Origin of the sequence: Psychrobacter immobilis, from assembly GCF_904846065.1 — a bacterium.
Lineage (GTDB): Bacteria > Pseudomonadota > Gammaproteobacteria > Pseudomonadales > Moraxellaceae > Psychrobacter > Psychrobacter immobilis_H.
The window spans coordinates 2249189-2306859 of sequence record NZ_CAJGZV010000001.1 but is presented as its reverse complement, the minus strand read 5'-3'; the positions used below and the strand labels follow the sequence as shown (position 1 = coordinate 2306859).

Sequence of the window (57671 nt, the reverse complement as noted above, 5' to 3'; positions counted from 1 at the left end):
GCATTTGATAATCGGGCTGCAGTTGCATTTTAAATAGGCTGTCAATCAAAAGGTTTGGCGAATAGCTAGGTAGTTCAGCATTCATGACGTCTTGACCGGGCATACTGACCATGGCCAAAAACACATCACGCTCAAGACGCACCAGATTATCTAAGCGTTGACTGGCTACTTTGATTTGCGCATATTCTTCAAGGCGCTCAATCAGTTCTGCTTTTGGATCACGCTCATCGCTCGGAGTTTCAGGCTTGGGCAGCAACAGCTCGGTTTTAATAGCAATCAACGTGGACGCCATCAACAGATAATCGCCTGCCAATTCAAAATGCTCGGTATCTAATTCGCTGATGTAAGCCAAATACTGCTCAGTAATGGGCAATATCTGCATTTGGGTCAGATCAACGTTATTTTTTTTGACCAGATATAGCAAGAAATCTAATGGTCCGGCAAACTGCTCAAGCCAAATGGCAAAGGCTTGCGGCGGCACATAGAGATCTTCTGGTAGATGTTGTACGGATGTCTGGTAAATGCGTAAAGACATATCATTGATAACTGAGCCGTCGTGTGCGCGCTTAGTATCTAAAGAATCAGAGGCTTGAGGTACAGTTAGAAGAAGAGCGGCTTTTGGTAAAGCCGCTTGTTCATTTTTTAGCTCAGTCTGCACGCTTAGTATCCATCTTGGTTAACATAATCAAATGATTATTTAAGTTTGGCAAGTGGACGGATACCAATGGCACGACGAGTCTTATCTAATTGCTTACGGCTATGACGACGGGCTTTTTCTGCACCCATTTGTAAGATTTCTTCTAGCTCTTTTGGGTTAGCCATAAGATGCTCATAACGCTCGCGGAAGGGTGCTATTTCCGTATTTATTTTCTCAAACAACGCTTGTTTGGCATCGCCCCAGCCGATACCAGCGGCGAACTGCGCGCGCATATCAGCAATTTCTGTAGGAGTAGCAAAGGCTTTATAAATCTCAAAAATAGCAGAGTCATCAGGGTCTTTTGGCTCGGAAGGCAGTTGTGAGTTGGTCACAATTTTCATGATGGCTTTATGCATCTGTTTTTCGGCGCTAACTTGTGGATTAGAATCACCAAATAGCGGAATGGTATTGCCATAGCTCTTACTCATCTTGCGACCATCCAAACCCGTCAATAATGGGATATCATCATCTACAACGGCAGATGGTAAGGTAAAGAGCGTTTTATAGCGATGATTAAAGGTACCAGCAATATCACGTGCCATTTCAACATGCTGAATTTGGTCGCGACCGACAGGTACATGTGTGGCATTAAACATCAAGATGTCTGCTGCCATGAGTACAGGGTAGCCAAATAACCCCATGTTGATACCTTGGTCAGGATCGACATCTTCTTTTTTCATATTAATATCAACAGCTGCTTTATAAGCATGAGCACGATTCATTAAGCCTTTGGCACATGAGCAGTTCAAAATCCAAGCAAGCTCTGGTATTTCCGGCACATCTGATTGACGGTAAAAAGTGACGCGCTCAGGATCCAGACCACAGGCAAGCCAAGTCGCTGCAATGGCTTTGGTCGATTCATGAATAATAGTAGGATCATAACAGCCGATAATGCCATGGTAATCTGCTAAAAAAAAGAATGCTTCGTCATCACTGTTTTGGATAGACTGAATGGCTGGACGAATCGCGCCAACGTAATTTCCTAAATGCAAGGTACCCGTCGGTTTGATGCCCGTCAAAATGCGCTTGGCTTGCGTTGAGTGATCAGGAGCTTGGTTGTCAGAACTTTGGTTATCAGAAATATGAGTATTATTCATGGTAAATCCATTATGTGGTTCATCAAGGTTTTATTTATAAAAGTTTCGTTTTTCAATTTATTATAAATTAATTGTTATTTATATGTAGGTAATATAAAAAATATAAGCTGCAAAGTATAGCAAATTTTTTGGCGATCTTTCGTAGCAATACACGCTTACTTATAGATATCAGTACGACCATCAGGACCATTTTTGAAACGACGATGGAACCACATCCACTGAGTAGGATCAATACGAATCAACCCCTCTAGCAACTCATTGACTCGCGTCGCATCAGCCAATTCATCGTTACTTGGATAGTTTTGAATTTCTGGGGTAATCGTTAGATGATAGTGCGGGCGTTTGCCTTTGGGTAAACTGTCTGGTGTCTGCCGGTAAGTATGCAGCGCCATTAATGCGGGTGGATGTGCCTTGTCACCCAATTTTGCCATGCGCCGTGATGCTGTAATAGTCGCTGCTGGCACACCAAAGAATGGTGCCATGACGCCTTGTTTTAGACCATAATCTTGGTCAGGTGAGTACCAAATCACGTGACCAGCTTTAATTGACTCAACAAAACTGCGCATGTCACGACTGGCTATTTGCTTGCTCAGAATACTGGCACGGCCATTATAAACAAACCAATCAAGTAGCGCGTTATTCTGCGGACGATACATCCCATCCATCGGAAAAAATTGCGTACAGAGCATGCCGCCCAAATCAAGCATCGTATAATGAGCGCCCAGTAAAATGACAGGACGACCCTCATTCTGTGCATTGACAACGTGCTGTAATCCCGAAATTGAAACGGTACGAGTAAAAACATTTGGACGATACCAAGCACATAAAGTTTCAAACACACCAATGCCCTGATTGACAAAGACTTGTTTTGCCATCAATTCGCGCTCGACGTCTGGCTTTTCTGGAAAAGCCAGTTTCAAATTGATAAGCGTATCACGCCGACGTGAGCCTGCTATTTTATAGATAAATATGCCAAGCTGACGTCCCAGCCAAAACTGCCAACGTAGTGGCAAATATATGATGGGTAAGATCATTGCTGCTAATAGCCAAATGCCCCAATATTTAGGCAACAAAAACTGCCATTGAAAAGGCTTTTTTTCTATGGGTGCTGTGCGCTTATGATTTTGGGTAATCGTTGGCATGCCAGCAGGTATCGCTGGGGACTTAGCAGGCTGCTGTGTACTTGGTGGTGGCAGGCTGCTTTTGGCAGATGGTTTGCTGGGGTCGTATTGTTCAGGCGCTTTCATAAAATTGTTACTAATAATGAAAAGTTATCATCATGATGGGGTAGTCAGCATTGCTTTGCAAGGTAGTTTACGCACAAAATCACGAGCAAATGCAAAAGTCATCAGCCATAAAAAAACCTTATAAGCTGCGGACAGCTTATAAGGTTTTGCAAATCTACTCTTTTCTTTAATATTGTGACTGTCGCTATGAGATAAAGACAACAGCCGCAAAAAGATAAGAGATAGCTTTGATTAACGTTTCGAGAATTGTGGACGTTTACGTGCTTTACGTAGACCCAATTTCTTACGTTCAACTTGACGTGAGTCACGAGTAACAAAGCCAGCTGCTTTTAGTGCAGGTTTGTTGGCTTCGTTTAGCTCAATCAATGCACGCGTGATGCCGTGACGGATTGCGCCAGCTTGACCACTAATACCGCCACCTTTTACAGTGATGTAAAGGTCATAAGCAGTAGGTGAGTCAAGTAATTCTAGAGGCTGACGAACAACCATACGTGAAGTTTCACGGCTAAAATACTCATCAAGTGGCTTACCGTTAACAACGATGCTACCAGTACCTTTAGCTAAAAAGACACGAGCAGTAGACGTCTTGCGGCGACCAGTTCCGTAATTGCGTTCCATAAGTATATCCTTAGATGTCTAGTTCTTTAGGTTGCTGTGCAGTATGTGGATGTTCAGTACCCGCATATAGCTTCAGCTTCTTGATCATCGCATAGCCAAGAGGGCCCTTTGGAAGCATACCCTTAACTGCTTTGTGTAGAACATCTTCAGGCTTATGTGCAAGCAACTTACTGAAGTTGGTTTCCTTGATACCACCTGGGTAGCCACTGTGACGATAGTATTTTTTATCTTGCGCTTTTTTACCCGTTACCGTGATTTTATCAGCATTGATGACAACAATGAAGTCACCAGTGTCAACGTGCGGCGTAAAAGAAGGCTTATGCTTGCCACGTAAGCGACTAGCGATTTGAGTGGCTAAGCGACCAAGGGTTTTGCCGTCAGCATCTACGACATACCAGTCATGGGTCACTTCAGCTGGTTTTGCACTAAGTGTTTTCATGATAAAACCTTAAAATTAGAATTCGTTGAGAGTTTAGCTGGGAACGGGGCTCTCAAAAAACAGACTGCACATTATAAGCAGTAGTGCCTACGCTTGCAAGCTGCATTGGGGTTTATTTTCGCCTTATATACATTAAACTGCAGCGTTGGCCAGTTTTTAGCGGTTCTAAACATTTGTAAAATTTGTTAATGGCAGGCATTAACCCGACAATTATGACGATGATAAACGATAAAGTCCAGCAACAACTTGTCCAACCTTGGTCTGTTTCACACATTCAAAGCGGATTATTTGCTGAATAGCACCTGATTGGATATCTGGATTTTTATTAAGCGTCTCTTCCAGTTGTTTCAATTGGCTCTCTAAATCTTTATCTGCTTCTAGATAAATCAGTGTTTCACTATCAATTAACGACTGGGTAATCAGTGCTATTAAAATAGGTTGCCACAGATCTTGAGCATACGGTGGATCGATGAATACAATATTGAAAGGGCGCGGAACAATCTGCTTTTGCATCAATACTCTTTCTGCAGTGCCTTGGATAATTTGATGGGTATCAGCGCTCAGATGTAACTGTTCAGCACTTTGACGCAGCATATTACTTTGCGCAGGATTTATTTCGATAAAGGTTGCGTGCGCGGCACCACGAGACAATGCTTCAAAACCTAAAACACCGCTACCAGCACAGCTATCAAGCACATAAGCGCCATGAATATCAGGAAGTAACCAGCTAAACAGTGTCTCTCGCAAGCGATCTGGGGTCGGACGTAGACCCTCTGCGTCGATAAAACGTACAACACGGCGTTTAAACTGACCACCAATGATCCGCACGTCGCCCGCAGCTATATTTTTGCTCTTATGATTGTTCCTATGCTCGCGGCTGCTTATAGATTTTTTCATAATATTTATATTTACCGTATCTCGTTTAGCGTACTTTTACTCAGAGGTCGTGGTGGCTGTGGCTGCTTCCACCTCTGCCTTTTCTTCTAGCGCTTTTTCTTCTTTTTCACGCTGGGCATCACGCATCAATTTTTCAAAAGCTTTTTGGCGCTTGATGACTTTTAGTTGATCAGCCGTTGGTGGCAAGATAGGGTCGTTTTTGCGCTGTAATATCCAGTAGTCAAATAGTGCGCGACCGATAGGTGCAGCTACCACGCTACCACCGCCACCATTTTCAACCAGTACTGCAAGCGCAATCTCAGGATTTTCTACGGGTGCAAAACCATTGAACCACGCGTGATCCCAGTGACGTTTGTCTATGGCAGATTTATCATAGCGTTTGCCTTGTGCAATGGACTTGACTTGCGCAGTACCTGTTTTGCCCGCAATACGATAGCGCGGCGTATAAATCCCACGTCCGGTACCTGCCTTGACGGTTTCTTCCATTGCATCGTGCATACGTAGCCAGTCAGACGGTTTGCCATTATATTCGATTTTACCGTCGGGTTTGGTGATTACGTTAACTTGTGCTGCACCATCGCTACTTTTTAGTAGATGCGGAGTAATGTGATAGCCTTTGTTCGCTGTCATGGCGGTTGCATTGGCAATCTGTAATGGTGTGGCTAAGAAATAACCCTGCCCGATACTGACTGAGATGGTTTCGCCCGGCAACCAGCCTTTATCATAGGTGTCTTTTTTCCATTTTGGTGACGGCATAATTCCTGATTTTTCATTGGGCAAATCAATACCTGTTGGTTCACCAAATCCAAAACGTGCCATCCAATCATGTAGGCGCTGAATACCCATCTCATAGGCCAATTTATAATAATAGGTATCCACTGACATCACGATAGATTTTTTGAGATCTACCGTACCGTGACCACCGCGTTTCCAGTCACGGAATCGATGTGAGTCTCCTGGTAAGCTAAAGTAACCGGGATCATAGATAGTGGTTTCCCAATTGCGCAACCCATAATGAATGCCGCCTAAGCCTTCAAAAGGTTTAATCGTAGAGCCGGGTGGGTATGTCCCTTGTAGCGCACGATTATAGAGCGGCTGATCCAAATCTTCACGCAGATTGCCATAATCTTTAAAGGAGATGCCTGAGATAAAAGGGTTGGGGTCATAGCTTGGATTACTGACAAACGCCAATACATCACCATTCTTTGGATCGATTGCCACGATAGCGCCGCGACGACCGTCCAGCTGCTGCTGGGCGACTTGCTGTAAGCCATAATCCAAGCTCAGCGTAATGTCATTACCAGCTACAGGTGGTTTAGTGTCTAATTGACGCAAAATATTGCCAAGAGCATCGGTTTCTACCGACTGATAACCCGGTTGCCCTAGCAATATGTCCTCGTAATAATCTTCGATACCGATTTTACCGATAAGGTCAGTGCCAGCGTAGCGATCTTTGTCAATGCGTTTGGTTTCTTTATCATTGATACGCCCAACATAGCCGATGACGTGTGCAAATAGCTCGTCATAAGGGTATGAACGTGTCAGCTTGCTTTGAATGGTCACACCGCGAAAGAAGGGTTTACGCTCACTAAACTGCGCCAATTGGGCATCGGTTAAGTCAATTTTAATGGTCACAGGATCGTTTTTGCTTTTACTCAGTCGCGCTAAAATATCGGTAATATTTTCATCTGTTAGCTCAAAAATAGGCGCAAGCAAATTTAGCGTACGCTCTGGATTTTCAACTTCATCAGGACTTAACATGGCCGTAAATACGGGCTGGTTGTCTGCCAATATGATCCCATTGCGATCATAAATATAGCCACGGCTGGGCGGTGCAGAGATCAGCTTAATACGGTTATTGTCTGCTTGCGTCGTATACTTATCGTGCGCATAGACTTGTAGGTAACCATAACGCACGATCAAGCCACTCAATCCAATAAATATCAGAATTCCAAGGATAATAATACGGCTGGTGAAAACACGATTGACCTGTTCAGTATTGGGGGTTAGCGGTTTATTCATAGAAAGTAAGAGCCCAAACGGTCAGTGAGTCAATAAAAGAGAGTAAAAGGGCAGGGTCGTTCACCAAAGTGCGGCGAGCATAAAGGATAATAATAAGAATTTCAATTACATGGACTGATATGAGTTGAAATAATAATCCCTCAATCTATATACAGCGATGTGTGGTCATACAATCACAAATTATAACAGAACAAATGAGCCGCCGCAGTACACCGCCATTTATTTTGTGGTCGTTATTATCTAAAGCGCCTGTAGATGATATTCATATTGTTACTATCGAAAGTAATAGTAAAACGTGTCATCCCTAGTCACAACTTACCTAGGCTCGACGTGTGCTAATGAATGGCAAGTATGCTAAAATCAGGCGATTTATTTGATAATAATTATCATGGGCAGAGCGGCTTTTTGTTAAGCGTTCTAATTCGCTAATCCTTTTTAATTAGCGACGACAATTAACCTGTCAGGGGCAAGATAAGTCATGGATGCAACTTCATTGTGGCAGACAATAGCTGAACACCCAGAGTTTTTTGCCATGCTGACTATTCCGCCTGTGACCGCATTTGTCACATGGATACACGTGTGGATGGCGCTTAAAATGCTGTTCTATCCGATTAAGTTTCGGGGTATTCGTATTCCAAACTTCCCGTTTTTTGGGTTGCCGGGTATTGGCTGGCAAGGTATCGTCCCACGAAAGGCTGGCAAGATATCAGGCGTTATCGTGGATCAAACGCTGTCAAAGCTTGGCTCGCTTGATGAGTTTTTTCAGGCGATGGAGCCTGAGCAGATGGCGGTATTTATCACGGATACCGTGGACAAAAACCTTGAAGCATTGATTGATGAAATCATGTTGGACCATTCGCCAGCGCTGTGGGGTAATCTGCCTTATGCGTTGAAGCGCCGTGTCTACGCTCAAGCGCATCAAGAGCTGCCCAATATCATGCAGTCTTTGGTGACTGACTTGACCCATAACGTCGAAGACTTGGTTGATATGCGCAAAATGATTGTTAACACGATGGAAAGTGATCGTCGTTTAATGGTCAATATGTTTTTGAAGGTTGGTCAAAAAGAGATCGATTTTATTTGGCATATCAGTGCTTTGATTGGTTTGGTCTTCGGTATTATCCAAATGTTCATATTTTTGGTGGTGCCGCAGCATTGGACAGTGCCGTTTTTTGCCGCGATTTGGGGCTTTCTTACCAATTGGATTGCTATTTGGATGGTGTTTAATCCTGTAGAGCCGCGATTTATTCCTTATGTGAAATTTTTTGCCGTCCAGAGTCGCTTTCCATTTATTAGACCGCAATTACCACATATCGCCCAGTATCGTTTGCAAGGCGGTTTTATGAAACGCCAAGAGGAAGTTTCTGAGGTTTTTGCTGAAATTGTCGTAAAAGATTTGGTGACGCTTGAGAACATCATGAATGAGATGATGTATGGCGACCGTGCTGCACAAACGCGTGAGTTGATGAAGTCGCATTTATATAAAGTGCTAGAGTCGCCAGTGATTAGTACGACACTGCGCCTAGGCTTGGGTCGCCGCGAATATGGACAGCTAAAAAACACCATCATTGATAAGTCGATTGTTGCGACAATGGTGCCATTGCGAGATCCTGAGCTCAATGAAAGCCGTGCCAGTAAAATATTTGGGCTGTTTCGTGACCGTATTCGCGCGCTGACGCCAGATGAGTTTCAGAACTTATTACGTCCCGCTTTTCGTGAAGATGAAATGACATTAATCGTGTTGGGTGGTTTGACAGGGTTTTTAGCCGGCTGGTTGCATCTGGTCTTAGTGTTTTTTCCTGCGATTCAGTAATGACATATTTTTTATGTCCTTTATACACATCGCATACAGAGTGGATACAGAAACGTGACAAGTTGACGCTAATGTACCTTGCTGTAAGCGCCCTTAGCTGCAATGGCTAATGGCGCTTTTATAATAAATAATACTAATAAAGACCAGCAGTATAAATACTCGTAGTAACGATTACTGGATACTTTCGAATATCCTAAAAAACCAATCCCTAAAATAAACAATGACCGTATTAAGGTAAACAAGGTTAGACCGTATGTTAATCACAGAATTGGGTTATTTTGCCTTGCTAGCCGCCTTTATATTGGCGATTTTGCAGGTGGTATTACCAACCGTCGGTATCATGCGTGACCACGTTGCGTGGCAGCGTTTGGCACCAAGTCTGGCGTGGGCACAATTTGCTGCCATGATCACATCATTTGCCGCGCTGATGGCAGGATTTTATTACAATGACTTCAGCCTCGTCTATGTCACTCAGCATTCTAATACGCTGTTGCCTTGGTATTATAAGCTGTCGGCAACTTGGGGTGGTCATGAGGGTTCATTGCTGCTTTGGATGACCATCATGGCTACTTGGTGTGCGCTAGTCTCTTACTTTAGCCGTGGTTTGCCACTGTCTATGCGTGCGCGAGTGTTGGTAATTTTGGCTGGCGTGCAGATGATGATGCTAGCGATGCTGATTTTTACCTCGTCGCCATTTGATCGTACATTGCCAAACTTACCTGTTGATGGTGCGGATCTAAATCCTGTGCTACAAGATTTCGGTTTGATTATTCACCCACCGATGCTGTATATGGGTTATGTGGGTTTGGTCGTGCCGTTTGCCTTTTGTATGGCGGCATTGTGGGAAGGTCGTTTAGATGCAGTGTGGACACGCTGGTCGCGTCCGTGGGCATTGGCGGCTTGGGGCTTTTTGACCGTTGGTATTGCGCTTGGCTCATGGTGGGCCTATTACGAGCTTGGCTGGGGTGGTTGGTGGTTCTGGGATCCAGTAGAGAACGCTTCATTGATGCCATGGCTGGCTGGTACCGCGCTGTTACATTCGCTTGCCGTCACAGAAAAACGTGGTGTCTTTAAAGCATGGACGATTATGCTGGCGATTTTTGCTTTTGCACTCAGTCTATTGGGCACCTTTCTCGTGCGTTCTGGCGTTATTACCTCGGTGCATTCGTTTGCCGCTGACCCAACGCGTGGTCTGGTCATTCTAGTTATTCTCGGTGTGATCATCGGCGGTGGCTTGTTGATGTTTGCGGTACGTGGTTGGCGTTTAACGGTCGAAAGTCAGTATCAACTGATCTCACGCGAGTCATTTTTAGTCATTAACAACGTTATTATTTTGATTTCGACTTTGGTTGTATTACTCGGCACGCTGTATCCTATCATTGCTGACTCCTTTAATTTAGGTCAGGTGTCTGTCGGCCCTCCTTACTTTAATGCGCTGTTTGTACCGCTAACGTGGCTGATATTAGTAGCAATGGGTATGGGCTCGAACATTCGCTGGAAAAAAGACAGCCGTCCGCTATTGGGCGCTGGTATGGTCATTGCCACCAGTAGTTTAGTGCTTGCAGCAGTTATCACGTATTTTGTGAGCCCGTCTGCGATGCTTAATATTGGCGTTACCTTGGCGGTCAGTTTTTGGGTACTGCTATGGATGGTGGTTGATTTCAAAGACAAAACCAAAAACGCACCCAATTTTGTTAAAGGGTTACGCCAGTTACGTCTGAGCTATTGGGGTCAACAGACCGCTCATATCGGTGTCATTATTGCCGTCATCGGCGTCGCATTTACCAGTACGTTAAGTATTGAACGTGATGTCGCGCTTGGACCAAACGATAGTGTTCATGTCCAAGGCTATGACTTTACCGTTAAAGGCTTTCGTGAAGTCAAAGGCAGTAACTTTGATGCCACCCAAGCTGAGATTGAAATCAGCAAAGATGGCCGTGCTGTGACTACGCTGTATCCTGAAAAACGTAATTACATCATTAGTATGATGCCAGTCACAGAAGCCGCGATTGATGCTAGCCTCATGCGTGATGTTTATGTAGCACTGGGCGAACCTATCGCCGAAGATAGCAACGAATGGGCAGTACGTATTTATGTGAAACCGCTTATCCGCTGGATATGGCTAGGCGCTCTGATTATGGCTTTTGGTGCAGTATTGAGTATTCTTGATCATCGCTATCGTATTAAGAAAACCAAGACACCTGCACAAATTGCGGCGAATAAAGCAGGCTTTACCACCGTCGCCGATTTGGATGCGTCAGCATTAAAGACAGGGGATAATTAATATGAGCACATCAAAGCAATCCCCTGAGCAAAATGCAAAGCAAGATAAGGTAGGTGGCACGAAAACCATGAATAAAAAGCAACTTAAGCTATGGTTTTTGATTCCACTGATCGTTTTCATTGGCTTAATCATCATGCTATATCTGCGTTTGGGTAAGCCGACGGATATCGTTACCAATACGGCACTTGAGCGCCCAGTGCCCGCTTTTGAGCTGCCGTTATTATCAGATACCAGTCGTATCATGACCAATGAGAATTTGCCTGATAAGCCCTTTTTGATGAACATTTGGGGCTCTTGGTGCCCAACTTGTATTATTGAGCATCCTTTTCTTATGCAACTAGAGGAGCGCGGTGTCAATCTGGTCGGGGTCAACTATAAAGATGATATTGGTGATGCCCTAGGCTACTTAAACCGAGGTGGCGATCCGTTCTCGATGTCCATTCAGGATTTATCTGGTCAGTTTGCTTTGGACTTAGGTTTGACGGGTGCGCCTGAGACTTTCGTAGTCGATGGTAATGGTATTATTCGTCAGCACATCATTGGTGAGATCAATGAAAGTAACTGGCAAAGCCGTATTACGCCTTGCTTGATGGTGCTCAATGAAGCCAATAATAACAACGTCAGTCCAGATCCGACTCAGGTTGCGGAGGCGTGTAAATGATAGCCAATAAAATAACAGCCGTTACGTTAAAAGTCGCGAGCCTATTAATAGCTTGTCTAATAAGTATGGCAAGCTATGCTGCTATTGAGGTCTATGACTTTGATTCTGTGCAGCAAGAAGCCCAATATCGTGGTCTCATCGAAGAGCTGCGTTGCCCAAAATGTCAAAACCAAAATCTTGCAGGATCGGATGCGCCCATTGCCCAAGATCTAAAGCAAAAAACCTATGATTTGATAAAAGACGGTCGTAGTGATGGCGAGATTCGTGCTTATATGCAGGAACGTTATGGCGATTTCATCACTTATAAGCCGCCTGTCCGTCCATCAACGTGGATTTTGTGGTTTTTTCCGCCACTATTACTCATCAGTTTACTCATAGGCTGGTTCTGGCAAAGCAAACGACGTCAGCTTGTCGCTAGTGGTGAAAGCGGGGTAACGGTCAATAGTACGGCTGCTGCTCTGTCTGCTGCTGAAAAAGCCGAGATTGATCGTCTGTTATCACGTGCTTCGAGCGATGACAAAAACGACCATGATATTACAAGCCTCAAGGACAAAAAATGACCATATTCTCTACTGTGGGCTTATTTATTGCTCTAAGCTTACTCATCGCCTTAATACTCGCTGTTATTACCATCATGCCTTGGCTGCGAGCGTCACGCTCGCCAGAAAAGCCTCTGGACAATCAGCTGTTGGATATCAACGTTGCTGTGTTCCGTGAGCGTCTAGCAGAACTAAAAACAGATAAAGACAATGGCACTATCGATGACAGCCATTACCAGAACCAAAAACTGGAGCTTGAGCGCCAGTTATTGGATGCTCAGCGTGAAGTCTCACCGATGGTCGCGCCTGGTATCAAAAGCCGATTGATCATTACTGTCTGGGTGCCAGTCCTCGCGGCGATGGCGTATTTGATGGTCGGCGATCGTACGCCTGTGTTCGAGCTTTGGGCAGCTGAAGACAAAGTGGGTCAAGTGGCTGATGACTTGTTAACGGGTAAGATTGATCAGCCGCCTGCTTGGGCGATTGAAGATGGTCAACAACTGATTAGTGCCATGCAGACCAATGTCTATCGTCACGCTGATGATCCAGATCGCTGGATGCGTTTATCAGAATTATTCTTATCATTAGAAGCGACGGATTCCGCAATTGAAGCCTTATCGCGTGCTTATCGTTTGTCACCAGACAATGAAGAGATTGCAACCACCTATGCACAGATTAGCTTCTTTGCCAATAAAGGCCAATTAGACGCTAATAGTCGCCGAGTGCTACAAGACGTGTTGGCCAAAAATCCAGAGCATGAGGGCGCGCAAATGCTCATGGCAATGGGTGAGGCACGGAGTAGTAATTTTGATCAAGCACAAGGCTGGATTAAGCGTCTACGTGACAGTATTGCGGCTAAACCTGGTGATCATACCAAAGCATTGGCGAGTCTAGATGAGCTAAGTGCTAATGTCACTGCTCAGCAACAGCAAGCCTCTGAAGGTATTGAAGTGACTGTTACGATTAATGCTAGCCTGCTGCCATTAGTCAAAGCCGACGATGTGTTATTTGTGGCCATACGCGATGTCAATGGTGGACCACCATTTGCTGCCAAACGTTTGCCTATCAGTGTCATCAAGCAAGGTGAAGCCAGCATTAGCCTAAGCGATTTGGATGCCATGATGCCTGAACGTACTTTGAAATCGGCGCGAGCGGATAAAGTTCAGTTGGCTGTCATCGCTCGTATCAGCCATAGTGGTACTGCCAGTGCAGAGTCAGGGGATTTGTCAGGTAATCCAGTAGTGATTAGTGCGGAACAAAATCAGGTCAATGTTGAAATCAATCAACAAATTCCATAGTATTTATATCTGTTGCTGTCAGCACCTCTGACGTAAGCGCTGTTGTCCGATACAGCAGCGCGCAACAGCATTATATGAACAGATAAGTCATGACAACTTATCACTGCAAATAATGAAAATACTTGAGCTTTGCCAAGCCACAAGGTAAGGTAGCTTGGCAAACAACCAATCCCTGAGTTTTATTAGTCCCAAAATCCTATCTATTAAGGAGAATCGTGTAATGATGCGTATTATTTTGCTAGGTCCACCAGGCGCCGGTAAAGGTACCCAAGCCCAGTTTATTTCTAAAGAATATGATATCCCGCAGATCTCAACTGGCGATATGCTGCGTGCAGCAATCAAAGAAGGCAGCGAGCTTGGCAAAAAAGCCAAAGACATCATGAATGCTGGTGGTTTGGTTTCTGATGACCTCATTATTAACCTAGTGAAAGAACGTATCGCTAAGCCTGATTGTGCCAATGGTTGTATTTTGGATGGTTTTCCGCGTACGATTCCACAGGCTCAAGCACTTGCAGATGCTGACGTTGCTATCGATCATGTAATCGAAATCAGTGTGCCAGATGACGAGATTGTCAAGCGCTTATCTGGTCGTCGCCAGCATCCTGGTTCAGGTCGCGTTTATCACGTTGATCACAATCCACCCAAGGTTGAGGGTATCGACGATGTGACAGGCGAAGCACTAATCCAGCGTGAAGATGATAAAGAATCTACCATTCGTGATCGTCTAGCGACTTATCATGAGCAAACATCAGCGCTTGTTGGTTTTTATCAAAACAAGGCCAAAGAAGGTGCCGATGCCCCTAATTATGATAAGTTTGATGGCACGCAAGGCATCGATGAGGTTAAGCAACAAATTTTATCAGCGTTAAAAGGTTGATCATCGATTTTAAATAATTGATGACGCGATTGAAGACCCTGTTTATTAGCAGGGTTTTTTTATGTCTGATGGTTTTAACTGTATGTCTTACAATATTACTCAGTAGAACTCTCGTTGCTTAACGATTCTTTTGAATAAGCGCTTAAACAACATCCACAAAAAAGCCGCTCACTCGTGATGAGTAAACGGCTTTTTTATCAAAATATACTGTGAATAAAGCTAGCACATTTTTGCTTAAAACTTATGCATTACCTTCAGCATCAACTTGTGCTTGTTGCTGGCTTTGTGCGTAAGCTTGATCAAAGTTGACAGGGGCTAGCAATAACTGCGGGAAGCTACCACGCGTTACGATGTCGCTGATGACTTCACGAGCATACGGGAACAAAACGTTCGGGCAGTATGCACCTAAGATTTGACCGATTTGGTCTTCTGGAATATCTTTTAATAAGAAGATACCCGCTTGATGCACTTCAGCGATAAATGCCGCTTCTTCCGCATTTTTTGCTGTAACGCTCACCGTTAAAATGACTTGATAATGATCATCATCCAGTTTTTCAGCGTTGCTAGACAAATTGATATCAAGCTCTGGGTTCCACTCTTTGGTGAACACACTAGCGCCTGGGACTTCAAGTGACATGTCTTTTACGTAGATACGCTCTAGCGCTAATTGTGGTTGTGCTTGTTCTTCAGCCATGATAAATCCTCTAAAAGTTGATCAAGTAGTTGGACAAACTGTCATTTTAATAAAAGTTCATTGTAATATAAATCGAGACAAAATCTGGATGTTTTTATTACTCTTTTTTATCTTTGCCGCTGTCTATCATTGCACAGGCAAAGACAGACAGCAACGAAAAGCAGCAGATTAACCTGCTAATAGCTCGTCAAGTTTGCCTTGTTGGTTCATTTGATTGAGCTCATCAAAACCACCGACAAAGGTCTCGCCGACGAAAATTTGTGGCACAGTGCGATAGTTATTGGTTTTTTTCATTAATTCTTGACGCTCTTCGCGGCTCATATCGTGCATGCCAATTTCTTCGTAGTCAACGCCTTTAGTTTTTAAGAGTTGTTTGGCGTTTGAGCAATATGGGCAGATAGGGGTGGTGTAAACTTTAACAGCGACAGTCATGGTAAATCCTTATTTATAAGTTTAGAAGGTAATCGTTTTATTATAAAAAGTATTATAAATAATTATTTGATAAAAATTCTTATAATCCGTTACCAGCAAGTAAATTGAAGATAGATTCGGTGATGCTCGTTATTAAAGTGGGGATGAGCAGAGCAAATTCAAGATGTTTGAGTATAAAAGCTCTGACGGTAGCACAAATGCCACAAACAAAAAAACACCTATCGATAAGGTGTCTTTTTTATTTGTGAATATTCAATGCGCCTCAATCATATATCAATTGATACGGGCTAAATATTTTTTAAACAGCAGTATAGCGAACTACTTATGTAGACTTGGTTTGGCTTTGCCTTTATTTTTAGGCTTTGCATCTTTTAAACCAACTAATGGCATGCCCGCTGCTTGCCAGCCGCCGATACCACCTTCTAAGCGATAGACACTGTCCTTGCCGATCATCTGAATCGCCGCGCCTGCTTGCACACCCATATCACAAATGATAATCACTGGCTGCTCAATGGCGCGGATTTCTTCTAAGCGGTCTTTGAGCTCGGTGAACGGTATGTTACGGCTGCCTTGGATGTAACCAGTCTCAAACTTCTTTTTGGCACGAATATCGATTAGCTGCGCGTTTTGCGAGTTAACCATCATACCTAAGGTATTGGGCGATATTTTTCTGCCACTACGTTTGTTTTCAATCGTAAAAAATAGCACGGCAAGTACGGCTAATATACCAAATAAAAACGGGTGGTTGCCCACAAATTCCAGCGCACGATCCAAACCATACCTCCAAAAAAATAAGTGTTCGGTTAAGCTGAGAAGACAGCCTAACGATACTGAACAAGGCGCTATTATACCGATTAGACCATCCATAGTAAACGGGCGATGGTCAACCAAGCGATTAACGACCCACAAGGCAGCGATTAATAGGGCTTAGTATCAGCCTCTTCTCTTAGGGTAACGAGATTTTCCACACGGCGCTGCAATACCACGCCGTCAGCAACCGCTTGCCATAGTGCGCAGCCTTTGCTGTTGTGAGTATGACGACAATCGCGGAACTGACAGTTGCCAGACAACGGTGCAAGCTCCACAAATCCTGAAATGATATCATCGGGTGTGAGATGCCAAATACCGTACTCGCGGATACCTGGCGTATCGACGATACCGCCTTGGGTCAAGTCGGCTGGATTAAATGGTAATAAGCGACTGGTGGTGGTGGTGTGTTGACCAAGTTTTGAATTATCAGAGATGATATTGACGCTTTGTGCCGATTCAGGTAGTAGGGCATTAATCAAACTGCTTTTACCGACACCAGATTGCCCAGCAAAAATAACCAGTTTTTTATCGATATAACGTTTTAATTCATCCAGCCCTTCTTGCTCATCGCTATCCGCGACGTTTTCAGGGCAGTCGACTGAGGTCAAGACGCTCTCATAACCGAGAGAAGCATATTGTGCGAGTAATTCTTTGGTATCGACGCCGTTTTCTTCTGCCAATAAATCGGCTTTATTAAGCACCAACAGCGGCTTTACGCCAGCATGATGACAGACGACCAAATAACGATCGATGAGGGTTGGCGCGGCAGCAGGTAGCGGCGCAAATACAATCGCCAAAATATCGACATTGGCGGCGACAGGTTTAAGTTTATGATAACGATCAGGACGCGAGACCAGAGAGGTACGCGGCTTGACCGATTCAATACGTCCAAAGCCAGTATTAGGATCAGCACTCCAGCGTACTTGGTCGCCAGCGGCTAGCATCGGTAAATTGGTACGCACATGACAACGCCAAATATCGCCTAATGCCAGCTCTTGCCAAAACGGCTCAGGATCATCGGGTGCAATCTCCGGCTGCACGGGTATCACCGCAGGCAAGCTGGTCACTTGTACTTCCAACTGCTTGCCATAATGCGCCATGACCACGCCATCCATCAAACTGTCATCGATGCTGTCTTGACTTGCCAGCTGTTGTTTGTCGATGCGACGAATCTGTTGCTTAGTCAGTTTGCGTTGCCGAATTAATGCCATGGGTTTTGAACCTATTAAAAAAATATTGCTAAGTGTAGCGTGAAAGTTTGATAACATACAGCCTAAAGCGCCTGCTGCAGACAGAGATTTTGTAACGTTTTAAGGGTTATAAATCAGTAGATGCAACGTTTTGCTACAGTTTGCTACTTAGGCATGAACATTAACAGGCGATTTATCTAATTAATATTGCTCCAAAGTTGTTCTAAACTTTATTGACCATAGGATATTTTATGAGTACCGGTGACCACCCCAACAAGATTAAAATCAGAAACCAAGGCAAAAAAGGGCTGGTATGGATTGACCTAGAAATGACCGGACTGGATACCTTGAATGACGAGATTATCGAGATTGCTACCGTTGTCACTGATGAAGATTTGAATGTCCTTGCCGAAGGGCCAGTGTTCGCTATAAAAGTATCGGATCAAACGTTAAATAAAATGGATGATTGGAATACCAAACAGCATGGTCAGTCAGGATTGGTCGACCGTGTCCGCCGTAGTACCGTGACATTGGCAGAGGCCGAAGCTGAGACTATTAAGTTTCTCAATAAATGGGTCGATAGTGGTAAGTCGCCAATGTGTGGCAATTCTATCTGCCAAGATCGCCGTTTTATGGCGCGTCAAATGCCGGAATTAGAAAAATTCTTCCATTATCGCAATCTGGATGTCTCGTCAATCAAAGAGCTTTGTTTCCGCTGGCGTCCTGATATTCTCAGAAACTTTGAAAAAGGTGGCAGTCACCTAGCGTTAGATGACATCCGTGATTCTATTCGTGAATTGAAGCATTATCGCCAGCATTTCTTTAAATTAATACCGTAAAGTAAGAGTTGAGCGATCAATAGTTTGACACTTAAATTCGTGTCAATCATGCAGTGTCATTTATAGTAAAAAAGGTCTGTTGATAATTCAACAGACCTTTTTTATTATTTAGAGGTGCTCAAAAAAAACGAAATTAAATGAGCGATTTAAACTCAATCAATCTAAATTCAGCAGCATTACTACTAAAACTGTCATTTGAGTGCTCGTCGCCTGTCACTGCGCCAATCACCGCACTTACTTTTGGCTGGCGTGTATTGCTATCGAGCAATCGCCAGTCGCCGAGCACGTAGCGTTTTTTATCAGTGGTCACTTGATGTGTATCTGGACGGTGGGTATGTCCGTGTAACAACGCATCGCTAGCAGTGATTGCTTGTATCACTGCATCTTTATTGACATCCATGATATGCGCCGCTTTATTGGCATTGTTCTGCTGGCTCTTTTGCCGCATTTTATCGGCGATTGCCAAGCGTTTCTCTAACGATTTATTGAGCAAATACCACTGAGTCAAACGATGACGCATGATTTTGCGAAAAAACTGATATTTTTTATCATCAGTACACAAAGCATCACCGTGCTCTAGACGATAATTTTGCTGACCGACAGTTAAAGTATACGGCTCATAAATAAGCTCGCCACCAAATAGATTGCAGAATGGCTGACCTAAGAGGAAGTCACGATTACCATGCATGACTAAAATCTCGCAGCCAGCTATCCGTAGTTTTTTTAATTTAACGATAAGCGGAGTGAGCCAATGACTTTGTCGTTCCTCGTCGGATAAAGACAAATAAAAATCATCACCGAGCCAAACTTCAAACCAATCACCTAAGATAAACAAGCGTTTGAGCGCAGGCAGAGCAAGGCAATCATCAAGCAGCGCCAAAAAAGCCTGCACTAAGGCAGGCTCTTCAGGCGATAAATGCAAATCGCTAATCAAAACTTGCCGTACCTCATGAGGGCGGGTCGTTATTAAATGATTAAAACTTTGCATTTATCTTTATCCTCGTCATTTATCATGAGTAACGATTATTCAGAAATAATAGTCGCTGATTTGATAACCACTGGCTCTTTTGGCACATCAGCATGCATGCCGAAACGACCAGTAGGTACGCCGCGCATTTTTTCGATGACATCCATGCCGCTTGTTACTTTACCAAATACGGTGTAGCCCCAACCTTGCATGTTTTTGCCAGAATGGTTTAGGAAATCGTTGTCTTTTACGTTAACGAAAAACTGGCTGGTTGCTGAATGCGGATCTTGCGTACGCGCCATCGCAATCGTACCAGCGTCGTTTTTTAGACCGTTGTCTGCTTCGTTTTCAACTGGAGCATTGGTCGCTTTTTCATTCATTTCAGCGTCCATTCCGCCGCCTTGAATCATAAAGCCGTCAATGATGCGATGGAAAATCGTACCGTCATAATGACCAGATTTTACATAGTTTAAAAAGTTTTCAACGGTTTTTGGTGCTTTTTCTTCATTGAGTTCGATAACGATCGCACCCATATTGGTGTCTAGTTCTACTACTGGTGGCATGTCTACCATGTGATATTCCTCTTTGATTGCAGCGCCTAAAATGACGCTGTTAAGTGGTGGCTAAAAAGTTGGTGATTAAAAAGTTATGGCTAGTCTAACGGCTTTTTTATCTCGTGTCATGTATCAGGCTGTTAATGCGTTCGCAAAAGCTGATAGAATAACGCAACTTTAGCTTTTTATTATCATTTTTAATAACTTGTTTTTAATGATTTGGTTTGAATTTTCCATGCTGCGTGATGGCACGTAGCATGAACTGACAATTTGCGTTAGGAGCAATGCCCGATGAGTGAGCACTCAAGCAACAATGCACAAAAAGACGAACAAAAAAACGATTTTATTCGCAATATCATTCGTGACGATGTCAAGGCGCAAAAATACCCACAAATCGTGACGCGTTTTCCGCCAGAGCCAAACGGTTACTTGCACTTGGGGCACGTAAAATCTATCTGCCTAAACTTTGGCGTGGCCGAAGAGTTTGGTGGTGTTTGTAACCTGCGTTTTGATGACACTAACCCAACCGCAGAAAAGCAAGACTTCATCGACAATATCGAAAATGATGTGAAATGGCTAGGATTTGAGTGGGCAGGAGAGGCGCACCATGCGTCAGGCTACTTTGACCAGTTGTATGCATGGGCTGTGCAGTTGATTAAACAGGGTGATGCTTATGTAGACTTGCAGTCACCGGAGCAAATTAAAGAAAACCGTGGCTCATTCAATGAGGCAGGCACGGCATCACCACATCGTTCTGCCAGTGTTGAAGAAAACTTGACCCTCTTCAATGACATGAAAGAAGGTAAGTTTGCGGGAGGAAAAGCGGTGTTGCGCGCCAAGATTGATATGGCAAGCCCAAACATGAATATGCGTGACCCTGTCATCTATCGTGTCATGCATCAAGCGCATCACCAAACGGGTGATAAATGGTGCATTTATCCGATGTATGATTTTGCCCATCCGCTCTCTGATGCACTCGAAGGCATTACCCATTCATTGTGTACGCTGGAGTTTGAAGATCATCGTCCATTTTATGATTGGGTCATTGACAAAATTGGCTTTGATGTACCACCGCATCAGTATGAATTTAGCCGCTTAAATGTCGATCATACCTTGACCAGCAAGCGTAAGCTTAAACAGTTGGTTGACGAAAATATCGTTAGTGGTTGGGATGATCCGCGTATGCCGACTATCGCTGGCATGCGTCGCCGTGGTTATACACCAGAGGGTTTACGTGATTTCTGTGAGCGTGTTGGTGTAACCAAAGTAGACAGCGTCGTTGACTTTCGCTTATTAGAATTTAGCATTCGTCAATCATTAGAGACGACCACAGGTCGTGGTATGGCGGTACTTAAGCCATTAAAAGTGACCATTACCAACTTTGCCGAAGCGGTCAGCAGCTGGGAATCGCTAAAAGCGGATAGCGTCAACGCGCGTTTTGATGATGCGTCGCAAACTTTATGGCTCACGCAGCCAAATCATCCTAATGTCGATATGGGCGAGCGTGAAATTCCTTTCACTGAGACCATCTATATCGATCAAGGCGATTACGAGATTGAGCCGCCAGCAGGGTATAAGCGTCTATCGCCAGAAAAGCCAGAAATCCGCTTGCGTAATACCTATGTATTGGCAGTGACTGAGCACATTACGGATGAAGCGGGCAATGTGGTCGAACTAAAAGCGACGATTGATCCGGCGACTTTGGGTCAAAATCCTGAAGGTCGTAAGGTTAAAGGCGTGATTCATTGGGTATCAGCTAGCCAAGGCATCCCAGCAACGGTGCGCATGTATGAGCAGTTATTTAGTGTCGAAGACCCAAGTGGCGTCGCTGACGTCCATCAAGCATTAAATCCTAACTCGTTGACTGAACTCAATGCCGTGGTTGAACCGTCATTGGTGAATGCGGACGCTGGCACACGCTTCCAGTTCGAGCGTGAAGGTTACTTTATCTCTGATAGCGAAGACCATAGCACTGACAAACCAGTCTTTAACCAAATCGTCAGCTTGCGTGACAGCTATAAGCCAGCTTAATTTATCACTATTAACGGCATTAGCGCTTATTTGAAAAACTACTGAACAATAGTGGTTTGCAAGCTTGCCCATTTCTAGTACGCTAGGGATGGGCTTTTTTGTGCATGATTATAAAGTGATTGATCGTAAGATTTGAGGAAATAATAATGGCAAAATTTTTAAACAGCAGTGGCACGACTTACCATTTAGAAGAATTGATTAAAAATGCGTCTGATAGGTTGATTATCATCAGTCCCTATTTAAAGCTGAATGAGCGTATTAAAGAGCTATTAGAAGACCGTAATCGCCTCAAAATTGATATTAGAATCGTTTATGGCAAGAATGATTTGCACCCAGAAGAAATAAACTGGCTAAAAAATCTGACTTTTATTCGCACCAGCTTTTGCAAAAACTTGCATGCAAAGTGTTATCTGAATGAAAACGAATGCATCATTACCAGTTTGAACCTTTATGAATTTAGCCAAGTCAATAATAATGAAATGGGTGTGCTGATTTATCGTAATGAAGATGCCAAACTATATGCCGATACTTATGAGGAGGCACAGCGCATTATTCGTATCAGCGATGAAGTGCGCATGTCGCTTGAAAAAGTGACCGAATCTGATGGTAGGACTGATAATACTGCTACTGCCAGTCATACAATGCCCAGCAATAATGCTAATACAACGGTCGCACCTACTGCTATAGAAGCGGCAACGCCTAATTACTCTAAATTAACGACGGCGAAGCTTGCCAAAGAGCTGGGTTTTAAGACACAAGAGTTAAATGATAAGTTGCTTGCAGCGGGATATTTACAAGAGCAAGAAGGTGAGCTTACATTAACAGATGCTGGGCGTGCAGCAGGTGGTACCAGTAAAAAAGGTAAATTCGGTGATTTTTGTTTGTGGGATTCTGGGATGGTGAGTCTATGCTAAATTACTTAGTAATAAACAGAATAACCGCATTACAATCCTTCACAAGACAGTCATAACCAGTTTGCTAAGATAAAATAGAATTTTTGCTGACGTGCTTTGAGTTATTGTGTAATATCTGACAGGGCACGTTGATAATAAGAAGTACGTTGATAATAATAGAGCACGCGAATATCTTTGGATATTAGTGCTCATCACTAACATAGCTAAGGAATTAAGCATGGCACATTTACGTTTAGGCGATACCGCACCGAATTTTGACGCTGCAACCACAGAGGGTAATATCAATTTCCACGAGTGGGCAGGCGATAATTGGGTCGTTTTTTTCTCCCATCCAGCTGATTTCACGCCAGTATGTACTACTGAGCTTGGTCGTGCTGCGGCACTGAATGGCGAATTTCAAAAGCGTGGTGTCAAGCCAATCTGTATCTCTGTTGATGGTATCGATGACCATCATGCGTGGGCAAAAGACATTGGTGAGACTCAAGGCACTGAACTAAATTTTCCAATCATTGCTGATCCGAACAAAGAAGTCGCTGAGCTATACGACATGATGCATCCAAATGCAGATAGCACGCATACGGTACGCAGTGTCTTCATTATTGATCCAAATAAAAAAATCCGCTTAACGCTGACCTATCCTGCGAGCTGTGGTCGTAATTTTGACGAGATTATCCGTGTCATTGATGCTCTGCAACTGTCTGATGAATATAATATTGCGACACCAGTTGACTGGAAAGACGGTGATGATGTCATCATTCCACCAAGTGTTAAAAACGAAGATATTGCGGCTAAATACCCTAAAGGTTATACAGAAATTAAGCCTTATTTACGTACCACCCCTGCACCCAATAAATAAGTAGCATGATTGGATGGATGAAATGAAGCCTCATGACGTAACGTTGTGGGGCTTTTTGTCGTTTAGTCTCTGATCAAAAAAGCAAGCCTAATAAGGCTTTGCTATGATGAGCAGAGTAGGATATAACTGTTGTATAGAGAATGGCCAGTCTTTATCTATCATCAACAGCGTAATAACCATAATAAAACCAGATAGCGTTGAATCGCTTTTGTTCAATCTTACAAGGAGTTTGCCATGAAAAAACTATACGTCACCCGTACTGCGCCCAATCCACGTAAAGCCCTTATTTTGTTAGCATCAAAAGGCATCGATGTCGATGATATGGATGATGTAGACGTGATTGACATTGATTTTGCTGCCAATGAGCAAATGTCAGACGAGTTCACCAAAATAAATCCAATGCAGACCGTGCCAGTTCTAACACTAGGTGATGGCACTGTACTCAATGATTCACAGGCTGTATGTGAGTATCTCGACCGTGTCTATGGTGAGCGCTCGGTGATGGGGAATGATGTAATACAACGCGCACAAGTGTGCGCTATGCGCCGCATTGCTGAGTTTGAGGTATTATATAACTTTATGCTGGCTTTTCAACACAGCCATCCGTCCAAAGCCCAACGCGTTGAGCAAGTCCCAGAGTTTGTCGCGCCATCTGTTGCACGGGCTGTTAAAGCCCTTGCTTATTTTGAAAATATTTTAGAAGGTCGTGAGTATTTGGTCGGTGAACAATTAAGCTTTGCTGATATCGTCCTATATCTCGGTTTGGATTTTGGGAAAGTCCTTAACGTAAATCCGAATGAGCAGGGCGAAAATCTTGCGCGTTTTTATCAAATGATGAATGAGCGTTTCAGTATTAAAAATATGGCAAAAGCCAAAATTGCTCATACAAACGAGTAAGACTAGCGCGAAAAATTAAAAAGGTGACATCATTGATGGTCTTGAATAATTGATGAAATTTCCAATTATCTGAGACCATTGATTTTTTATGGTACTTTTAAATATTAAAATAGCAGTTACGATGAATCCATAAAAATAAACACTTTGTTACAACCATGGTAATCAACGGCGCTATAGTGGTGAATTGTGACGCTTTAATAAAGTGGATATCATCAGCCCCTTATTGTTAAATATTTAACCTGATTTTTTAAATACTTTGACTTAAAAAAGGGATAACCACAAGGTATGACTGCTATGACCTCATCTGTTAAAAAACGGCCAATTCGATTCACTTTACTACCAAGTTTGTTGGCACTAAGCTTGGTAATAAGTGCTTGCCAAGATGCTTCTTTACCCAATGAAAGTGACGTACAAGAAGGCAATCAGACAAGCGCTGATGCAACACACGATGATGGCATAGATATGAATGCTGGTGCAGTAACGGATGATACTCAGATGGATAAGATGAGCGATGAAGAGAAAATGATTGCCAATCTTTCACGTTATCGTTGGACATTGATGTCTGTAATGGACAAAGGCGCACAGCCATTAAACATGCTGACGGATATTAAAGACCAAGTGCGTTTGTCTTTTAATCAATACCAAGGTGAGAATACGTTAAGTTATAGCGTTGGCTGTAATACCATGAGCGCTGGCTACCAATTGCAAGGTCATACTTTGACTATTGAAGAGGGTATGAGTACGAAAATGTCTTGTGGTGAGCTTGATAAGGCTGAAAATAGTTTAAGTCAGTTGATGCAAGGCGAAAGCCAGTTAACATTAATGAAAGCTAGCAGTACTGGACATGGCGACGCTAAAGACAACAACTCTCAGGATGATAGTCTCAAGAGTGATAAGCCAATATTAACCCAAGTTACTAGTGTCGGAGCAACGTTGGTTTGGGAGGGTAGGCTTACCTCACAAGCCAAGTATAATAGTAAAGGCGAGACCGTATTTTGGGCAGTAAGCTCGAAAATGATACCTTGCACCGATAATGGCTCAGAGATGTGCCTACAAGTGAAACCCATTACCTATGATGACCAAGGTATTAAAACGAGCGAAGGCAAGTGGGCAGTCTTTACGGGTGAAATCGATGGTTATCAGCATGATGGCATGCATGATGAAGTATTACGTCTACAGCGTTACCCATTAGACAGTGACGATAGCAATAGTATAGAAGGCGAAGAATATGCTTATGTGTTGGATGCAGTGATTGAAAGTGCCGTCGCAGAGTAGTCGGTTTAAGCCGTTGCATTTTTATAGTAAAGCGATTTTATAGCAAAACGATAGTGTAAATAACTTAGGCAGTTCGAAAAACACGCGCTATTTAGACGCGTGTTTTTTTATGCTTGTGTTATAAGCGTTCTTAACGCAAATTCCCTAGATCTTCTTCTGTCAAACGCCAGCGGCCTTTTTTCTTAGACGCACCGCGCCCACGCATGGCGCTGTTTAATATTAATTTATTCATGGAATGGCTTGAATGCGCATGACAGATGGCGCAGGCAAGACCATCGGCGGCATCTTGCTGTGGCACGACATCCAAAGATAGTATGCGGCAGACCATCTCTTGCACTTGCTCTTTGGCCGCTGCACCATAACCGCAAACGGCTTGCTTAATCTGGCGAGCAGTATATTCTGATACTTCTAAGTCTAGAGCAACCATGGCGGCAATAGCAGCACCTCGCGCTTGCCCAAGTTTCAACGCTGAGTCAGGGTTTTCTGCCATAAACACCTGCTCGATAGCTGTATAAATAGGCTCATCTGCATATTTCAAATGATGCTGTGTGATGCGCGTTAAGCCATTAAAGATGCGCTTTAGACGTTCAGGCATCTCTTTGGTGTCGGTACGTATGGTACCTGCATCGATATAAGTCAGTTTGTCGCCTGTTTGCTGCAAGATGCCATAACCAGTCATGCGCGAACCAGGATCAATTCCAATAATAATTGCCATAGTATTCCATACTTGCTTATATTTTATTTTATCGTCAAGCCTATATAAATCGGATACAGTATCAGGCTCGTTCAGCCTCCTACTCGTAGAATTTCTACTTACCTGACTTGTATTCAAATCATATTGTACCGACTATATGGCTTAAAAATCAGCCTTAAGTTTGATAGTATAGCAATCAATCCCCATATACATCATATGTTAGCCAGCTTAATTTGCATGGCGCTCAATTTATTGGTTTTTATTTTATAGGACGACACTTTATGGGTCAGATAGTTGGTATTGCCATTGTTTGGTTTATTATCGAGATGCTACTTTGGTATTTGCTTGCTCAGTTTATGAGTGGTTGGTGGGTATTTATGTGGTTTATTATCGCCGCAGTCATCGGTATCTCCCTCTTGCGTAAAGGGATGGCTGCCCTCAATCCAATGGCGCAGCAAATGAAAGCAGGTGGCATGATGAACCCATCAATGCGTCCGCAAGAATCAACCATGATGAAAAGTGTGGCCATGGCAGCGGCTGGTATTTTGCTACTCATTCCAGGTGTGCTGAGCGATTTACTCGCATTATTGGTGATATTGCCACCCGTGCAAAAGAAGCTCAAAGACTTTGCTAATAATTATGTCATGAATAATCAGCAAAAAATGATGGAAATGATGGCCAAGCAAATGGGTGGACAGATGGGCGGCGGACAAAATCCGTTTGGTGGCATGGGCGGTCAAAACCCATTCGGCGGCGCAGGTGGTATGAATAATCAAAATCCGTTCGGTCAACAACAAAACCCGTTTGGTGATGGGTTTAAACAGCATACAACGATTGATGGGACAGCAAAAACCATTCCCAAAGATGTGAAAAAAATCACCAAATCTGCCAATGACGAATAGTTGAATTAATAGGCAAGCATAGAAAAACCCCCTTTTATCAATGATAAAAGGGGGTTTTTAATGGTTATTACTAAGTCTTTATGAGTTGATAAGTAAACCTACCGAATATAAATAAGATAATAATTAACCGAATAGAACAACCGAAGTGCCGCTGTAAGATGGTGACCCATGAACCGTGAAGTTCAGGGCGGATGCGTCACTGCCTCTGCAGGTTTCCTGATACACCGCAAGCGGTGCAGGCATACACAATGAAGCAATAGGTACCACATCCTGGTAAAGCATTATCGGCTCAGGGAATAAACATCTACTAGCCAACACTTCAGAATATAATTATCTTAACGAATGGTTTGAATGATTGCAAGTATGATTTACAGATTGATACGTAGATTTAGAGAGTGGCATTATTGCTATTAAGTTTTAACCGCATTTTCTACTGTATAAATGTGCTTTAAATAAGTATGCTTTAAATGCTTAAAGGTGGGCGTAAAATGACGATTTTTCAGCTATTTTAAGATGTGTGTTAAGATAGAGGGCTTTAAACATCCTAATATAGCATTATAGGCGTTCATTCACTTGAGGAGCGGTAATCCATGACCAATACCCAGCAACAATCAGCATTTATCGATGATAATCAGGCTCAGCTCAATAGCAAGCAGGATGGCGATCAAAATAAAAAAGTGCCGCATGTCTTAATGATATTAGATGGTTTTGGGCATCGTGAAGACGATAAGGATAATGCGATTGCTGCCGCCAATATGCCAAATTTGGATAGGATTTATCAGCAATATCCGCATGGATTGATATCTGCTTCTGGAGAAGACGTTGGTTTGCCAGATGGGCAGTTTGGCAATTCAGAAGTTGGGCACATGAACTTGGGCGCGGGTCGCGTTCTGTATCAAGATTCGACTCGTATCTCAAGTGAAGTGGCCAATCGTGAATTTTATAAAAACGAAGCCTTAGTCAAGGCGGTTAAAGCCGCGAACGAGTTGGGTGGTAACGTCCATATCATGGGTTTGCTGTCAGATGGTGGTGTACATTCGCATCAAGATCACATCGAAGCAATGTGCCACTCGGCGTTAGTGCACGGCGCTAAAAATGTCTTTGTTCATTGTTTTTTAGACGGACGCGACACCCCACCTAAATCGGCGGATAAGTATATTAATCGTCTGCGGGATCATATCAATAAGCTTAATGCTCATTATGAAGGCGGCCGCGTACAGATTGCCAGTATCATTGGGCGCTATTATGCAATGGATCGTGACAATCGCTGGGATCGCGTCCAAAAAGCCTATGAGCTTATCACTGAAGGTAAAGCCGATCGTCTGTCTACGCGTGCAGATGGCGCAGTACAAGCTGCTTATAAGGCACGCGAGACCGATGAGTTTATTAATCCAACGGTAGTGATTGGCCGTGATGAGGTGCCATATACCGTTGATGACAATGACGCGCTTATCTTTATGAACTTCCGTGCTGACCGTGCCCGTGAGCTGGCGCAAGCTTTTGTCTTGCCAGATCATGAGTTTTCAGGTTTTGCCCGCAATAAGCAGCCAAAACTTGCGGCATTTGTGATGCTGACCAAATATTCTGACGTTTTAGCAGACAATCCAAAAACTAGCGTTGCTTATTATCCCACGTCATTGACCAATACGCTTGGCGAATATTTGCAAGACAATGGTAAAACTCAGCTGCGTATCGCTGAAACTGAAAAATACGCACATGTGACGTTTTTCTTTAGCGGTGGTCGTGAAGAAGAGTATGAGGGTGAAACACGTATTCTCGTACCCTCTCCAGATGTGGCGACTTATGATCTGAAACCAGAGATGAGTGCGCCTGAAGTGACTGATAAATTAGTGGCTGCCATCGAATCAGGCAAATATGACGTGTTAATTGTCAATTATGCCAATGGTGATATGGTCGGGCATACAGGGATTTTTGATGCGGCTGTAAAAGCAGTAGAGGCGCTAGATGTCTGTGTTGGCCGTATTGAGTCAGCGGTACGCGCTGCTGGCGGTGATATGCTTATCACAGCAGATCATGGCAACTGTGAGCAGATGCAAGATTACGAAAGCGGTCAAGTACATACTCAACATACCACTGAACATGTGCCACTCATTTATGTGGGTGAGAAAAAGCTACAAGTACGTAGTCGTGGTAAGTTGAGCGATGTCGCACCGACTATTTTGGCGCTGATGGATATTGAGCAGCCTGCTGAAATGACGGGCGAAAGCTTACTGGTTCCAGCGTTGTAAGTCAGGCACTTAATACTATTATATTGACAACTTACTAGCGTTGTTAGAAGTAATAGAAAGGGGAGAGATATTTATTGTCTCTCCTTTTTTTGATCTGTTTTTTAAGAGATATTTGGCTGACTTTATTATCTTTAAATGTTTGGATAGTGAGAAAAATAAGGGTAAGCATGATATTTCGCCTGCTAAACAAACTTGACACCGCTACTCATCATTTGATGAAATCATATCAGTTATCGTGAATGTTACTTGCAATACTCTCCTAGTCTTAGACTGGCTCTTGATGCTATCTTATGAGATAAATATTTATCCATATATCTATAAAAATAATTCTATTATTAAACGAGTTCTCTTATGCGTTCTATTTATTTTATGCGCTTACCAGTGACGAAGCGATTGGGCAAACAAGCAATGAAGGTATTCACTGCGCCGACTATTTTTAAACCTGCATTGATGATAGGTCTGCTTGGGCTCAGCACTGCTAGTATGTACGCACAAGCAGCGATGTCACCAGCTAATGCGACCATCAATAATCCCACCGCCAGTCTACAACTGATTAGCTTAAATAACGATGAGATAGCCACAGAAGATGACGCTAATAATTTATCAGATGTCGCTGATATGCTTGAGTCGGCCGACCAAGTTGACGATTCGATAGACAGTGTCGCAGATGAGAGTGCCTTGACCGATGACACGAACGAGATCGATGTCAGTATTCCACCTGAGGTTGCGCAAGTATCATTGAATGCCATTTCTCCAGAAACGCTCAAGACGTTTGTTGCGGTAGTAGATTTGGTACGCCGTGAATATGTAGATGCGGTCAACGATGAAGAGCTGTTCAATAATGCGTTGAGTGGTATGTTGACTAAGCTAGATAGTCATGCTGAATTTTTAGATGCTGAGGCTTATGAAAATCTGCGTGCCTTTACCGAAGGTGATGTGGGTGATGTGGGTATCAAAGTCAATTATCAGCCTACAGATGGCTATTGGGTGATTACAGAGGTTATTGATGCATCGCCTGCAGATAAAAAGGGCATTGCGGTTGGCGATTATTTGCATCAAGTCGGTGATTTCAAGCTTGATGAAGATAAAGAAAGTAACGATATCGAGCAACTTTTGACAGGGATTGCGGGTACGCAAGTAGATGTTATCACCTCAAAAGCTGGTCGCCGCAAACATACCACCACCTTGCAGCGTAATAACAGCCACCCTCAAACGGTCGAGGCAAGTCTCATTGACGGTATCGCTGTTATCAAGTTACCTGCCTTTCAAAATAATAGCCGTGAAAAACTCTTGGAAGGCTTGATAGATCTAGACGCACCTATTACAGGTATCTTGCTCGATATGCGTGATAATCCAGGCGGGGTGCTAACGTCGGCGGTGAGCGTGGCCAGTTTGTTTATGAGCGACACTGATGTGGTACAAGTAAAAGGTCGTCAAAGTGACACGCGTACGCTATCCACTCAAGGTCTGGCGATACTTGAATCATTGCCAGTGGTGGTGCTGCAAAATCGCTATTCGGCGTCAGCGGCAGAGGTGCTGGCCAGTAGCTTACAAGCACAAAAACGTGCCACAATCGTTGGTGAAGTCAGCTATGGTAAAGGGTCGGTACAGTCGGTCATCCCACTGAATGATGAGCAGGCTGTTAAACTAACCGTCGCTAACTATATGACAGCGTCAGGCAATAAAATCGATGGAATCGGGGTAGAGCCTGATATGACCTTGTCAGGAAGTGAAAGTACATGGGAGCAGCAAGCGCTCGCTTTACTAAAAACAAAAGCACTTGATTCGGGCATTCGTTTTGTCCGAAAACCTGCCAAAGTCGATCAAGCGGTGGCAGGCAAAAGGGTTCAGTAAGGCTCACTTAAAGACAGGCTATCGCGATGTATTAACGTTAAAATATCATTTGTCATTATTCAAAAATGGCAAATGCTATGGCTCGAATTGATCCTCAGCTATCTCTAGTTTTTTCATGCGATAGCGTAAAGAGCGAAAAGTGGTGCCTAGTAGTTCAGCTGCTTGCGTTTTATTCCAAGCCGTTTGTTTTAGCGCGGTAATAATCAACTGTTTTTCTTGTTCTTGTAGGTAGTGTTCTAACCCTTGAGATGGTAACTGACCATCCTTTAATTTGCTTAGAATTGCTTTTTCATCACTTCCTTGCAGAATAGATCGATGGGTGACAGATTCTTCATTATTATGATGGGCCGTATGGTTTGGGCTTTCTGCATGATGACTTTCTGAACGCTGTATCATAGAAGGGTAGTGCTGAGCGTTAGTACGATAAGGATGCAAGTTGGTCGTCAATTGCTTGACCTGTGGCGCTATTGTCTCATCCATAGATTGAATGACTTTTTCTCTATTTTCTATCGATTGAGCGACCATTTGGTTGTTTGTTTGACGCTCAGAATATTGAGTGTTATTGACAACCGCAGGCTCACTCTTCTGATCTTGAGAGACTGCGCGGTGATGGGTTATATCAATATCAGGCAAACCCAAGTGGCTGATGTCAATGTGCGGTGTCTCTGCTAGGGTTACTGCACGTTCAAGGACGTTACGCAGTTCACGAACGTTGCCCGCAAAGTTATGATCTTGCAAACGTTCGCATGCCTCAACAGTGAGTATCGGTGGGTTCTCTAACTGCCATTCATCAGCAATTAATGCTAAAAAGTGCTTGGCTAATACAGGGATATCATCACGACGTGCATTGAGTGTCGGCAGTTTTAACTCAATCACATTGATACGGTAGTACAAATCTTGTCGAAACGCACCGTCTTGTACCAATTGGTTTAGATTTTTGTGGGTGGCGGACAAGATACGAATATCTACGGGAACCTCTTTGGTATCACCAATGGCTCTCACCGTTTTTTCTTGAATGGCGCGCAGTAGTTTTACCTGCATGGCTAAAGGCAAATCAGCCACTTCGTCTAAAAATAACGTGCCGCCATTGGCTTGCTGAAACAGCCCTTGTTTGTCAGCGACAGCTCCCGTAAAGCTGCCTTTTTTATGACCAAAGAACTCTGACTCCATTAGCTCTGATGGTATTGCTCCACAGTTTACTGGTACAAAGCTACCATCACGGCGTGGGCTTAAATCATGAATCAATCGGGCAACCACTTCTTTACCAGTACCCGAAGCGCCTGACAAAAATACAGGTGCTTGTGAGCGTGCCAATTTTAAAATAGTATTTTTCAGTGGGTGCATCACCGCAGAATCACCAATGAGTCTACTGTCCAGCAGTCTTTGTTCAGGTGAGCATTCGGCTGTGGCTTTTGCTTCATTGTCTTGATGAATAACTTTTAAAGCATTTTCCACCAGTTGACGTAGGCGTGGTAACTCAAGAGGTTTATTTACAAAGTCGAAAGCACCAAGCTTCAATGCTTCAATGGCGAGATCCATACTGCCGTGAGCAGTAATCACGGCAATGGGCGTACTAGAGCTATTGCTAATTTCTTTTACCAACTCTAGTCCTGACCCATCAGGCAGCTTTAAATCGGTCAAACAAAAATCGTAATCATTGTCTTGCCAGTATGATCTTGCTTGTGACAGAGTATATGCTACATCACTTTTAATGCCCATTTTGGTCAAAGTAATTTGCATCAATCGGCACAGATCCACTTCGTCATCAACGACTAGCGCGGTTGTTGTCATACATCATCTCATCGTATTCAATAGCTATAAAATGGTAAAAACCAAGAGGCCTTAATGGCAAAGTATTCCATATAATGTTAATACTTGGTAACGTTAATATTTATAAAATAGTGGTATTAACATTATGTTCAGTTTTATTTACATGAGTATCAGTACCAATAGCAGGTGCTATCAAGCGAAAACAGGTTTTCTCATGTTCAGGAATATAAAGCAAACGAGTTTGGTTGGCCTCACAAAAAGCTTGTGATAGATACAGTCCCAAGCCTGTCCCTGCTTGATCTGTCGTAAAAAATGGATTGAACAAATGTTCTAAGTCGTTGGTGCTAACCCCGCGACCAGCATCCAAGATATCAATTATAACATCGTTATCCGCACAATAAATCTCGATTTCCACATAGGCATGAGGGTGGGCGTAGCTACTGTAGCGCAAGCCATTGTTAATTAAATTGATTAAGACTTGCTCTAGTTGATGTGTGTCGAATGATATGGTCGGTTGTGTTTTTACGTGTAGAAAAACATCGTGTCCTTGAAAGTAATTCTCTAAAAATGTTGGCATCCAGTCTGCCAGTATAATCGCTTGCTGGTTTGCGGTTTGCTGGCGAGACAGTTTTAGTACATCTTCGATAATGCGATTCACACGTTTTGTTTGTGAAAATATCATTTGATAAAGCTCATGATTCGCTGCCATATCGTCATTTGAGATATTCGTCGTTATCGTATTATCTGCTGTATCGACTTCTACACTGGCTTCTATAATATCTTCCATTAATAATTGGCTGGCTTGTGATATCGCTGCCAAAGGATTCCTTATTTCATGGGCGATGCTCGCCGTCAATTGCCCTAAAGAAGCCAGTTTTAATTGTTGGGCGCTGGCTTGCTCGCGGCGTAAGTCCTCTAACATTATCAGTTTACTGTCATCTTTTAATGGAATAATTTGTACGCGCAGTTTACCGAATATGGAAGCGTTTGCGACTGCAGGCAAATCATAAATAAAGGTGCGTGATTGGCCTGCCGCTACTGACAAACAGGCTTTAAATAGCTGCGTATGTTGTTGACCAAGCTGCTGCTGAAAGTTAGATAAGAGTGCACTGCGAGTATTGTTTCGAGTATCTTTTGTATCAATAGAGGTGTTGTACAATGATGCGGAAGGGGTGTGTGAAAGGCTAAGTAATTGGTGAGCGGCAAGATTTGCTAAAACGATATGCTGTTTATCGATGACGATGACACCATTGACCATTTGCGTGATGACTTCTTGGTTGATGACGTTTAATCGTTCAACTTCTTTAGCGTGACTCGCTGCTACTTTTTCAAGTTGTACCAAACGCTGTGAGATGGACCAGCTCAAACCACCAACCGCCAAAAAGCTGGCTGACATGAGCAATGCATCCCCTAAATTTGCTAAGCTCATACTATTGGCAATGGCATAAAAGAATTGCTGATAAATGACAAAAATAATAGCGAGTAGGGTAATAATTAAGGCTTGCGAGCCGTGTAGCAACATAAAACTCGCTGCGACCACTACCATATATAGCATGGTCAACTGTAAATCAGGCGCACCCGCTGTATATAGCAATAAGCTTAATATAATGACGTCTAATACTAAACCAAAGGCCAACTGCCGCCGCATTTGCTGATTAACGACATAAAACAAGCCAAGTAAAATAAGGCTAAGCAGGAAATAAAAGCTAAGCGTTGTTTGTTGTAAAAAGCTTGGTAGAGAGAGGCTGTTGTCAGAGTGAGCGGTGATATATACCATCAGTAGAGAAAACAGACTAACAGCAAAGCGGTAACTGCTATAAATAAGCCCCAACCTGCGCAATTGAGGTAGAGATAGCGTGTCATCACGATGCAAATAGTGAGTAACAGCAGAGACGATATTAGTAGCAGGCTTCATAGATTGACCGCAATAAGGGAACAGTTGCTAGGGCGTGTCCTCATTTTAAAATAGAGATAAAATGAGATAAATTACAATCAAACAAGGAAGATATCGCCATTAATATCAGGATATTTGACGATACTTGATAAAATTTAGCGATTTTTAGCCCATGTAGATGTTCATCAATTGAATTGAGGACACGCCCTAATGAGTTATGGCTGAATTAGACCATGACGAATGGCCAGATGTGTTAACTTCACATCGCTATCAACCCCAACTTTTTCATAAATACGATAGCGGTAAGTGTTGATGGTTTTGACACTCACAAATAGTTGGTCAGCGATTTGCTGCGGGCTTTGACAGTTAACTACCATCATTGCCACCTGTTTTTCGCGATCACTCAGTAAGTCAAAAGGTGAGTTGGCATTATCTGACAGCAAAACATCAGCCAGTTGCTCAGCGACATCTTGGCTAAAATAACGACCACCTTGATAGATTTTTTTGACAGCGCGAATCATCTCATCGAGCGGCGTGCCCTTCGTAATATAGCCATTGACCCCCGCTTTGATAAGCATCGAAGGATACGGCTGCGCTGACATACTGCTGACGGCCAATATTTTGATACCCATATCCAGCTGAATTAAGCGTTTGGTTGCTTCAAGCCCACCAATATTAGGCATATTGACATCAAGCAAAACCACATCAGGGCGCAATTGTTTGGCCAATTTGATGGCCATGTCACCGCTGTCCGCTTCGCCGATTACTTCGATATCGATACTATCTGACAACATGCGGCTAATACCCATTCTCACCAAATCATGATCATCTACTACCAGTACTTTAATCATAACGATACTCTTTGTTGTTTGTCAGAATGAAGGCTTTTATTGACGCTAAATGACAAAAAATAAAATCATTAGAGTCGTTTTTTTAGTTTTTGAAAAAAATAAAATATTGCTAATCTTTTAGATAGATACCATTGTTTAATATAACAAAAAACGAATAATTACAGTGTTCAAAGTTAAGATATATTGCTGCAATGTGAGTCAATGTTTCTGTAATATAAAGTGGTTGTAGTAAAATTTGAATTACACCAAAATAAATTATTAAATCAGCTTGATACATTAAACTTAAATGCAAACCATGATACACTAAAAATACAAAAACTCTATACGAGTACTTATAAACCCATTCATAAACGCTACGTACGTTGTTGCTATTGGTTAGTATGTAACTGATTCTCTAATTAACAACATCGTGACAGCAGGAGGCATAATGAAGCAACTACCATTAACCAAACAGCAATTAATCGCTGCTATGATTTCGTTGAGTTTGGGCAGTGTTGCACAAGCGGCACTTACTATTAATGGTAGCGCTGACACTAGCTCTAGTGCTCGCATGAGTTGGGGCGGTGCCGATAGTTTGTCTGAAGCACGCAATATTATGTACAAATCTAAAGGCTCAGCTATCAAGAAAGTTGATAGTGGCAATGGTACGACCAGTATCACCAACGCCAATAGCTTCGGTAGTAGTAATAACAGTTACAATAGCAGTAATAGCTACAATACAACGTATCGTGGCTCATTTGGTAGCAGTAACATGATACCGATCAGCACTGATTCGCGTAGTGTTGCGGTCATCGATGCTGAAACGGGCGAATCTATTTATGAAAAAGATGCTGACATTGCACGTCCAATGGCCAGTATCTCTAAAGTGATGACGGCCATGGTCGTATTGGATGCTGGTCTCGATATGCGTGAAGAGCTCACACTCGATCCAGAAGATTTCGTCGGCCCTAAGCGAGCCAGCTCTAACCTTAAATCAGGCGATCGTTTAAATCGTGCTGAGATGTTGCTCATGGCATTGATGAAATCAGAAAATCCAGCAGCAAAGAGTTTAGCGCGTAATTATCCAGGTGGCTATACTGCCTTTATACGTGCCATGAATCGCAAAGCTCAAGATCTGGGTATGACCACTGCTTTCTTTGGTGATCCAACAGGTCTTGATAAGCGCAACGTCGCTTCATCAAACGACTTGGTTAAAATGGTTCGCGCGGCGGGTAACTATGACGTGATTCGTCGTTTCTCGACCACCAAGAGTTATGACTTTTATGTGTCTAACTACTCAAGTGGTAACCGTACTTATAAAGCCAATAACACCAGTAGCTTGGTTCGTGCCGGTGATTATCCAATTGGTATCTCAAAAACAGGTTTCATCAATGAAGCTGGTCGTTGTGTAGTAATGGAAACGCGTGTGAATAACCGTCCAGCAATTATCGTCATCTTAGGAGCGAACAGCTCAGCCACACGTTGGGGTGATGCCAAAAATATTCTGAACAGTCTAGCGACACGCCGCACGGTATAACTTTACTGTTTTAGCATTTATAAAAAGGCTGTTATTCAATATAACAGCCTTTTTATTGTGTTGAATTTAAGGTGTGTCTTCAATTTAATCAATGGACTTCTACATGGGCTAAAAATTTATCTCATTTTTATCTCCATTTTTAAAATTACGATACACTCTAGGAAAAATAATATGACTCAAACACCGACTGTTATATCAGCGCCAAAGCTATATTTACTGACCAATGACGATGAGTTTGCGCTTCTGTATCGCAAATTAGAAGCAGCATTAGCAACAGGATTCATTGCGCTGTTACAAATTCGTCGCAAGCAGATATTGGCGCTACCTGATGGTGAGTCTCGTCTATACGAAGAGGCTAGACAAATAGTTGAGTTGGCGAAAGCGTACAACGTACCAGTCGTCATCAATGACAATATTAAATTGGCTGCCAAGCTCGGCGTTGGTGTGCATTTGGGTCAACAAGATGGCGAAGTTGCCGATGCTAAGCACGAACTACATGCCAACCAAATGATCGGACGCACTTGTCATGGCAAGATAGAACTGGTTGAAGCAGCAAAAAATGAGGGCGTAAGCTATGCCGCTATGGGTGCGATTTTTACCTCAAATACAAAACCTAACGCCAATATTATCTCGCGCCAGCAGCTCATAGATGGCTGTCAGCAAAATATAGCGATATGTGTCATCGGTGGCTTGACGGCAGAAAATGTCACCGAGCTGGCAGGTTTGCCCATTACTTACGTGGCGGTCGTTGGGGATATTATGGATTTGCCCGTGGATCAAATCGCTGTGCGATGTAAACAGTGGCAGCAGGCGTTCTCTCAATGGAAAACACCTACTTGATCACTGGAACTTTGATTTGGAATGGCTGTCTTAGAGTAAAATGAGTCGTTATTCAGCATGTTCCATACATAGGGTAGCGTAAGGCAGTGCTTGTAAGCGTTGCTCTTCAATTTGCTCGCCGCAGACTTCACATTTACCATAAGTCCCGTTTTCAATACGGCTTAATGCATTTTCGACATAGATCAAACTTTGACGGGCTTCAACCATCAAATTTGTACGCATGTCATTTTGACGATAAGAGATGGCTTGGTCTTCCCAATGCTCATTGAGGTCGTCTTGCGGGTTTTGGATATGATCTTCGATTTTATCGATACGAGTCTCATATTCTTCTTTAAGTGTTAGTAGGTTTTGTTTGGCAGCTTGAAGGTCGATACTCATTGGGTTCTCCTAATGGGTTATTTTTATTGTGGATATTATTTATTATCAGTGCTAATAGTATCTTAAACAGCCTTATTACTAAGTGCCACCACGAAATGTTACTGATTTTTATTAAAATTTAGCCATTTGTCTTATTTTTATCCCCATTTTCAAAATAAGGACACGCCCGAGTAAAATTTAATAGTGCGTTCTTTATGAGCACTTGCTAGAAAACTGCTAGAATACACCGCCTCAAATTCTTGCTTGGTTGCTTTTATACAGCCACAGACAAGAGCAGCCGATTTGATAAATATTTTCAGCAATGAGTAAAAAGCCAACCGATAGATTAACAAGAGATGATGCATAGGAGCAGGTAATGAATTTTTTGCGTATGAGTGAGCTGAGCTTAACGGATAAAGTGGTGTTGATTCGTGAAGATCTCAATGTGCCTATTAAAAACGGTAAAGTCGCCAGTGATGCACGCCTGCAAGCCAGTTTGCCTACGATTAAGATGGCGTTAGAAAAAGGCGCGGCCGTTATAGTTTGTTCACACTTAGGTCGTCCAACTGAAGGCAGTCCTGAGCCGATATATTCGCTAGCACCAGTTGCTGAGTATTTAAGCGATAAATTAGCCACAGAGTTATCAAAGCCCGTTAGCTTAAACAATGACTACCTTACTGAAGGCGTGGCAATTAAAGCAGGCGAGGTCGTGCTATTAGAAAACGTGCGCTTTAATCAGGGCGAAAAGAAAAACGATGCGGATTTAGCACAGAAATACGCTGACTTATGCGATGTATTCGTGATGGATGCATTTGGCACCGCACATCGTGCGCAGGCCTCAACAGAAGGCGTTACCCAAGCTATGCATCGAGCAGGAAAAACAGCTTGTGCAGGACCTTTATTGGCGGCTGAGCTTGATGCGTTAAGCTTGGCACTTGAAACCCCAGCACAGCCAATGTTAGCAATCGTTGGTGGTTCAAAAGTATCGACAAAGCTAGAAGTGCTGCACAGTTTGTCTGAATTATGCTCGCAGATTATCGTTGGTGGCGGTATTGCGAATACCTTCCTAGCCGCGCAAGGTCATAGCGTTGGTGCATCACTTTATGAAGCGGACTTGGTTAAGACAGCTCGTGACATTATGACTAAGACTGAGATTTTATTACCTGAATATGTTGTCGTTGCTGATAAAAATGAGATTGATTTTGCTGACTTCACAGGCTCATTACAACAAGCCACTGCGACCATCAAATCTGTCGATGCGATTGGCGAAAATGACATGATATTGGATATCGCTCCAGAAAGTGCTAAGCAATTAGCGGATGCTATTATCAACGCAAAAACCATTTTATGGAATGGTCCGGTCGGTGTTTTTGAAGTCGATGCTTTTGGTCAGGGCACACAAATCATAGCAAATGCCGTTAAAAACAGCGAAGGGTTTTCGATCGCTGGTGGTGGTGATACGCTTGCTGCAATTGATAAATATCAAGTGGAAGATGGCGTTAGCTACATGTCAACAGGTGGTGGCGCATTTTTAGAGTTTGTAGAAGGCAAGGTGTTGCCTGCGGTTGCTGCTCTACAGATTGATGCGTAACGCTTTAACGATATTTAGCAGATGAGTAACATTAGCCGTACAATTTAGCCTCACCATCTCATGTACGCTGTATCAATAATATTTTGGCTACTATTCTTATGTTATTGTTTTAAGAGAAATAAGAGTCAGTGGCCACTCATTATTATTAAGTAGTAATTATTTGTTTCTATACTGAAAATTATGATTGCATGTCTAATTTGCACTCTATAAAATAGCGCAAATCATGTATTTGACATGCTTTATTTATGAGGGATTTATTATGTTAAAACGCCATTTATTACTTGCTAGCGTACTTGCTGGTACTTTTGCAATCACTGCATGTAGCCAACAAACAGAAGAGAACGCCGAAGCTGCTGTTGAATCTGCTGGTGATGATGTTGCTGCTAACGCTGATACTGCCGCTGCTGAAACAGAAGCCGCTGCTGCTGAAGCTGAAGTTGCTGCAAAAGATGCTGGTACTGAAGTTGCCGAAGGCGCTGAAACTGCCGGTGTTGCTGCTACAGATGCACTAAAAAACACTGGTGAAGCAGTTGTGGTAGGCGCAAATGAAGCCGTTGCCAAAACTGCTGAAGTGGTTGCCGATGGCGCATCTGCTGTTGAGAATAAAGCCAGTGAAAACGCAGTAGAAGCAGAACAACAGTACTAATTATCAATACATAAGCAACTGAACCTAAGCCATGGATCTACTAATTTGTCGATTGATGAATAGCTTATTAAGATGTTGGTTGCAGATATTGATTACTATATAAGCCCTCAAAATATTTAAAAAGCTTTGGTGATAGCCAAGGCTTTTTTGTATTTAAAATCACAATCTAGAGGTTAGGGCGTGTCCTCATTTTTAGCCCATTTAAATATCCATTGATTGAATTGAGGGCAGGCCTTAGTCAGTCAAAAATATGGTGCACAAGGTTTATCCGTTTTTTCAATTAGCTGCGTATCATATGGAACTTATCAAATTGTTTTATAAAACTCGCTATCATGCTGTTTTATGAATCAAGCAAAGAAAGAAATAGTCGGTTAACCGCTACGAAGCGCTAGCAATTTTTGCTATAATCACGGCGTAATAATTACGATCAAAAAATACCAGTTTTTTGCTGGTCTGACTATTATCAGGCTAGGGTTTTAGGGCAATTGTTGCAACATCGTATTTTTAAGAATGATTTCTTAATATCATATTCAAAATTTAATCAGAGAGCGTCTTATGGCTTTAATATCGTTACGTCAACTTCTAGATCATGCCGCCGAAAATAACTACGGTGTCCCTGCTTACAATGTCAATAATTTAGAGCAGATGCGTGCAATCATGATGGCAGCCGACGCCTGTGACTCTCCTGTTATCGTACAGGCTAGTGCTGGCGCACGCAGTTATGCAGGCTCTGCATTTTTGCGTCATCTGATTATTGCTGCTATCGAAGAATGGCCACATATTCCAGTCGTTATGCATCAAGATCATGGTATGTCACCAGCGATTTGCCAACGCTCAATTCAGCTTGGCTTTTCATCAGTGATGATGGACGGCTCGCTCGGTGAAGACGGTAAAACGCCAATGGATTATGATTACAATGCCAGCGTGACTCGCGAAGTTGTCAAGATGGCACACGCCTGCGGTGTTTCAGTAGAAGGTGAAATTGGTTGCTTAGGTAGCCTTGAGACTGGTATGGCTGGTGAAGAAGACGGCTCTGGCGCAGAAGGCGTATTAGATCACGAGCAGCTATTGACCAGTGCTGATGAAGCAGAACAGTTCGTTAAAGACACCAACGTCGATGCGTTAGCCATTGCTATCGGTACCAGTCATGGTGCGTATAAATTCACCCGTCCACCGACAGGCGACATCCTATCGATTGAGCGCGTAAAAGAGATTCATGCCCGTATTCCTAACACGCATTTGGTCATGCATGGCTCGTCGTCAGTGCCGCAAGAGTGGCTAAAAGTCATCAATGAAAATGGTGGCAACATCGGTGAGACTTATGGTGTACCGGTTGAGCAAATCGTTGAAGCGATTAAGCATGGTGTGCGTAAGGTAAATATCGATACCGATTTGCGTTTGGCATCAACGGGCGCTATTCGTAAATTCCTTGCAGAAAACCCAAGTGAATTTGATCCGCGTAAATACTTCAAAGCCTCTATGGTTGCGATGTCAGATATCTGTACCAATCGTTTCGAAGCCTTTGGCTCAGCTGGGCAAGCGCATAAAATTCGTCCAATCAGCCTTGAAGGTATGGTCGATTTTTATAAATAAGCATGTCTGTGAGATATGCTTATTTAATAGCATTTATCATTAAATAGCAGCTCAGTTCATTTTTTATATCAGCTCTAATAAAGGTAGTGGATTATGATTGGATTGATTAGTGGTCAAGTGCAGTATTTGATGGCACCGACTGCCTGTGTCATGACTACCTCTGGTGTCGGCTACGATATAGAGCTGCCGCTACCGTCATTTTGCCAGTTGCGTCTCAATGAGCAGGCGAGCATTTGGACGCATTTTCATGTACGTGAAGATGCGCAGCTGCTTTATGGTTTTATCGATCGCAAAGAGCGTGATGTCTTTCGGCAATTGATCAAGATCAATGGCGTTGGCGCAAAAATGGCGTTAGCAATGCTATCTGCGATGTCAGCTGCTGAGCTAAAGATGCATGTCGAGCAAGAGTCAGAGACGGCATTAACCCGTATTCCCGGTATCGGTAAAAAAACAGCGCAGCGCTTATTGATTGAGCTAAAAGATAAGCTGAAAAATATCGAAGTCGATAGCAGTCATTTAGAGTTTGCCATGCAACCTGCTGAGGTATCTCACGAGGGCAGCATCATCGCTGAGGTAGAAGGCGCGTTGATTAGCTTGGGCTATAAAGAAAGAGAGGCACAGCAAGCGATTAAAGCCGCTAAGAGTAATGGTAATACCTTTGCCGATACGCAAGGTTTACTAAAAGCCACATTGCAACAGTTGTCAGGATTTTGATTCATTCAGCTCACTACCATCAATAAGTATCAATAACTCTTAAACAGATAAGCGACATTCATTGTCGCTTATTTTCGTTTTAGGCTGTGCTTTATTTAGTAGCTGCTTTATGATGTTTTGCATGACTTATACGTAGCGTTTGGTTATGCTATTTATACCTATTCTTTAAAAATAATGATTTAATATAATGATAAAACCTATGATGCAAGATCGTTTGATTAATCCATTCGAAGGGGCAGGCGATGCGCCTGATTCTAATATTCGACCGGCATTACTGGCTGAATATATCGGTCAGCCGGTGGTGCGTGAGCAGATGGAGGTGTTTATTGGCGCGGCACGTGGTCGGGGCGAGGCATTAGATCATACTTTGATTTTTGGTCCGCCCGGTCTTGGAAAAACGACGCTTGCCAATATTATTGCTCGTGAAATGGGTGGTAACTTGCGTTCTACCTCAGGACCTGTGCTTGAACGCCCCGGTGATTTGGCAGCCATGCTGACCAATCTAGAAGAGGGTGATGTGCTATTTATCGACGAAATTCATCGATTGAGTTCTGTTATTGAAGAGATACTGTATCCCGCCATGGAAGATTTTCAGCTGGATATTATGATTGGTGAAGGGCCTGCGGCACGCTCTATCAAGCTGGATTTACCGCCGTTTACCTTAGTCGCGGCAACCACGCGAGCAGGATTATTGACCTCACCACTGCGTGACCGTTTCGGCATTGTGCAGCGGCTCGAATTTTATAATATTGCTGACCTAACCACGATTGTGAGTCGTGCCGCACGCTTGATGCGTGTACCGATGAGTGAAGATGGCGCGGTGGAGATTGCTCGCCGTGCGCGTGGTACGCCAAGGATTGCCAATCGTTTATTACGCCGTGTACGTGATTATGCTGAAGTGAGAGGCGACGGTAGTATCAATGGCGCGATTGCGGGCAGTGCGCTCGATATGCTGGCAGTTGATAGACGTGGTCTTGATCATTTGGACAGACGTTATATTGAGATATTGCACGAACGCTTTGATGGCGGTCCAGCTGGCGTTGAAGCGGTAGCAGCAGCAATGGCTGAAGATCGCGGTACGCTTGAGGATGTGATTGAGCCATATCTTATTCAGCAAGGCTATGTATTGCGTACCGCACGTGGACGCGTACTGACCCAAATGGCGATTGACCAAATGTTATGAAATTAGCCTAAAAAATGCCCCTACGTTTAATACTCTAGTTAAACGTAGGGGCATTTTTTAGGCTTTAGTTTCTTATCAGCACCATTTAACAGTTAAACAGTTGGTATCACCTCAGGCCATATTTTCCCAGGGTTGAGAATATTTTTAGGGTCAAGGGCTGACTTAATCGCTTGCATCAGCACTAAGGCGTTACCGTGTTCTTGCTGCATATATTTTTGTTTGCCTTGCCCGATACCATGCTCACCTGTACAAGTGCCATCCATTTCAATAGCGCGGGTAGCTAAGCGGCTGATAATGCCGTCAGCGGTAGCGATTTCTTCAGGGTTATCGGTATCGACCAATAACAAAACATGAAAATTACCATCGCCAACGTGACCGACGATAGGCCCAATCATGCCCGAAGCTTCGATGTCTTTTGCTGTTGCACTGACGCATTCTGCTAATCGTGAAATGGGCACACAAGCATCCGTCGATAAGGCGCTGGCGTCAGGACGTAAAGCAGAGCTGGCATGATAAGCGTTATGCCTTGCTTGCCACAGACGCTTGCGCTCGGCTTCATTGGTATCCCAAGCAAAATCCGTACCGCCGAATTCTTCGATGATGTCGGTAAAGATTTGAGCTTGTTCAGCGACGCTGGCATCTGTGCCATGAAACTCTACAAATAGGGTAGGCGTCTCATCCAGATCAAGATTGGCATATTGATTACAGGCTTTAATTTGCATGGCATCAAGTAGCTCAATGCGCGCAATCGGCAAGCACATTTGAATGGTCAGCATCACTGCCTGACAGGCATCCTCAATCGTTGGGAAATGGCAAATACCGCTACCAATACACTCGCTGATGCCGAATAGTTTAAGCGTCACCTCAGTAACAATACCAAGTGTCCCTTCTGAGCCGATCATTAATCTCGTCAAGTCATAACCCGCTGCAGATTTTTTGGCACGGGTACCAGTGCGGACAATCTCTCCACTAGCGGTGACTATCTCAAGCGCGAGTACCACATCTTTCATCGTGCCATAACGTACCGCATTGGTGCCTGAAGCGCGAGTGGCGACCATACCGCCGATACTGGCATTGGCACCCGGATCTATTGGAAAAAATAGTCCAGTATCACGTAAGTAGTGATTGAGCTGCTCACGTGTGACGCCTGGTTGTACGGTCACCGTCAGATCTTCATTATGTACCTGCAATATTGCATCCATCGCATGCATATCGATGCATAATCCGCCATAAGGCGCATTTAATTGACCTTCTAAGGATGAGCCAATACCAAATGCAATCACTGGCATTTGATATTGATTGCAAGTCTCCACCGCAGCTGCTACCTCGTGCTTATCTGTTACTGTCAAGACGGCATCGGGTGGCTGATTGGCAAGCCACGTCATCGTATGCCCATGCTGCTCACGTACCGTTATATTGGTAGTAAGTTGTTTACCGAAACGGGTTTGTAAGGCAGCAATAGCCTCGCTGTGGTCTTTTTTAGCAATTGATATTTTAGCGGTAGACATGGGTGACTCCTATACAGGGCGTCTTTTTTAACGACACAATGAGAAATAAGGCAATGTAAAAACTAAGCTCTCACTCACTTTAAATGTCGCTAAAAAGCAATGAAAGTGAGTGGGAGCTTATTGAATAAATACTAGGGCGTGTCATCAATTAGCACATTAATGTATTTAGTGGCCTTAAAATGGCTAAATTTTGCTAAACATCGTCAGTAATTTTGTCAATATGTTCATATTAACGGCAATTTCTTCCTTGTTTATCTACAATTTTTCTCATTTTAAGCCTCACAATCTAATTGATGACACGCCCTAGATAGTACTGGCTATTAACCAATACTTATTTTTATTAAAAATAACAAAGCGTTAGGCTAAAATACGCCAAACGACAACCAAAATAGCCAATATATAAAAGATAGGCGAGAGCCAGCCAACAACCTGTGTTGCAATGGCAATGAAAATGGCAAAACCTGACAGTGCTAGCCAATCTCGGCGGCGATCATTAAGCATATCCGCACGAATTTGTTGTATTTCTCGCAGTTGACTGTCTTGGCGTGATCCTTGTGAGGCAAGGCTTTGTAAGCCTTGATCCAATAGCTTTGGAATATCAGTCGTAGATAATAAAATCTCTGGTAACTGCTGGCGTAAATGTTGTAAATTACGCATCGGATCAAGCTGCTCTTTGATCCAGCTACTTAAAATAGGCTTAGCAAGTGACCAGATATCAAGGTCAGGGTATAGGTCACGACCAAGTCCTTCGACATGCACCAAGGTCTTCAATAGCAGCATTAATTGCGGCGGGATACTCATATGGTGACGACGGGCGATATCTAAAATTTGCATTAAAACACCGGCAAAGTCGATATCATTGATAGATTTTTGCAGCATTGGACCAACTGTGCGTTTCATATCGCGCATTAGGGCATGCTTGTCTGTATTTGGTGGAATCCAACCGGCACGGCTGACGATATCAACCATCGCTGTAAAGTTGTTATTCATCACCGCCAACAGCATACGCGCGACGATAAGCTGATCGTCTTTTGATAGCGTACCCATGATGGCGCAATCAAGTCCGATATAGCGTGGTTCATGCCCTAAGTCAACCGCTGCCATATCTGCGGTGAGTGTTTTAACCGGCGGCGTCTCTACAAACACATTACCCGGATGCATATCGGCATGAAAAAAGTTATCGCGGAATACTTGGGTAAAAAATATCGTTAAGCCTTTTTCTGCTAGTGCTGCTCGGTCATAACCTAGCTTATCAAACACTGCAACTTGCGAGATAGGAACGCCTTGGATACGCTCCATGACCATCACATTTTTGGCAGAATCATAGACTTCTGGTACATACATCAATGCGGAACCCAAGAAGTTGTTGCGCATCTGAGTGGTATTGTCTGCCTCTAAGGTCAAATCCAGCTCGTTTAACATCACTTGGCGATAGTCTTCGACAATATCGACGATATGGATCGCACGTGCCGCTTCAATACGCGCTGATGCCCAATTGGCCAGCTCACGTAGTAGCTCAAAATCAGCAATGATGGTGGTGCGGATATCAGGACGCACCACTTTTACCACCACTTCACGACCATCATGCAATGCAGCAGTATGTACTTGGGCAATAGAAGCCGCCGCTAGAGGTTTGACATCAAAGCGTGCGAACAAGGTGCCAATCGATTGACCAAGACCGTGTTTGGGGTCTTGGATTTGGGTAATGGCCACATCAGAATTGAAAGGTTTGACTTTATCTTGTAGTTGAACCAATTGCTCGATAATCTCAGGCGGCACTAAATCGCGACGCGTTGACAGCAGTTGGCCAAGCTTTAAAAACAGCGTGCCCATGTCTTCAAGCGCATATTTAATCGCATTGGGTTGGTGTTTCTTACCCCACGCCGCTGGATGTAGGCGAATCAAACGCGCCAAAGGTTGCAGCTGAGGCGCGTCTTCGATAGAAAGATGAGTATCGATGCGATAAGTTGCGGCGATACGCCAAAGCTCAAGTAAACGGGCGCGATGAGATAATAGCATGAGGTATGGGTACTCTAAAGAAAGTCGAAAATAGGGTGGGCACTGCACTTATTTATAAACTGTGCTTGTCTATAAATTGCACTTATCTATAAACAGTGCTGTCGATAATAGGATTTAGCGATCATCGACGACAACAGTTATTGATGAAATGAGTTATTGAGAAAGCGTGCCTGTTCATCTTTGATAGCAGCAAGTTTGGCCTCTTCACGTTCGACATCAGCCCGCAGCTTTAACAGTTGCTGCTTAAGATCGTTTACTTCTGCTGCCTCGATAGGATCAGGAGCACTATTACCAGCCACCTCATTAGCCCAGTCGCTGACGTCATCAAAAGCGCGTTTGGCACTATGGCGCCAGCTACCTTTTAGCTGTGATATAAGCAGATGCAACTGACTGGCCATCGGCTTACCAATAAATGGCTCAAGCTGTCCTGCAACATCTGGGTCGAAACCTGCGACCAGTTGTTTGAGCTGCATGAGCACCTTATAATCACCCGCGATAGGTAAATTGCCTTCGGCACCACGCATCAGATTCAGCAGTTGCGCTGGGTTGTCTACAGTAATGGTACAGTCTGGACGACTATGACCAATCCGTGCGCGTTCCATACTGGCTTGTTGGTGCTCGTTCATCGCGCCACTTTGCTCAAACACGCTGTCTGTTGTCACCGGCTCAAAACGCAAACGCTCATGAGTGAATAAAATATCCAAACGAATCTCAGGCATGGCCATATTGAGTCGCAACACTTTGCCAGCAAGCGGTGCCAATCCTGATTTGGTAATTTCATCACTCGCAATAGCAAGGTTAATCAGCTTTTCGGCACCCGCCAAAAGTAGAACAGTCAGCATAAGGCTCTCGCATAGTCAGTTGAGCGCCTTAAAAGAGCGCATTATTTGTAAATGTCAGTTGCCACCACTTTACGTGATGGCATGTCTATTACTATGTGTAATTTAAAACTTAATCTTACGCTCTAAAGCCGCGATGGACAGCGACAATACCAGCCGTTAAGTTATGATAATCACAATTTTCAAAGCCCGCTTGCTGCATCATTTGTTTCAACGTCTGCTGATCAGGATGCATACGAATCGATTCGGCCAAGTATTGATAACTCTCAGAATCATTGGCAATCAGCTTGCCCATAATAGGTAAGGCGGTAAATGAGTATAAATCATAGGCCTTAGACAATGGCTCAAATACAGGTTTTGAAAATTCTAAAATTAATAAACGTCCACCTGGCTTCAGCACACGGTACATCGATTTGAGCGCTGCGTCTTTGTCCGTGACATTACGTAGACCAAAGCTGATAGTGACCAAATCAAAGCTATTGTCATCAAATGGCGCGAGTGTTTCTGCATTGGCAAGTACAAAATCGACGTTGTTGCAGCCAGCATTGATTAAGCGTTCACGACCGACTTCGAGCATGGCGGCATTGATATCTGATAATACTACATGGCCATTTCTACCGACTTCACGGCTAAATACTTTGGCTAAATCACCTGTACCGCCTGCGATATCAAGTACATGCTGACCCGCACGCACGCCTGATAAGCTAATGGCATAACGCTTCCATAGGCGATGAATACCAAATGACATTAAGTCGTTCATGATGTCGTATTTTTTGGCAACTGAGGTAAAAACATCGGCAACCCGTGCTTGCTTTTCAGCTTTATTGACAGTCTTATAGCCAAAATGTGTTTCTTCATTACCATCGGTATCAGGCGTATGCGGATTATTGATGTCATCACGCTGATTAAAAAGTGTTTGTTTGGCGGTTTGTGTTTGTGCAGATGTATTGTCTACAGTGTTGCTATTAGCGTTGTTGCTGGTAGTATTATTTGGCATAGTGGTTTGTTGGCCTTGTGGCGTTCCCATTGGTAGGTCTTGGACTTGTGTAAAGTCATTTCTCTTGCTGTTTTCGACGCCAGCATCAATACCTGTATTAAGCGTGGTATTAGTTTCATAGCTTTGACGTGCTTGTACTTGTGACGTAATATTTTGATTGTGGGTGATGCTCTCTCTGACCAATTTATCTTGCAGGTGACCATTGATAGTAGGTTTTTGATCGAGATGCGCGTTGTTATTATGGATGTTATCGGTCATAGCATTATCCTGTTATTCACTTTTATGGTTATTTGTTTGCAAGGTATAAAATAGCAGCTAACCAAGCAAATGATGCGTCTATCATACACCAAACGTCATTGGCTTACCGCCATTATCCGTCTCATGAACACGGTCAATAATCTCAAGCTCACGCTCACAAAATGGTTCAATAAAGCCGCTGACACTTTTTAATGGTTTCATCGCTTTAAAGCCTGAATCGATAAATTCATACAAAGGCTGATAGTTGTAACGGTAGGCGGTGCCTTTAGCCAAGGCAAAGGCTTTTTGCAACATAAAAGAGTTTATATATTTATCGGTACGATAGCACACCTCTTTTAAATGACCAATTTGGATACGTCGAGTGTCGGCTTCATTGACTACGCGATAGGCGGTCAACATGTTGTCTTCATTAACAGCCAAATCTTGAGCCAATAGCCATTCTGCTAAATGTAAATCCAGCTCTATCGCCAAGATAGCTGCTTGTATCGCCATGCTGCCAGTCTCTAAAGCTGCTGCTGGCGCAAAACGTTCAACTTTTTGCGCTTTAGGCACAATACGTTCTAACTGTCTGGCCAGCAATTTAAACTCATCGCCGCCATACAATTGTGTCAAAAAATAATCTGCCATCAGCTGATTTTGAGGTTGCTCAAACAAGTCTTTATGAGTGTTCTGAAGACGATCTCGTTGCCAAGCTTGCACCTCGCTAAGTTTATCGTTTAATGCCAAATCTTCATGATAAGGCAGTGCCCAAAAACGGTTCAAATGTTGTTGTAAATCGGCTAAAGAGGCCATGGTCAGTAAACCTGCATAAAAGTAAAGAGGGTTAAAAGGTTGCAAATAAAAGGCTCAGGATAAACCATGTTTTATACTTTTGGTTTTTGTATTTATAGAGCGTGATTACAGCATGTGTCTGAGATTGTGTTCACCTTAAAAGAAAATAAAGCAGAATACAAATGTCAAACTGTTACATAGCAGCGTTATTTACCGAATTGCTGCAATGCTATGATGACGCTAACACGCTTTCAATCATAGGATGATGACAGTTATGAGCAAAAATAATAAGACGACTGAATCCACCGCACCACAAGCGCTAAGTGCGCGATTTAGTGAGCAGATTGTTGATGAACGCCTAACCCCCAATCCCTTAAGCCAGTTTTCTATGGACAAAGATGCACTGAGATTGGCACTGGTCACGGCCCAATATGCTCTACGAGCAACGCGGCAACAGACGCCGCCAACCCTCAATAAACTAACAGGGCTATTGGTATTGGTCAATGGTATGGAGCAGGCAGGCAAGGGCACTGCTGTTAAGCAATTGCGCCAATGGGTAGATCCTCGACTACTTAAAGTTGAGGCAACCGTTGGTGATTGTCCCTTAGCGTATCAGCCGATTTGGCAGGCACATACCAAGGCATTACCCCGTCATGGCGATGTGATGGTTTATTTTGGCAACTGGTATGCTGACCTGCTTTATAACGTCATGCGTATGGCAACGTCAGACAACGACAAGACGTTGCCGATTGCGCAATGGCAAGCATATTTACAGCAGCAGCTTATTAAGCTACAAGCATTCGAACAAGACCTAGCTGCCAATCAAACCCGACTGCTTAAATGCTGGTTCCATGTGGATATTGAAACATTGCAAGCGCGATTGAATGACGATGAAGCCGATCCGCAGTTTTTATACCAAATTGACTGGAATAGTAAAAAAGTTATTGAAACCTTTAATCAAGTGGCTACCGTTCTGCTACGCCAGCAAGATGATTGGATCATCATTGATGGTGATAACAAGTCAGATGCAGCTGACCATTTTTGCCATGAAGTGCTACAAGCGATGCAAACCGCGCTAATGAGTAGTAAAAAAAATACAGTAAACACCTCTGATAAATCGAAGGCTAAGAAGCAAGCTCAGCAAGCACTCAAATCAGCAAAGTTTGAACCTGTAAAAATTCCTAAATGTCTAAAAAATATCGATGATGCAGAGATTGATAAGTCGGAATACCGTGATGAGTTGTTAGAAAAACAAGTTCGCCTTGCCCAGTTGCTGCGTGCGCGCAAAGGGCGTCATATCGTTTTTGCCTTTGAAGGAATGGACGCTGCTGGCAAAGGTGGCGCGATCAAAAGATTGGTGGCGCCGCTCGACCCACGCGAGTATCAAATTTATAATATCAGTGCGCCAATGCTATATGAGCTGCAACATCCTTATCTATGGCGTTTTTGGACCAAACTTCCGAACGAGCAAACCGACCGTATTAGCCGTATTGCCATTTTTGATCGGACTTGGTATGGGCGCGTTTTGGTTGAGCGCATTGAGGGTTTTGCCACGGATGAGGAATGGCAGCGTGCTTACGATGAAATCAATCGCTTTGAGGCGGATTTAGCCGCGGCGGGGACAATCGTTATCAAATACTGGTTGGCTATCGATAAAAAAGAACAGCTTAAACGTTTTGAGGCACGTCAGGAGACACCGCACAAGCAGTTTAAGCTGACGGACGATGACTGGCGCAACCGTGATAAATGGTCGGATTATGTGCAGTCTGCGGCGGATATGCTGGCACGTACCGATACAGAGTACGCACCGTGGTGCGTCATCGCGACCAATGAGAAGCGTCAAGCACGTTTGGATGTTTTAGATCATGCGATTAAGCAACTATCAGCGGTGTGTGGCAGCTGATATGTGATTGGTCATTCAATTAGGTAGCTGGTTACAAAGCGCCATAATTATATATTTAACGTTAAATAAATTCAGGGAAAGAGAGTATAATGCTGCGTTACAGCAGGATGTTTTCTAACACATATGCTGGCAGTTACAAATCTTGCAATATCATCATGCATTATGCGCTTATATTTAATATAATAGGCGCGTAATAGCTCCTGCTGTGCACGAAACTCACTGAGTGAGTAGCGTGTTTTTACCCTTTGACACAGACATTTTAATCACTCTGGTTAATAAATTTGGCAAAGGTTCTTACAATAGCAGTTATTAGCACCAAAATTATTACTACGACATCTCTAAGCCGCAAGCTGCTGTAATCAGACGATTTGGCAATATTCCTTGCGGCTTTGTGACATATTGAGTGATGTGTTTTACCTTATTTACTGCCTTTACGTAAAATAAAATACGAGTAAATAAAAGATAAGCGTTAGGGTAGAGCACCAAGATAGCAGTAAGAAAAACCGTTTTTTAGCAAGCATATTGCGCGTTTCATATACGTTATATTAATGTCAGAAGCTATCACGAGCATTATTAATAGCCGCGCAATGTCATCAACCGCCTATAATTTCAATCAGCTTACGCAGGACGTATCAACGTATGGGTATCAGCAACAGTTCTACAGAGCCAGTCAAATCAGTCGGTTCTATGAGAATAAATCTATTTTTTGCCATTTTACTGATTGCGATGACCGCCTACTTTTTGTGGTGGGGTCTAGATTACACGATGCGTCAACAGACGACGCTATTTATTGTGGCCACTGCTTTTGGTGTCTTTATGGCATTCAATATTGGTGGTAACGATGTCGCCAACTCCTTTGGTACTTCAGTAGGTGCAGGGACGTTGACTATCCCGCAGGCATTGGGTATCGCAGCGATATTTGAAGTGTCCGGAGCCGTACTGGCAGGTGGTGAAGTCACCGATACTATTCGAAGCGGCATTGTCGATTTAGATGGTCTTTCAGTAACGCCCAACCAATTCATTTATGTCATGCTGTCAGCGCTCATCGCTGCCGCATTTTGGCTATTATTTGCCACCAAAAAAGGTCTGCCTGTTTCGACCACGCACGCCATTATTGGCGGCGTTGTTGGTAGCTCTATTGTATTAGGTATCACGTTAGGTGGTACTGAAATGGCATTATCAACGGTGAATTGGAGTACGATTGGCACCATCGCGATTTCTTGGGTATTGTCACCGCTATTGGGCGGCGTTTTGTCCTATGTATTATATGGACAGATTAAGAAAAACATCATTGAATATAATGATAGAACAGAGGCGCACATTGCGACTTTGAAAGGCGACAAAAAAACCTTAAAACAAAACCACAAAGAATTTTTGGACGGTTTAACAGAATCAGAACAACTTGCCTATACGTCAGCGATGTTACGTGATCAAGAAATCTACAAAGATGACGATTGCGATGTTGAAGATTTAGAGACTGACTACTATAAACAGCTTTATGAGATTGAAAATGAACGCAGCAACCTTGATACGCTAAAAGCGTTGAAGCAATGGGTTCCTATCATTGCGGCTGCAGGCGGCGCGGTCATGGCTTCTTTGGTCATCTTTAAGGGTCTAAAGAATGTCAATAATGGCATGACGACACTGCAAGGCTTTTTAATCATGGGTATGATCGCAGCGCTAGTGTGGCTTGCGACCTTTATCTATACCAAGAGTATCCGCGGTAAACATAAAGAGGATTTGACCAAAGCGACGTTTATTATGTTTAGCTGGATGCAAGTCTTTACCGCCTCTGCTTTTGCTTTTAGCCACGGCTCAAACGATATTGCCAATGCAGTCGGCCCTTTTGCCGCGATTATGGATGTTATCCGTACCAATAGCATTGCGACTGAAGCCGCTGTACCGCCTGCTGTCATGCTGACCTTTGGTGTTGCGCTTATCGTTGGTCTTTGGTTCATCGGCAAAGAAGTCATTCAAACGGTTGGTACCAACTTGGCAAAAATGCATCCCGCTTCTGGTTTTTCAGCTGAATTGGCTGCGGCAGCAGTGGTTATGGGCGCATCAACCATGGGTCTGCCCGTATCAAGCACGCATACGCTAGTTGGCGCGGTACTTGGCATCGGTATTGTCAATAGAGACACCAATTGGGCGTTGATGAAACCTATCGGTTTGGCATGGATCATTACTCTTCCTGCAGCAGCGGCAATGTCTGCAATCAGTTATATTATTTTGGTCAATATTTTTTAACACGTACGCTTATTTAACGTTATTTATAAGCACATTTCAAATAAAAAACGCTTATCAGCATCATGCCGATAAGCGTTTTTTTATATCTGTTTTTAATAGTTACTGAACGTCTAATCCGTACCAAATTGTTTGCGTTTTTTGGCAAAGAAGCGATCTAAGCGGTCCATGGCATCCTCTAAATCATGTAGGTTTGGTAAAAATACCAAGCGGAAATGATCGGGCTTATCCCAGTTAAAGCCTGTTCCTTGCACCATTAAGACATTTTCTTCAACAAGCAAATCCATCATAAATGCCATATCATCTTCGATAGGGTAAACATCAGGATCCATCTTTGGAAAGCAATAAAACGCGCCTTGTGGCATGGTACAAGAGATACCTTTTATTGCATTAAGCCGTGACACAGCCATTTCACGCTGCTTATATAAGCGCCCACGCTCTGACGTGAGCTCTTTCATGCTTTGATAGCCACCCATCGCGGTTTGAATAGCGTATTGACCTTGGACGTTGGAACACAAGCGCATAGACGCTAACATGTCCAAGCCTTCGATAAAGTCAGTGGCATGGTGCTTTTTGCCAGACACCATCATCCAACCTGCGCGGAATCCCGCGATACGATGCGATTTAGATAAGCCATTGTATGAGAGCACCAGCACATCATCAGTCAAGGTGCTCATTGGGGTGTGTACCATATCATCATAAAGAATACGATCATAAATTTCATCGGCCATGATGATTAAATCATGTGCTTTAGCGACCTCAATAATTTGTTTGAGTAATTCATCACTATAAAGTGAACCCGTTGGATTATTAGGGTTAATCACCACGATACCTTTGGTTTTAGAGGTGATTTTAGATTTAATATCTTCGATATCAGGATGCCAATTATCGTCTTCATTACAGCGATAATGTACCGCTGTGCCACCAGCTAGGTTCGCCGCTGCCGTCCAAAGCGGGTAGTCTGGCATTGGGATAAGCACTTCGTCACCATCATTCATCAAGGCCTGCATGGTCATTACAATCAGCTCAGAAACTCCGTTGCCCAAATAGACGTCACGGACATCAACTGCCGATAGCAACCCTTTTGATTGGTAGTACTGTAAGACGGCTTTACGCGCTGAAAAAATCCCTTGCGAGTCGGAATAACCGGTCGCGTCTGGTAGGTTCATTGCCACATCGCGCAAAATCTCATGCGGGGCTTCTAAACCAAAGGGGGCTGGGTTACCGACGTTCAGCTTTAATATACGTTTGCCTTCTGCTTCCATCTTATTGGCTGTTTGTAATAGCGGGCCTCGAATGTCGTAGCAAACATTTTGTAATTTATCCGATTTTTTTATTGTGTTCATAGTGTGACCACTCATAGGGTTATTTGGTGAGTTTGTATCTATAGTAGGAGTTGTAGTCGTTTGATTGGCTTGGGAGTCATGTATCTTGTCAGTTTGAGCAGATGACGCGTTTTGACTATTCTTATTATGAGAATGAGCGCTTTTACTCACCTCTTTATTATTATCACTGTCATTTTTTAGTTCGCCGCGTAACAGATAGCCTTCGCTGCAGCCTAAAATGTGTGCTAGCGTTGGTAGTTTAGATGACACAATGCCATTGGTGCCACGCTCCCAATTAGAGATAGCACCGCGACTGACTTTTGCGCCTGCTGCGGTCATGGCTTGCGCTAATTGCTCAGCAGTCAGCCCTTTATCACGACGTAGCTGTACCAGTCTTTCGGCTTGTGTGCTTTTATTTTTTTCATCAGCCATAGTCATTCAAGCCTTTATTCATTAGTTGGTAATAGAGAGAAGGAAAGCAGGCATTTGTTTTAATTGAGCCTTAATGCAAGATATTATTGCATTATCAGTATCAATGCAAGCTGTTTTTAAGAAGGATATATTTATTAATGCAAGAATAACTTGCATTAATAGTATTATAGTTGCCTCATTGCTGCTCTACTAGGGCGTGTCCTTATTTTAAAAATGGTAATAAAAATGAGATAAATTGTCGTCAAACAAGGAAAGTAGTGCAAATAATATCGAGATATTGATAAGCTATTTGACGATGCTTGGCAAAATTTAGCCATTTTTAGCTCATTTAGAAGATAGTCGATTGAATTGAGGACACCCCCTATATATCAAACTTCTCTCAGAGAATCATTGTCGTGGCTACATCTATACTCATTGATACGTTAAGAAAATTTGCTGTATTTTATTTATCATAGCTTTTTCAATACCTTACACTATCGCTTGTTTATAATAGTTTTCTTGTAATGTATACCTTGAATATTGAGTGGATAAACAATAGATAAGGCCCATCGTTTTTATAAAAATATGGCGATAAAGTGTTAGTTTATAGCAGATAAAAGCTAATGCTAATGGATGAGATAATACATACCCAAATTAAGGATACATTATGCAAGACAATCAACTTAGCCAAGAAGAAATCAGCCAATTAACAGAAGCTGATTGGAAAGAGCGTTTGAGTGCTGATGAATATCACGTGATGCGTGAAAAGGGTACAGAACGCCCATTTACGGGCG

The 57671-nt window shown here is 43.2% G+C and carries 49 protein-coding genes and 1 other RNA gene (2 of these 50 running past the window's edge); 25 read left to right on the top strand and 25 right to left on the bottom strand.

Features of this window, described 5'->3' with window-relative positions; translation table 11 throughout:
* The 7 genes from JMW64_RS09495 to mrdA all read right to left on the bottom strand — a co-directional run.
* Window positions 1-535, bottom strand: partial view of a segregation and condensation protein A gene (locus tag JMW64_RS09495; RefSeq protein WP_201555107.1) — the 5' portion only. The gene continues 272 nt to the left of window position 1, outside the view; only the first 535 of its 807 coding nucleotides appear in the window; its start codon is at window positions 533-535; its stop codon lies beyond the left edge, outside the window.
* A 158-nt stretch (window positions 536-693) separates the two neighbouring features.
* Complete coding sequence (locus JMW64_RS09490; protein WP_201554401.1) at window positions 694-1794, bottom strand: tryptophan--tRNA ligase; 1101 nt, start codon at window positions 1792-1794, stop codon at window positions 694-696.
* A 155-nt stretch (window positions 1795-1949) separates the two neighbouring features.
* Window positions 1950-3041: an LpxL/LpxP family acyltransferase gene (locus tag JMW64_RS09485; protein WP_201540045.1), complete on the bottom strand. Its 1092-nt coding sequence runs from the start codon at window positions 3039-3041 to the stop codon at window positions 1950-1952.
* Window positions 3042-3272: 231 nt separating this feature from the next.
* On the bottom strand, window positions 3273-3659 hold the full coding sequence (rpsI, locus tag JMW64_RS09480) for a 30S ribosomal protein S9 (RefSeq protein WP_045451158.1): 387 nt from the start codon (window positions 3657-3659) through the stop codon (window positions 3273-3275).
* A gap of 10 nt (window positions 3660-3669) precedes the next feature.
* Window positions 3670-4098, bottom strand: coding sequence for a 50S ribosomal protein L13 (rplM, locus tag JMW64_RS09475; RefSeq protein ID WP_045447009.1), 429 nt, complete (start codon window positions 4096-4098; stop codon window positions 3670-3672).
* A gap of 210 nt (window positions 4099-4308) precedes the next feature.
* Window positions 4309-4995 carry a 16S rRNA (guanine(966)-N(2))-methyltransferase RsmD gene (gene rsmD, locus JMW64_RS09470; protein WP_201554399.1) on the bottom strand — a complete coding sequence of 229 codons (687 nt, stop codon included), beginning with the start codon at window positions 4993-4995 and terminating at the stop codon, window positions 4309-4311.
* A gap of 36 nt (window positions 4996-5031) precedes the next feature.
* A complete protein-coding gene (mrdA, locus tag JMW64_RS09465; RefSeq protein ID WP_087815528.1) occupies window positions 5032-7017 on the bottom strand; it encodes a penicillin-binding protein 2 in 1986 nt (661 codons plus the stop codon).
* Between the two features lie 478 nt (window positions 7018-7495).
* Here mrdA and JMW64_RS09460 point away from each other — a divergent pair, with 478 nt between their 5' ends.
* From JMW64_RS09460 to adk, 6 genes are all read left to right on the top strand, one after another.
* Window positions 7496-8830: a hypothetical protein gene (locus JMW64_RS09460; RefSeq protein ID WP_087815527.1), complete on the top strand. Its 1335-nt coding sequence runs from the start codon at window positions 7496-7498 to the stop codon at window positions 8828-8830.
* Between the two features lie 253 nt (window positions 8831-9083).
* Window positions 9084-11114, top strand: a complete 2031-nt coding sequence (locus JMW64_RS09455) for a heme lyase CcmF/NrfE family subunit (protein ID WP_201554390.1) — start codon at window positions 9084-9086, stop codon at window positions 11112-11114.
* A gap of 1 nt (window position 11115) precedes the next feature.
* Window positions 11116-11775, top strand: coding sequence for a DsbE family thiol:disulfide interchange protein (locus JMW64_RS09450; RefSeq protein WP_201503046.1), 660 nt, complete (start codon window positions 11116-11118; stop codon window positions 11773-11775).
* On the top strand, window positions 11772-12335 hold the full coding sequence (locus JMW64_RS09445; protein ID WP_087815522.1) for a cytochrome c-type biogenesis protein: 564 nt from the start codon (window positions 11772-11774) through the stop codon (window positions 12333-12335). The genes JMW64_RS09450 and JMW64_RS09445 overlap by 4 nt, the downstream gene beginning before the upstream one ends.
* Window positions 12332-13612 (top strand): c-type cytochrome biogenesis protein CcmI, encoded by a 1281-nt coding sequence (ccmI, locus tag JMW64_RS09440; protein WP_201554389.1) that lies wholly within the window; start codon window positions 12332-12334, stop codon window positions 13610-13612. Before JMW64_RS09445 ends, ccmI begins: the two co-directional genes overlap by 4 nt.
* 220 nt (window positions 13613-13832) lie before the next feature.
* The gene (gene adk / locus JMW64_RS09435; protein ID WP_087815517.1) at window positions 13833-14489 is read left to right on the top strand and encodes an adenylate kinase; all 657 of its coding nucleotides are present in this window, start codon (window positions 13833-13835) and stop codon (window positions 14487-14489) included.
* A 241-nt stretch (window positions 14490-14730) separates the two neighbouring features.
* Here the strand turns inward: adk and secB are convergent, their stop codons facing one another.
* From secB to rsgA, 4 genes are all read right to left on the bottom strand, one after another.
* The gene (gene secB / locus JMW64_RS09430) at window positions 14731-15183 is read right to left on the bottom strand and encodes a protein-export chaperone SecB (protein WP_045446997.1); all 453 of its coding nucleotides are present in this window, start codon (window positions 15181-15183) and stop codon (window positions 14731-14733) included.
* A 168-nt stretch (window positions 15184-15351) separates the two neighbouring features.
* Window positions 15352-15615 (bottom strand): glutaredoxin 3, encoded by a 264-nt coding sequence (gene grxC / locus JMW64_RS09425; RefSeq protein WP_045446994.1) that lies wholly within the window; start codon window positions 15613-15615, stop codon window positions 15352-15354.
* A 318-nt stretch (window positions 15616-15933) separates the two neighbouring features.
* Entirely contained in the window at window positions 15934-16389 is a 456-nt protein-coding gene (locus JMW64_RS09420) for a rhodanese-like domain-containing protein (RefSeq protein ID WP_045446990.1), read from the bottom strand.
* 143 nt (window positions 16390-16532) lie between these two features.
* Entirely contained in the window at window positions 16533-17636 is a 1104-nt protein-coding gene (rsgA, locus tag JMW64_RS09415; protein WP_055123794.1) for a ribosome small subunit-dependent GTPase A, read from the bottom strand.
* Window positions 17637-17866: 230 nt separating this feature from the next.
* Here rsgA and orn point away from each other — a divergent pair, with 230 nt between their 5' ends.
* Entirely contained in the window at window positions 17867-18454 is a 588-nt protein-coding gene (gene orn, locus JMW64_RS09410) for an oligoribonuclease (RefSeq protein WP_045446983.1), read from the top strand.
* 133 nt (window positions 18455-18587) lie between these two features.
* Here the strand turns inward: orn and JMW64_RS09405 are convergent, their stop codons facing one another.
* Complete coding sequence (locus tag JMW64_RS09405; protein WP_201554387.1) at window positions 18588-19442, bottom strand: UDP-2,3-diacylglucosamine diphosphatase; 855 nt, start codon at window positions 19440-19442, stop codon at window positions 18588-18590.
* 35 nt (window positions 19443-19477) lie between these two features.
* Entirely contained in the window at window positions 19478-19993 is a 516-nt protein-coding gene (locus tag JMW64_RS09400; protein ID WP_095849316.1) for a peptidylprolyl isomerase, read from the bottom strand.
* A 273-nt stretch (window positions 19994-20266) separates the two neighbouring features.
* Here JMW64_RS09400 and JMW64_RS09395 point away from each other — a divergent pair, with 273 nt between their 5' ends.
* The 5 genes from JMW64_RS09395 to JMW64_RS09375 all read left to right on the top strand — a co-directional run bounded on the left by JMW64_RS09395 (window position 20267) and on the right by JMW64_RS09375 (window position 25948).
* Complete coding sequence (locus JMW64_RS09395; protein ID WP_201554386.1) at window positions 20267-22006, top strand: glutamine--tRNA ligase/YqeY domain fusion protein; 1740 nt, start codon at window positions 20267-20269, stop codon at window positions 22004-22006.
* Between the two features lie 146 nt (window positions 22007-22152).
* The gene (locus JMW64_RS09390) at window positions 22153-22920 is read left to right on the top strand and encodes a phospholipase D family protein (protein ID WP_201554385.1); all 768 of its coding nucleotides are present in this window, start codon (window positions 22153-22155) and stop codon (window positions 22918-22920) included.
* Between the two features lie 217 nt (window positions 22921-23137).
* A complete protein-coding gene (locus JMW64_RS09385) occupies window positions 23138-23776 on the top strand; it encodes a peroxiredoxin (RefSeq protein WP_045446971.1) in 639 nt (212 codons plus the stop codon).
* Window positions 23777-24010: 234 nt separating this feature from the next.
* Window positions 24011-24673: a glutathione S-transferase family protein gene (locus tag JMW64_RS09380; RefSeq protein ID WP_087815507.1), complete on the top strand. Its 663-nt coding sequence runs from the start codon at window positions 24011-24013 to the stop codon at window positions 24671-24673.
* Between the two features lie 294 nt (window positions 24674-24967).
* A complete protein-coding gene (locus tag JMW64_RS09375) occupies window positions 24968-25948 on the top strand; it encodes an META domain-containing protein (protein WP_201554384.1) in 981 nt (326 codons plus the stop codon).
* 130 nt (window positions 25949-26078) lie between these two features.
* On the opposite strand, the gene ruvC is transcribed toward JMW64_RS09375, so the two are convergent.
* Complete coding sequence (ruvC, locus tag JMW64_RS09370) at window positions 26079-26663, bottom strand: crossover junction endodeoxyribonuclease RuvC (protein ID WP_201554383.1); 585 nt, start codon at window positions 26661-26663, stop codon at window positions 26079-26081.
* Between the two features lie 260 nt (window positions 26664-26923).
* Between ruvC and JMW64_RS09365 the strand changes: the two genes are divergently transcribed.
* Window positions 26924-27544, top strand: a complete 621-nt coding sequence (locus JMW64_RS09365; RefSeq protein WP_055123798.1) for an FxsA family protein — start codon at window positions 26924-26926, stop codon at window positions 27542-27544.
* Between the two features lie 133 nt (window positions 27545-27677).
* Here the strand turns inward: JMW64_RS09365 and ssrS are convergent.
* Window positions 27678-27873: non-coding RNA, 6S RNA (gene ssrS, locus JMW64_RS09360), on the bottom strand.
* 261 nt (window positions 27874-28134) lie between these two features.
* Here ssrS and gpmI point away from each other — a divergent pair.
* Together gpmI and JMW64_RS09350 are read left to right on the top strand one after the other, a co-directional pair.
* Window positions 28135-29793: a 2,3-bisphosphoglycerate-independent phosphoglycerate mutase gene (gene gpmI / locus JMW64_RS09355; protein ID WP_201554382.1), complete on the top strand. Its 1659-nt coding sequence runs from the start codon at window positions 28135-28137 to the stop codon at window positions 29791-29793.
* Window positions 29794-30144: 351 nt separating this feature from the next.
* Window positions 30145-31647, top strand: a complete 1503-nt coding sequence (locus JMW64_RS09350; protein WP_201554380.1) for a S41 family peptidase — start codon at window positions 30145-30147, stop codon at window positions 31645-31647.
* Window positions 31648-31722: 75 nt separating this feature from the next.
* On the opposite strand, the gene JMW64_RS09345 is transcribed toward JMW64_RS09350, so the two are convergent.
* The 3 genes from JMW64_RS09345 to JMW64_RS09335 all read right to left on the bottom strand — a co-directional run bounded on the left by JMW64_RS09345 (window position 31723) and on the right by JMW64_RS09335 (window position 36162).
* On the bottom strand, window positions 31723-33438 hold the full coding sequence (locus JMW64_RS09345) for a sigma 54-interacting transcriptional regulator (protein ID WP_201554379.1): 1716 nt from the start codon (window positions 33436-33438) through the stop codon (window positions 31723-31725).
* A gap of 100 nt (window positions 33439-33538) precedes the next feature.
* The gene (locus JMW64_RS09340; protein ID WP_201554378.1) at window positions 33539-35332 is read right to left on the bottom strand and encodes a sensor histidine kinase; all 1794 of its coding nucleotides are present in this window, start codon (window positions 35330-35332) and stop codon (window positions 33539-33541) included.
* Between the two features lie 194 nt (window positions 35333-35526).
* Window positions 35527-36162, bottom strand: a complete 636-nt coding sequence (locus JMW64_RS09335) for a response regulator (protein ID WP_055123802.1) — start codon at window positions 36160-36162, stop codon at window positions 35527-35529.
* A 427-nt stretch (window positions 36163-36589) separates the two neighbouring features.
* Here JMW64_RS09335 and JMW64_RS09330 point away from each other — a divergent pair, with 427 nt between their 5' ends.
* Both JMW64_RS09330 and JMW64_RS09325 read left to right on the top strand, forming a co-directional pair.
* A complete protein-coding gene (locus tag JMW64_RS09330) occupies window positions 36590-37678 on the top strand; it encodes a serine hydrolase (protein WP_045451193.1) in 1089 nt (362 codons plus the stop codon).
* Window positions 37679-37849: 171 nt separating this feature from the next.
* Window positions 37850-38518, top strand: a complete 669-nt coding sequence (locus JMW64_RS09325) for a thiamine phosphate synthase (RefSeq protein WP_201554377.1) — start codon at window positions 37850-37852, stop codon at window positions 38516-38518.
* A gap of 48 nt (window positions 38519-38566) precedes the next feature.
* Here the strand turns inward: JMW64_RS09325 and JMW64_RS09320 are convergent, their stop codons facing one another.
* Entirely contained in the window at window positions 38567-38896 is a 330-nt protein-coding gene (locus tag JMW64_RS09320; protein WP_045446956.1) for a TraR/DksA family transcriptional regulator, read from the bottom strand.
* Between the two features lie 355 nt (window positions 38897-39251).
* Here JMW64_RS09320 and JMW64_RS09315 point away from each other — a divergent pair, with 355 nt between their 5' ends.
* From JMW64_RS09315 to ruvB, 5 genes are all read left to right on the top strand, one after another.
* On the top strand, window positions 39252-40466 hold the full coding sequence (locus tag JMW64_RS09315; RefSeq protein WP_201554376.1) for a phosphoglycerate kinase: 1215 nt from the start codon (window positions 39252-39254) through the stop codon (window positions 40464-40466).
* Window positions 40467-40725: 259 nt separating this feature from the next.
* Entirely contained in the window at window positions 40726-41112 is a 387-nt protein-coding gene (locus tag JMW64_RS09310) for a hypothetical protein (protein WP_055123806.1), read from the top strand.
* 555 nt (window positions 41113-41667) lie between these two features.
* Window positions 41668-42705 (top strand): class II fructose-bisphosphate aldolase, encoded by a 1038-nt coding sequence (gene fba, locus JMW64_RS09305; RefSeq protein ID WP_045446949.1) that lies wholly within the window; start codon window positions 41668-41670, stop codon window positions 42703-42705.
* Window positions 42706-42798: 93 nt separating this feature from the next.
* On the top strand, window positions 42799-43419 hold the full coding sequence (gene ruvA / locus JMW64_RS09300) for a Holliday junction branch migration protein RuvA (protein ID WP_045446946.1): 621 nt from the start codon (window positions 42799-42801) through the stop codon (window positions 43417-43419).
* Window positions 43420-43621: 202 nt separating this feature from the next.
* Window positions 43622-44602, top strand: a complete 981-nt coding sequence (ruvB, locus tag JMW64_RS09295; protein WP_045447074.1) for a Holliday junction branch migration DNA helicase RuvB — start codon at window positions 43622-43624, stop codon at window positions 44600-44602.
* Between the two features lie 92 nt (window positions 44603-44694).
* Here ruvB and JMW64_RS09290 read toward each other — a convergent pair whose 3' ends face one another.
* The 5 genes from JMW64_RS09290 to JMW64_RS09270 form a co-directional block, all read right to left on the bottom strand.
* Window positions 44695-46110, bottom strand: coding sequence for an FAD-binding oxidoreductase (locus tag JMW64_RS09290; protein ID WP_087815485.1), 1416 nt, complete (start codon window positions 46108-46110; stop codon window positions 44695-44697).
* A gap of 357 nt (window positions 46111-46467) precedes the next feature.
* The gene (locus JMW64_RS09285; protein ID WP_193008290.1) at window positions 46468-48129 is read right to left on the bottom strand and encodes an ABC1 kinase family protein; all 1662 of its coding nucleotides are present in this window, start codon (window positions 48127-48129) and stop codon (window positions 46468-46470) included.
* Window positions 48130-48266: 137 nt separating this feature from the next.
* Entirely contained in the window at window positions 48267-48971 is a 705-nt protein-coding gene (locus JMW64_RS09280) for a ubiquinone biosynthesis accessory factor UbiJ (protein WP_201554375.1), read from the bottom strand.
* A 115-nt stretch (window positions 48972-49086) separates the two neighbouring features.
* Window positions 49087-49995, bottom strand: coding sequence for a bifunctional demethylmenaquinone methyltransferase/2-methoxy-6-polyprenyl-1,4-benzoquinol methylase UbiE (gene ubiE / locus JMW64_RS09275; protein WP_455566941.1), 909 nt, complete (start codon window positions 49993-49995; stop codon window positions 49087-49089).
* A gap of 309 nt (window positions 49996-50304) precedes the next feature.
* Window positions 50305-51015 carry an FFLEELY motif protein gene (locus JMW64_RS09270; RefSeq protein WP_201554372.1) on the bottom strand — a complete coding sequence of 237 codons (711 nt, stop codon included), beginning with the start codon at window positions 51013-51015 and terminating at the stop codon, window positions 50305-50307.
* 253 nt (window positions 51016-51268) lie between these two features.
* Between JMW64_RS09270 and JMW64_RS09265 the strand changes: the two genes are divergently transcribed.
* Both JMW64_RS09265 and JMW64_RS09260 read left to right on the top strand, forming a co-directional pair.
* On the top strand, window positions 51269-52897 hold the full coding sequence (locus tag JMW64_RS09265) for an ATPase (protein ID WP_201554370.1): 1629 nt from the start codon (window positions 51269-51271) through the stop codon (window positions 52895-52897).
* Between the two features lie 639 nt (window positions 52898-53536).
* Window positions 53537-55144 (top strand): inorganic phosphate transporter, encoded by a 1608-nt coding sequence (locus JMW64_RS09260; protein ID WP_045448242.1) that lies wholly within the window; start codon window positions 53537-53539, stop codon window positions 55142-55144.
* Between the two features lie 110 nt (window positions 55145-55254).
* Here the strand turns inward: JMW64_RS09260 and JMW64_RS09255 are convergent, their stop codons facing one another.
* Entirely contained in the window at window positions 55255-56898 is a 1644-nt protein-coding gene (locus JMW64_RS09255; protein ID WP_406947492.1) for an aminotransferase class I/II-fold pyridoxal phosphate-dependent enzyme, read from the bottom strand.
* Between the two features lie 646 nt (window positions 56899-57544).
* On the opposite strand from JMW64_RS09255, the gene msrB reads away from it, so the two are divergent.
* Window positions 57545-57671, top strand: partial view of a peptide-methionine (R)-S-oxide reductase MsrB gene (msrB, locus tag JMW64_RS09250; RefSeq protein ID WP_045448234.1) — the 5' portion only. 299 nt of this gene lie beyond the right edge of the window; only the first 127 of its 426 coding nucleotides appear in the window; it begins with the start codon at window positions 57545-57547; the stop codon falls past the right edge of the window.

Coding starts and splice junctions, on each gene's coding strand:
- JMW64_RS09490 (WP_201554401.1), bottom strand. CDS start 1,794: ATGAATAATACTCATATTTCTGATAACCAAAGTTCTGACAACCAAGCT.
- JMW64_RS09485 (WP_201540045.1), bottom strand. CDS start 3,041: ATGAAAGCGCCTGAACAATACGACCCCAGCAAACCATCTGCCAAAAGC.
- rpsI (WP_045451158.1), bottom strand. CDS start 3,659: ATGGAACGCAATTACGGAACTGGTCGCCGCAAGACGTCTACTGCTCGT.
- rplM (WP_045447009.1), bottom strand. CDS start 4,098: ATGAAAACACTTAGTGCAAAACCAGCTGAAGTGACCCATGACTGGTAT.
- rsmD (WP_201554399.1), bottom strand. CDS start 4,995: ATGAAAAAATCTATAAGCAGCCGCGAGCATAGGAACAATCATAAGAGC.
- mrdA (WP_087815528.1), bottom strand. CDS start 7,017: ATGAATAAACCGCTAACCCCCAATACTGAACAGGTCAATCGTGTTTTC.
- JMW64_RS09460 (WP_087815527.1), top strand. CDS start 7,496: ATGGATGCAACTTCATTGTGGCAGACAATAGCTGAACACCCAGAGTTT.
- JMW64_RS09455 (WP_201554390.1), top strand. CDS start 9,084: ATGTTAATCACAGAATTGGGTTATTTTGCCTTGCTAGCCGCCTTTATA.
- JMW64_RS09450 (WP_201503046.1), top strand. CDS start 11,116: ATGAGCACATCAAAGCAATCCCCTGAGCAAAATGCAAAGCAAGATAAG.
- JMW64_RS09445 (WP_087815522.1), top strand. CDS start 11,772: ATGATAGCCAATAAAATAACAGCCGTTACGTTAAAAGTCGCGAGCCTA.
- ccmI (WP_201554389.1), top strand. CDS start 12,332: ATGACCATATTCTCTACTGTGGGCTTATTTATTGCTCTAAGCTTACTC.
- adk (WP_087815517.1), top strand. CDS start 13,833: ATGATGCGTATTATTTTGCTAGGTCCACCAGGCGCCGGTAAAGGTACC.
- secB (WP_045446997.1), bottom strand. CDS start 15,183: ATGGCTGAAGAACAAGCACAACCACAATTAGCGCTAGAGCGTATCTAC.
- grxC (WP_045446994.1), bottom strand. CDS start 15,615: ATGACTGTCGCTGTTAAAGTTTACACCACCCCTATCTGCCCATATTGC.
- rsgA (WP_055123794.1), bottom strand. CDS start 17,636: ATGGCATTAATTCGGCAACGCAAACTGACTAAGCAACAGATTCGTCGC.
- orn (WP_045446983.1), top strand. CDS start 17,867: ATGAGTACCGGTGACCACCCCAACAAGATTAAAATCAGAAACCAAGGC.
- JMW64_RS09405 (WP_201554387.1), bottom strand. CDS start 19,442: ATGCAAAGTTTTAATCATTTAATAACGACCCGCCCTCATGAGGTACGG.
- JMW64_RS09400 (WP_095849316.1), bottom strand. CDS start 19,993: ATGGTAGACATGCCACCAGTAGTAGAACTAGACACCAATATGGGTGCG.
- JMW64_RS09395 (WP_201554386.1), top strand. CDS start 20,267: ATGAGTGAGCACTCAAGCAACAATGCACAAAAAGACGAACAAAAAAAC.
- JMW64_RS09390 (WP_201554385.1), top strand. CDS start 22,153: ATGGCAAAATTTTTAAACAGCAGTGGCACGACTTACCATTTAGAAGAA.
- JMW64_RS09385 (WP_045446971.1), top strand. CDS start 23,138: ATGGCACATTTACGTTTAGGCGATACCGCACCGAATTTTGACGCTGCA.
- JMW64_RS09380 (WP_087815507.1), top strand. CDS start 24,011: ATGAAAAAACTATACGTCACCCGTACTGCGCCCAATCCACGTAAAGCC.
- JMW64_RS09375 (WP_201554384.1), top strand. CDS start 24,968: ATGACCTCATCTGTTAAAAAACGGCCAATTCGATTCACTTTACTACCA.
- ruvC (WP_201554383.1), bottom strand. CDS start 26,663: ATGGCAATTATTATTGGAATTGATCCTGGTTCGCGCATGACTGGTTAT.
- JMW64_RS09365 (WP_055123798.1), top strand. CDS start 26,924: ATGGGTCAGATAGTTGGTATTGCCATTGTTTGGTTTATTATCGAGATG.
- gpmI (WP_201554382.1), top strand. CDS start 28,135: ATGACCAATACCCAGCAACAATCAGCATTTATCGATGATAATCAGGCT.
- JMW64_RS09350 (WP_201554380.1), top strand. CDS start 30,145: ATGCGTTCTATTTATTTTATGCGCTTACCAGTGACGAAGCGATTGGGC.
- JMW64_RS09345 (WP_201554379.1), bottom strand. CDS start 33,438: ATGACAACAACCGCGCTAGTCGTTGATGACGAAGTGGATCTGTGCCGA.
- JMW64_RS09340 (WP_201554378.1), bottom strand. CDS start 35,332: ATGAAGCCTGCTACTAATATCGTCTCTGCTGTTACTCACTATTTGCAT.
- JMW64_RS09335 (WP_055123802.1), bottom strand. CDS start 36,162: ATGATTAAAGTACTGGTAGTAGATGATCATGATTTGGTGAGAATGGGT.
- JMW64_RS09330 (WP_045451193.1), top strand. CDS start 36,590: ATGAAGCAACTACCATTAACCAAACAGCAATTAATCGCTGCTATGATT.
- JMW64_RS09325 (WP_201554377.1), top strand. CDS start 37,850: ATGACTCAAACACCGACTGTTATATCAGCGCCAAAGCTATATTTACTG.
- JMW64_RS09320 (WP_045446956.1), bottom strand. CDS start 38,896: ATGAGTATCGACCTTCAAGCTGCCAAACAAAACCTACTAACACTTAAA.
- JMW64_RS09315 (WP_201554376.1), top strand. CDS start 39,252: ATGAATTTTTTGCGTATGAGTGAGCTGAGCTTAACGGATAAAGTGGTG.
- JMW64_RS09310 (WP_055123806.1), top strand. CDS start 40,726: ATGTTAAAACGCCATTTATTACTTGCTAGCGTACTTGCTGGTACTTTT.
- fba (WP_045446949.1), top strand. CDS start 41,668: ATGGCTTTAATATCGTTACGTCAACTTCTAGATCATGCCGCCGAAAAT.
- ruvA (WP_045446946.1), top strand. CDS start 42,799: ATGATTGGATTGATTAGTGGTCAAGTGCAGTATTTGATGGCACCGACT.
- ruvB (WP_045447074.1), top strand. CDS start 43,622: ATGCAAGATCGTTTGATTAATCCATTCGAAGGGGCAGGCGATGCGCCT.
- JMW64_RS09290 (WP_087815485.1), bottom strand. CDS start 46,110: ATGTCTACCGCTAAAATATCAATTGCTAAAAAAGACCACAGCGAGGCT.
- JMW64_RS09285 (WP_193008290.1), bottom strand. CDS start 48,129: ATGCTATTATCTCATCGCGCCCGTTTACTTGAGCTTTGGCGTATCGCC.
- JMW64_RS09280 (WP_201554375.1), bottom strand. CDS start 48,971: ATGCTGACTGTTCTACTTTTGGCGGGTGCCGAAAAGCTGATTAACCTT.
- ubiE (WP_455566941.1), bottom strand. CDS start 49,995: ATGGGAACGCCACAAGGCCAACAAACCACTATGCCAAATAATACTACC.
- JMW64_RS09270 (WP_201554372.1), bottom strand. CDS start 51,015: ATGGCCTCTTTAGCCGATTTACAACAACATTTGAACCGTTTTTGGGCA.
- JMW64_RS09265 (WP_201554370.1), top strand. CDS start 51,269: ATGAGCAAAAATAATAAGACGACTGAATCCACCGCACCACAAGCGCTA.
- JMW64_RS09260 (WP_045448242.1), top strand. CDS start 53,537: ATGGGTATCAGCAACAGTTCTACAGAGCCAGTCAAATCAGTCGGTTCT.
- JMW64_RS09255 (WP_406947492.1), bottom strand. CDS start 56,898: ATGGCTGATGAAAAAAATAAAAGCACACAAGCCGAAAGACTGGTACAG.